The 44,039-nt window shown below is 61.6% G+C and carries 40 protein-coding genes and 7 pseudogenes (1 of these 47 cut by a window edge); 27 read left to right on the forward strand and 20 right to left on the reverse strand.

From position 1 onward, the window contains the following. The 3 genes from M0D67_RS14390 to M0D67_RS14400 form a co-directional block, all read left to right on the forward strand. On the forward strand, positions 1-995 hold the 3' portion of the coding sequence (locus tag M0D67_RS14390) for an AraC family transcriptional regulator (RefSeq protein ID WP_171925674.1). It extends 4 nt beyond the left edge of the window; 995 of the gene's 999 nt are visible here — the last part of the coding sequence; its start codon lies off the left edge, out of view; it ends in the stop codon at positions 993-995. 288 nt (positions 996-1,283) lie between these two features. Further along, on the forward strand, positions 1,284-2,735 hold the full coding sequence (locus M0D67_RS14395) for an APC family permease (protein ID WP_171925673.1): 1,452 nt from the start codon (positions 1,284-1,286) through the stop codon (positions 2,733-2,735). A gap of 179 nt (positions 2,736-2,914) precedes the next feature. Then, complete coding sequence (locus M0D67_RS14400; protein WP_154559308.1) at positions 2,915-4,129, forward strand: porin; 1,215 nt, start codon at positions 2,915-2,917, stop codon at positions 4,127-4,129. Between the two features lie 82 nt (positions 4,130-4,211). On the opposite strand, the gene M0D67_RS14405 is transcribed toward M0D67_RS14400, so the two are convergent. Next, a complete protein-coding gene (locus M0D67_RS14405) occupies positions 4,212-4,577 on the reverse strand; it encodes a hypothetical protein (RefSeq protein WP_054037539.1) in 366 nt (121 codons plus the stop codon). A 164-nt stretch (positions 4,578-4,741) separates the two neighbouring features. After that, positions 4,742-5,518 (reverse strand): trans-aconitate 2-methyltransferase, encoded by a 777-nt coding sequence (gene tam / locus M0D67_RS14410; protein WP_171925672.1) that lies wholly within the window; start codon positions 5,516-5,518, stop codon positions 4,742-4,744. 157 nt (positions 5,519-5,675) lie between these two features. Here tam and M0D67_RS14415 point away from each other — a divergent pair, with 157 nt between their 5' ends. After that, complete coding sequence (locus M0D67_RS14415) at positions 5,676-6,572, forward strand: LysR family transcriptional regulator (RefSeq protein WP_171925671.1); 897 nt, start codon at positions 5,676-5,678, stop codon at positions 6,570-6,572. A gap of 94 nt (positions 6,573-6,666) precedes the next feature. Here M0D67_RS14415 and M0D67_RS14420 read toward each other — a convergent pair whose 3' ends face one another. The 3 genes from M0D67_RS14420 to M0D67_RS14430 all read right to left on the reverse strand — a co-directional run bounded on the left by M0D67_RS14420 (position 6,667) and on the right by M0D67_RS14430 (position 10,174). Continuing rightward, positions 6,667-7,314: a GntR family transcriptional regulator gene (locus M0D67_RS14420; RefSeq protein WP_154559311.1), complete on the reverse strand. Its 648-nt coding sequence runs from the start codon at positions 7,312-7,314 to the stop codon at positions 6,667-6,669. 111 nt (positions 7,315-7,425) lie between these two features. Then, positions 7,426-8,784: an aspartate aminotransferase family protein gene (locus tag M0D67_RS14425; protein WP_171925670.1), complete on the reverse strand. Its 1,359-nt coding sequence runs from the start codon at positions 8,782-8,784 to the stop codon at positions 7,426-7,428. Positions 8,785-8,824: 40 nt separating this feature from the next. After that, positions 8,825-10,174 carry a glutamine synthetase family protein gene (locus tag M0D67_RS14430; protein WP_266238962.1) on the reverse strand — a complete coding sequence of 450 codons (1,350 nt, stop codon included), beginning with the start codon at positions 10,172-10,174 and terminating at the stop codon, positions 8,825-8,827. Between the two features lie 184 nt (positions 10,175-10,358). Between M0D67_RS14430 and M0D67_RS14435 the strand changes: the two genes are divergently transcribed. From M0D67_RS14435 to M0D67_RS14455, 5 genes and pseudogenes are all read left to right on the forward strand, one after another. After that, positions 10,359-11,396, forward strand: a complete 1,038-nt coding sequence (locus tag M0D67_RS14435) for an AraC family transcriptional regulator (protein WP_171925668.1) — start codon at positions 10,359-10,361, stop codon at positions 11,394-11,396. A gap of 197 nt (positions 11,397-11,593) precedes the next feature. Then, a complete protein-coding gene (gene aguB / locus M0D67_RS14440) occupies positions 11,594-12,487 on the forward strand; it encodes an N-carbamoylputrescine amidase (protein WP_154559315.1) in 894 nt (297 codons plus the stop codon). Between the two features lie 79 nt (positions 12,488-12,566). Further along, on the forward strand, positions 12,567-13,598 hold the full coding sequence (locus tag M0D67_RS14445) for a histone deacetylase family protein (protein WP_266238964.1): 1,032 nt from the start codon (positions 12,567-12,569) through the stop codon (positions 13,596-13,598). Positions 13,599-13,743: 145 nt separating this feature from the next. Further along, positions 13,744-14,367 (forward strand): annotated as a pseudogene (locus tag M0D67_RS14450) (glutathione S-transferase family protein). 163 nt (positions 14,368-14,530) lie between these two features. Beyond that, positions 14,531-14,911, forward strand: coding sequence for a hypothetical protein (locus M0D67_RS14455; RefSeq protein ID WP_233468736.1), 381 nt, complete (start codon positions 14,531-14,533; stop codon positions 14,909-14,911). Between the two features lie 100 nt (positions 14,912-15,011). Here the strand turns inward: M0D67_RS14455 and fabV are convergent, their stop codons facing one another. After that, positions 15,012-16,208, reverse strand: a complete 1,197-nt coding sequence (gene fabV, locus M0D67_RS14460) for an enoyl-ACP reductase FabV (protein WP_171925665.1) — start codon at positions 16,206-16,208, stop codon at positions 15,012-15,014. Between the two features lie 150 nt (positions 16,209-16,358). Here fabV and M0D67_RS14465 point away from each other — a divergent pair, with 150 nt between their 5' ends. Then, positions 16,359-18,905, forward strand: coding sequence for a penicillin-binding protein 1A (locus M0D67_RS14465; protein ID WP_266238965.1), 2,547 nt, complete (start codon positions 16,359-16,361; stop codon positions 18,903-18,905). A 40-nt stretch (positions 18,906-18,945) separates the two neighbouring features. Here the strand turns inward: M0D67_RS14465 and M0D67_RS14470 are convergent, their stop codons facing one another. Further along, positions 18,946-20,064, reverse strand: a complete 1,119-nt coding sequence (locus tag M0D67_RS14470) for a porin (RefSeq protein WP_171925663.1) — start codon at positions 20,062-20,064, stop codon at positions 18,946-18,948. Positions 20,065-20,463: 399 nt separating this feature from the next. On the opposite strand from M0D67_RS14470, the gene M0D67_RS14475 reads away from it, so the two are divergent. Continuing rightward, positions 20,464-20,835, forward strand: a complete 372-nt coding sequence (locus M0D67_RS14475) for a hypothetical protein (protein ID WP_154559321.1) — start codon at positions 20,464-20,466, stop codon at positions 20,833-20,835. Between the two features lie 51 nt (positions 20,836-20,886). Here M0D67_RS14475 and M0D67_RS14480 read toward each other — a convergent pair whose 3' ends face one another. Both M0D67_RS14480 and M0D67_RS14485 read right to left on the reverse strand, forming a co-directional pair. Further along, entirely contained in the window at positions 20,887-21,582 is a 696-nt protein-coding gene (locus tag M0D67_RS14480) for an FMN-dependent NADH-azoreductase (RefSeq protein WP_171925662.1), read from the reverse strand. Between the two features lie 58 nt (positions 21,583-21,640). Beyond that, positions 21,641-22,078, reverse strand: a complete 438-nt coding sequence (locus tag M0D67_RS14485; protein ID WP_154559323.1) for a carboxymuconolactone decarboxylase family protein — start codon at positions 22,076-22,078, stop codon at positions 21,641-21,643. Positions 22,079-22,209: 131 nt separating this feature from the next. On the opposite strand from M0D67_RS14485, the pseudogene M0D67_RS14490 reads away from it, so the two are divergent. Then, positions 22,210-22,314 (forward strand): annotated as a pseudogene (locus M0D67_RS14490) (oxidoreductase); the annotation flags it as partial. A gap of 25 nt (positions 22,315-22,339) precedes the next feature. Here the strand turns inward: M0D67_RS14490 and M0D67_RS14495 are convergent. Both M0D67_RS14495 and M0D67_RS14500 read right to left on the reverse strand, forming a co-directional pair. After that, positions 22,340-23,275 carry a hypothetical protein gene (locus tag M0D67_RS14495; protein ID WP_266238966.1) on the reverse strand — a complete coding sequence of 312 codons (936 nt, stop codon included), beginning with the start codon at positions 23,273-23,275 and terminating at the stop codon, positions 22,340-22,342. Positions 23,276-23,503: 228 nt separating this feature from the next. After that, positions 23,504-24,433 (reverse strand): threonine/serine exporter family protein, encoded by a 930-nt coding sequence (locus M0D67_RS14500; protein WP_171925660.1) that lies wholly within the window; start codon positions 24,431-24,433, stop codon positions 23,504-23,506. Here M0D67_RS14500 and M0D67_RS14505 point away from each other — a divergent pair. Then, on the forward strand, positions 24,432-25,094 hold the full coding sequence (locus tag M0D67_RS14505; protein WP_266238967.1) for a TetR/AcrR family transcriptional regulator: 663 nt from the start codon (positions 24,432-24,434) through the stop codon (positions 25,092-25,094). The genes M0D67_RS14500 and M0D67_RS14505 overlap by 2 nt on opposite strands. Before the next feature lie 207 nt (positions 25,095-25,301). Here the strand turns inward: M0D67_RS14505 and M0D67_RS14510 are convergent. From M0D67_RS14510 to M0D67_RS14525, 4 genes and pseudogenes are all read right to left on the reverse strand, one after another. After that, positions 25,302-25,412: pseudogene (locus tag M0D67_RS14510) on the reverse strand (IS6 family transposase); the annotation flags it as partial. Between the two features lie 32 nt (positions 25,413-25,444). Next, positions 25,445-25,618, reverse strand: a pseudogene (locus tag M0D67_RS14515) (IS3 family transposase); the annotation flags it as partial. A 695-nt stretch (positions 25,619-26,313) separates the two neighbouring features. Next, positions 26,314-28,506: a penicillin-binding protein 1A gene (locus tag M0D67_RS14520; RefSeq protein ID WP_216674154.1), complete on the reverse strand. Its 2,193-nt coding sequence runs from the start codon at positions 28,504-28,506 to the stop codon at positions 26,314-26,316. A 674-nt stretch (positions 28,507-29,180) separates the two neighbouring features. Then, positions 29,181-29,683: pseudogene (locus M0D67_RS14525) on the reverse strand (transposase); the annotation flags it as partial. A gap of 30 nt (positions 29,684-29,713) precedes the next feature. On the opposite strand from M0D67_RS14525, the gene M0D67_RS14530 reads away from it, so the two are divergent. After that, positions 29,714-29,845 carry a hypothetical protein gene (locus M0D67_RS14530; protein WP_266238968.1) on the forward strand — a complete coding sequence of 44 codons (132 nt, stop codon included), beginning with the start codon at positions 29,714-29,716 and terminating at the stop codon, positions 29,843-29,845. 80 nt (positions 29,846-29,925) lie between these two features. Next, complete coding sequence (locus M0D67_RS14535) at positions 29,926-30,309, forward strand: hypothetical protein (protein ID WP_154566265.1); 384 nt, start codon at positions 29,926-29,928, stop codon at positions 30,307-30,309. A gap of 93 nt (positions 30,310-30,402) precedes the next feature. Here M0D67_RS14535 and M0D67_RS14540 read toward each other — a convergent pair whose 3' ends face one another. After that, positions 30,403-30,876 (reverse strand): YbhB/YbcL family Raf kinase inhibitor-like protein, encoded by a 474-nt coding sequence (locus M0D67_RS14540; RefSeq protein WP_171925656.1) that lies wholly within the window; start codon positions 30,874-30,876, stop codon positions 30,403-30,405. A gap of 129 nt (positions 30,877-31,005) precedes the next feature. On the opposite strand from M0D67_RS14540, the gene pdhA reads away from it, so the two are divergent. Genes pdhA through M0D67_RS14555 form a run of 3 tightly spaced genes read left to right on the forward strand, consistent with a single transcriptional unit; the run spans position 31,006 to position 34,187 of the window. Continuing rightward, positions 31,006-32,094 carry a pyruvate dehydrogenase (acetyl-transferring) E1 component subunit alpha gene (gene pdhA / locus M0D67_RS14545; protein WP_266238970.1) on the forward strand — a complete coding sequence of 363 codons (1,089 nt, stop codon included), beginning with the start codon at positions 31,006-31,008 and terminating at the stop codon, positions 32,092-32,094. After that, complete coding sequence (locus M0D67_RS14550; protein WP_171925655.1) at positions 32,087-33,067, forward strand: alpha-ketoacid dehydrogenase subunit beta; 981 nt, start codon at positions 32,087-32,089, stop codon at positions 33,065-33,067. The genes pdhA and M0D67_RS14550 overlap by 8 nt, the downstream gene beginning before the upstream one ends. A 4-nt stretch (positions 33,068-33,071) precedes the next feature. Then, positions 33,072-34,187, forward strand: coding sequence for a dihydrolipoamide acetyltransferase family protein (locus tag M0D67_RS14555; RefSeq protein ID WP_171925654.1), 1,116 nt, complete (start codon positions 33,072-33,074; stop codon positions 34,185-34,187). A 406-nt stretch (positions 34,188-34,593) separates the two neighbouring features. Here M0D67_RS14555 and M0D67_RS14560 read toward each other — a convergent pair whose 3' ends face one another. Continuing rightward, complete coding sequence (locus tag M0D67_RS14560; RefSeq protein WP_266238972.1) at positions 34,594-35,091, reverse strand: 2OG-Fe(II) oxygenase; 498 nt, start codon at positions 35,089-35,091, stop codon at positions 34,594-34,596. 212 nt (positions 35,092-35,303) lie between these two features. Between M0D67_RS14560 and M0D67_RS14565 the strand changes: the two are divergent. The 5 genes and pseudogenes from M0D67_RS14565 to M0D67_RS14585 form a co-directional block, all read left to right on the forward strand. Beyond that, positions 35,304-35,525, forward strand: a pseudogene (locus M0D67_RS14565) (nitric oxide dioxygenase); the annotation flags it as partial. Positions 35,526-35,975: 450 nt separating this feature from the next. Then, positions 35,976-36,173 (forward strand): hypothetical protein, encoded by a 198-nt coding sequence (locus M0D67_RS14570; RefSeq protein ID WP_171925653.1) that lies wholly within the window; start codon positions 35,976-35,978, stop codon positions 36,171-36,173. A gap of 300 nt (positions 36,174-36,473) precedes the next feature. Continuing rightward, positions 36,474-37,043: a phasin family protein gene (locus M0D67_RS14575; protein ID WP_171925652.1), complete on the forward strand. Its 570-nt coding sequence runs from the start codon at positions 36,474-36,476 to the stop codon at positions 37,041-37,043. Positions 37,044-37,199: 156 nt separating this feature from the next. Beyond that, positions 37,200-37,943, forward strand: a complete 744-nt coding sequence (phbB, locus tag M0D67_RS14580) for an acetoacetyl-CoA reductase (protein WP_266238973.1) — start codon at positions 37,200-37,202, stop codon at positions 37,941-37,943. A gap of 28 nt (positions 37,944-37,971) precedes the next feature. After that, the gene (locus M0D67_RS14585; RefSeq protein WP_171925650.1) at positions 37,972-38,130 is read left to right on the forward strand and encodes a hypothetical protein; all 159 of its coding nucleotides are present in this window, start codon (positions 37,972-37,974) and stop codon (positions 38,128-38,130) included. A 1,181-nt stretch (positions 38,131-39,311) separates the two neighbouring features. Here M0D67_RS14585 and M0D67_RS14590 read toward each other — a convergent pair. Then, positions 39,312-39,575, reverse strand: coding sequence for a hypothetical protein (locus tag M0D67_RS14590; RefSeq protein ID WP_171925649.1), 264 nt, complete (start codon positions 39,573-39,575; stop codon positions 39,312-39,314). A 269-nt stretch (positions 39,576-39,844) separates the two neighbouring features. Between M0D67_RS14590 and M0D67_RS14595 the strand changes: the two genes are divergently transcribed. After that, positions 39,845-39,994 carry a hypothetical protein gene (locus M0D67_RS14595; RefSeq protein ID WP_171925648.1) on the forward strand — a complete coding sequence of 50 codons (150 nt, stop codon included), beginning with the start codon at positions 39,845-39,847 and terminating at the stop codon, positions 39,992-39,994. Between the two features lie 565 nt (positions 39,995-40,559). Here the strand turns inward: M0D67_RS14595 and M0D67_RS14600 are convergent. Both M0D67_RS14600 and M0D67_RS14605 read right to left on the reverse strand, forming a co-directional pair. After that, positions 40,560-40,718 (reverse strand): hypothetical protein, encoded by a 159-nt coding sequence (locus tag M0D67_RS14600; RefSeq protein ID WP_171925647.1) that lies wholly within the window; start codon positions 40,716-40,718, stop codon positions 40,560-40,562. Between the two features lie 101 nt (positions 40,719-40,819). Beyond that, a complete protein-coding gene (locus M0D67_RS14605; protein WP_143758115.1) occupies positions 40,820-41,065 on the reverse strand; it encodes a hypothetical protein in 246 nt (81 codons plus the stop codon). A gap of 711 nt (positions 41,066-41,776) precedes the next feature. On the opposite strand from M0D67_RS14605, the gene M0D67_RS14610 reads away from it, so the two are divergent. From M0D67_RS14610 to M0D67_RS14620, 3 genes and pseudogenes are all read left to right on the forward strand, one after another. Further along, on the forward strand, positions 41,777-42,178 hold the full coding sequence (locus M0D67_RS14610) for a hypothetical protein (protein WP_233468733.1): 402 nt from the start codon (positions 41,777-41,779) through the stop codon (positions 42,176-42,178). A gap of 41 nt (positions 42,179-42,219) precedes the next feature. Next, positions 42,220-42,567, forward strand: a complete 348-nt coding sequence (locus tag M0D67_RS14615; RefSeq protein ID WP_171925646.1) for an MTH938/NDUFAF3 family protein — start codon at positions 42,220-42,222, stop codon at positions 42,565-42,567. Between the two features lie 362 nt (positions 42,568-42,929). Next, positions 42,930-43,127 (forward strand): annotated as a pseudogene (locus M0D67_RS14620) (YncE family protein); the annotation flags it as partial. Between the last annotated feature and the right edge of the window lie 912 nt (positions 43,128-44,039).

Consider the following 44,039-nt stretch of genomic DNA (forward strand, 5'->3'; position numbering starts at 1 on the left):
AAAAAGTCACGCTCAACGGTAGCTTCCCGATGATCCGCGCCGCGGTCATGGGGCCGGTTGTGCGCGCACTCGATGCATCAGGCGCCAATTGCGACGCGCTGCTCGAAGCGTTCGGCATGAGCCGCAATCTCCTGTCGAATCCCTATGAAATCCTGCCGCTCACGCGTTACGTGGCAGCTTTCGAGCGCGCGGCCGAAGTACTCGGCGAACCGTTGCTCGGCTTGCGTCTGGGCAGCGAATTGCAGGTGACGGAGCTCGGGCCGGCGGGTCTCGTGTTTCTGTCGTCGCCGACCTTGAACGCGGCAGTGCGCAAGTTCTCGCTCGCGCTCGCGTCGTGGCAGAACACCACGACCTGCGAGTTGCTGCGCGATGGCGAATGGCCGGTATGGACCTATCAGATCGCCAATCCGCAGATCTGGCCGCGCCGGCAGGACGCGGAATACAGCCTCTCGACGATGTGCCATATGATCCGGGCCGTGCGCGGCGCGGCGTGGAATCCGGCCGAAGTGCATTTCGAGCATGCCGCGCCCGCTGACCTCAAACCGTATGCACGCATTTTCCGCGTGCCAGTGCGCTTTCAGCAGCCTTTCAATGGCGTGATCCTGCGTCCGTCGGATCTCGATGCGCCGCTCAAAAGCGCCGACACGCAAATGGCGCGCATGATGGAGCGCCATGCCACCGATCTGATTGCGCGCGATGCGGTGCCCCACAGCATCGCCGACCAGGTGCGCGATCTGGTGACGCGGCGGCTCGCGCACGAAAAGCTGATCGTTGCCGACATTGCGAAAGATCTCGGTCTCTCGCATCGCTCGTTGCAGCGGCACCTGGCCGAGGCGGGGACTTCCGTGCGGCAGATCGTGCGCGAAGAGCGGCAGCGTAGTGTGGAAGGACTGCTTGAACGTGAAGGGCTCACCAACGCGGCGATCGCTCGCGCCGTGGGCTATGCCGACGCAACCGTGCTGTGGCGTGCCACGCGCAACTGGAAAAAACAATAAAGGTGGTGGCGCCGCAGTTGCTTTCATTCTGAAAGTACGTGAAGGCGCAATCTTCACACGAAAAAACTTCCGTTTCCTAACTATTCGCTGCGAACCGCACTGCCTGAGACGCTCGCGAGCATTGGCGCAATTTATCGAAAATTTGGCGCAGTTCGCGAAGTCGCTTTATTTTTTAGCTACCTACCATGCGCTCACACCGAAACGTCGAACGTCGGTCAAGCGAGCGTCTGGACCAGTATTTCCAGGGTTTAGGCGAGTTCCAGACTAGCCAACAAAATAGAGGCAGCGATGAATGAACCCTACTCTCCGACCCGTCTGGTCGACGCGGAGAATCCCGTGGAACTGAAGGGCAATACGTTGGGCCTGTGGCAGATCGTGTTTCTCGTGATTTCCGCGGCCGCGCCGCTTACCGGCATGCTTGGCGCGGTGCCGCCCGCGATCAGTCTGGGCAATGGCGCCGGCATTCCGGGCGCGTTCGTGATTGCCGGCGTCGTGCTGCTGATCTTTAGCGTCGGCTTCGCGTCGATGAGCCGCCACGTTGTGCGCGCCGGTGCGTTTTACGCGTACATCACCGCCGGACTTGGCCGGCCGTTGGGCATGGCCGGCGCACTCGTCGCGCTGATGTCGTACACCTTCATCCAGATCGCGCTGTATGGGCTGTTTGGATTTTTCTGTACGGTGATTCTTTCTCCACTCCTGCACACGGCGATGCCCTGGTACGGCTATTCGCTGATCTGCGTGGCCGTGGTGCAATTCACGGGCATCCGCGGTATCGATCTGAATAGCCGGTTGCTCGGCGTGCTGATGTGTCTCGAACTGGGAATCCTGTTGCTGCTTGCGATTGCGATCGTCGTGCATGGGGGTGGCCCGAACGGCCTCACGCTTGCACCGTTCACGCCGGAGCATGTGTTCAGCGGCCACCTCGGCATTGCGGTGATGTTCGCCTTCGCGTCGTTTATCGGTTTCGAAGCGACGGCGATTTACGGCAAGGAATGCCGGGACCCGAAGGTGACCGTGCCACGCGCGACGTATGTGTCGGTGATGCTGATTCTCGTGTTCTTCGCTTTCGTCACGTGGACGATTGTTTGCGCGTACGGACTGAACGACGTGGTCACAGTTGCGACGAAGCAGCCGGGTGACTTCTGGTTCATTCAATCCGGCAAGTACCTGGGCGGTGCAGTGACGACGGTGATGAGCTTCCTGTTGCTCAGCAGTATCTTCGCGAGCCTGCTGTCGTTTCATAACACGCTGGTGCGTTATATCCACGCGCTCAGCCTGGAGGGCATCCTGCCGCAAGCGCTCAATCGCGTGCACGAAAAATACCGTTCACCGTATGTGGCGAGCTATCTGCAAACGCTCTCTGTGTGCGTTCTGCTCGGGCTCTTCATCGCGGCGGGCAGCGATGCGTTCAACATCGTATTCAGCTGGAGTTCGGCGCTCGGCACGATCGGGATCGTGATGCTTCAGGCCGTGACGAGTTTTTCCGTCATCGCGTTCTTCCGCAAGACGCGCAAGGATACGCGCGTATGGCACTCGTTCGTCGCGCCTCTCATCGGTGGCATCGGCCTGCTGTATATCGGTGTGATTCTGGTGCGCAATCTCGATGCGCTCAGCGGCTCCGATAGCCCGATCGTCAAGTCTTTCCCCTGGATCGTATTCGCGTTGGCGCTCTTCGGCGTCGTGATCGGTCTCATCTTGCGTAAGAAGCGACCGGATATCTACGCGCGCTTCGGGCAGTAATCGAACAGCGCGCAAGACACTCAGCGCGCGCCAGCTCGCCACGTTCTAACGATCGACTGTTGCCGTTCATTTTTGAGCGGCGGCGGAATGGTGTCGTTCGTTCGGGGCGTCCTCGAGGCGTCCTCGGGGTGTCCTGTTTGTTCTTGCTGATTTCACCACTCAACTTCCGGCTAAAAAATATGGCAGACACATTCGTCAAGCGCTCAGCGCTTGCGCTGGCCGCGTGCGGCCTCGCGATGGGCGCACATGCGCAATCTTCGGTGACGCTCTATGGCACGGTCGACGCCGGCGTCGTGTACACGACCAACCAGCAGACGACGCTCGCCGACGGCAGCACCAACGGCCACGCGAATTATCAACTGGCGGGCGGCAATCTGGTGCCGTCGCGTTGGGGCTTGACGGGCGCTGAAGATATCGGTGGCGGCACCACGGTGAACTTCACGTTGGAGAACAGCTTTCTGATCGGCAACGGCGCGATGTTGCAATCGAATACGCTGTTCAACCGCAACGCATGGGTCGGTTTGAACAACGGCACGTACGGCGCGCTGACGTTCGGCCGTCAATACGATCCGTTCTCCGACTACATGGGTGCGTACGCATCGAGCAATAACTGGGCGACGCTGTACGGCTCGCATTTCGGCGACGTCGACAACCTCAACGAAGCGTTCAACTTCAACAACTCGATCAAATACATCAGCCCGAGCTTCGGTGGCTTGACGGTGGGCGGGTTGTTCAGCCTGGGTGGCGTGGCGGGGAAATTTTCGCAGAACAAGGGCTGGGCATTGGCGGCGAATTACGCGCAGGGTCCGTTGTCGCTGAGCGCGGGGTATCTCGAGTTGAACCAGCCGTTGCAGGCGGCCTTGGGCGGCACTGCCGGATATATCGGCGATTTCAGTTGCGCGAATGCCGATGCGTCGTATTGTCTGCTGCAGCAGGCAAGCAAGGTGAGGATTTTCGGAGCAGGGGGCTCGTATGCGTTCGGCAAGGCGGGCGTGGCGCTCACCTATACGCATACTCGTCTGTCGCAGAGCCAGTATTTCGCGAGTGCGGCGAGGCCCGCGGGGGAGGATGTCTCTTTCGACATTGCCGAGGTGAATACGACCTATATGCTCGCGCCGGATTTGCAGCTTGGTCTGGCCTATATTTTCAACGACGCCAAACCGAGCAGCAGCGCTTCGACACGCGTGCACCAGATCAACCTTGGCGCGGTGTATAGCCTGTCGAAGCGGACGGCGGTCTATGCGGTGGCGATCGGGCAGAAGTCTTCCGGCGCCGGGCTGGGGATCAACCCGGCGACGGGGCAGACGGAGAATCTGGCGCAGATTCCGAATATCGTCAATTCGGACACGGATAAACAACTCTCCGTGATCGTAGGTTTGCGGCACAATTTTTAATCTGCCTGCGCGGCGCTGGCAAACAGATCAGCGGAGCCAACGCCGCGTCCCGACTCACTCAAAGTGCCGCGTGGGGAAAAAATTAATCTGCCAGGCGCTTATCCGAAAGCGCGTTCTGGCAATCCGCCAGCACCTGTTTCACCAGCCTCGCCTGAGGGTCGAGCTCGTCTGTATCGAGAATTTCCTCGACCGCATCCCGCGCCCAATCGGCCTCGACAAATTTCGCGTGCCGCTGGGCAATCTCCAGTGCGGTTGCCGACAATCTGGCGATGCTCAACCAGTCTGCTTCCCGGGACCGATAGTCGAGCCACTTATGAGCGGCCTGCACGTGAAACGCCGCGTCAGGCCAGTCCTCATTCAGGTAATAGGCGCCCAGGCAGCCGCATGTGAGCCAGCACAACAGCTCCAAACGGTCCCGCGGACTCAGATGATGGCGTACATCACTCATGGCGACGCTCGCTGCTGTAATTTGCGTTCCGGTGAGGACGGCAAGCCGCCCCCCGCATACGTTACACAATATCACGCAGAATTCACGAGCGGCAATGCCTGACTGACCCTGGCGACTCCGGCACCACAAACGCCGCGCGGCAACCGGCTAGCGGCCCGACTCCGCTAGCGCGTAGCGACGATAAACAGCCGCGGGAAGGGCAGCAGCACGGTGCCGTCAGCCTGGGCCGGATAGGCTCGCGCGATCGCATCCCGGTAGCGCGAGAGGAAGACGCCTTCCTCGCTGTCGTCGAGCTCGGCGAGGAACGGCCTCAGCGCGCTGCCCTTGAACCATTCGACCACCGCGTCCGCGCCGCCCGCGAGGGGGTGATGGTAGACGGTGCGCCACACGTCGACCCGTGCGCACAGTGGCTTGAGCAGCGCGTAGTACCAGTCGGCGCCGTAGCGCATGGTGCGTTCCACACCCCTCAGCTTGTTCGCCCAGGGGCCGTCCGCCGCGATTTCGCGCAGCAGACGGTGCGCGGGTTCGTCGAGGTTGTCCGGCATCTGCACGGCCAGGTTGCCGCCCGGCGCAAGTTTTTTCACCAGCGATGGAAACAGTTGCTCGTGATTCGGTACCCACTGCAGCACGGCATTGGCGAGGATCAGGTCGTAGGGGCCGGGAGCATCCCACGTTTCAATGTCGCTCACCTCGAACTGGAATTGCGGCAGGCGCCTCGCAGCCGCCGCGATCATGTCGGCGGAACTGTCCATACCGCTGACCGCCGCGCCGGGCAGGCGGGCCGCCAGCGCTTCGGTGGAATTGCCGGGGCCGCAGCCGATGTCTACCGCCACTCGCACATCCGTCGCCGGGACCGCCGCCAGCAGATCCCTGACTGGACGCGTGCGCTCGTTTTCGAACAACACGTACTGTTTTGCCTGCCAATTCGTCGATGAAGTCATCTCGCGCTCCTTTGTCCCGATTGCACCCGATTGCCGGACCGTTTTCGCTGACATCCGCGCACAGTGTGCGGTGTCAAATCGATCCAATCCGCTCATTCTGTGCGGCGGCGAAGGCGGAGTAAAATGAATTTATCATTCCAATTCCTTCATTTTTCTAATGAAAATCGACACGCTCGGCGTACAGGCGTTCGTCGCGATCGCGGATCGCGGCAGCTTTCAAGGCGCCGCCGATTCACTGCACGTCACGCAAACGGCCATTACGCAGCGTCTGCGCAAGCTCGAAACGTATCTCGGCGTCACGCTGATCGAGCGGACCACGCGTTCCATGGCGCTGACGGAAATCGGGCGCAGTTTTCTGCCGCAGGCGCGCCGTTTGTTGGGCGAGCTTGCCGATGCGCTGGTGGAGATTCGCGAGACGGGGGTTGCCCGTCGCGGCGATGTGTCGATCGCCTGCGTGCCGACCGTGGGCGTGCAGTATCTGCCGCGCATTCTGCAGGCCTATGCTGCGCGTTATCCGCATAACCGGATCAAGATTCTCGATCACGCGTCGTCCGCTGGGGAGGAGGCGGTGCTGCGCCGGGAGGTGGAGTTCGGCATCAATATCGCCGGCGAGCATCATCCGGATCTTGCCAGCGTGCCGTTGACGGAAGACCGCTACGTGCTGATTTGCCATGAAGATCATCCGTTGGCGAAACGGCGGCGCATTGCCTGGCGGCAATTGCAATCGTATCCGCTGATTTTTGCCGGCGAGGTCAGCGGCAATCGCGCATTGCTCGATGTCGCGCTGGAAAAGAGCGAACTGGCGCTGCGCTCGTTTTATGAAGTGCAGCGTAGTTCGACTGCTGTGGGGTTGGTCGCTCAGGGTGTGGGCGCGGCCGTCGTGCCGGCGCTCGCGATTCAGAAGGGCGCGTATCCGACGGTTCGTACGGTTGAGCTCACGCATCCGGTGGTTTCGCGCACACTCGTCCTTGTGGCGCGTAAGACCGCTCAGTTGTCGCCGGCGGCGCAGGCGCTCTACGACATGATTCTTGAGCAGGCGACGTTGAAAGCGTGACGAGGGCGGCCGGGCGCAGGGTATCGGGCTCGAAACCTGAAGCCTGAAACGTGACGCGAATCCCGAGTACGAACGCCCAGGGCAAGTCCAGCTTCTACAAACACTGCGCCCGCAAACAACTCGCCGCATGACTCAGATCGTGCTCAATCGCGCGTCGCACACCAGCCGCATCACGCGCCTTCGCGGCGTTCAGCAAATCGTCGTGGGCGTCGTTGAGCGTAGCAGCGAACTGCGCGTCGCCGAACAACAGATTCGAAATCGGCCCAACCTGCAGCCACACCGTTTCGATCAATTCGAGCAAAAGCGGCGAGCCGGCCGCGCGATACAGAATCAGGTGAAACGCCTCGTTGGCGTCGAGATAGCCCTTGGCGTCGGCGGTCCGCAAGGCCTGCACCATCTGCGCATTCAGTTTTTCCAGCGTTTCCAGATCATGCTCGCTGAGATGCGGCACACCCAGTTCGGCGGCCTGGCCCTCGAGAATCAGACGCACGCGCAGCACGTCGTCGAATTGCTCTTTCGACAGGCGCGGCACCGTCACGCCGCAATTGGGCACGTTCACCAGCGCCGATTCGGCCGCAAGGCGCTGCAAGGCGGAGCGCACCGGCATTTCGCCCACGCCGAGCTCGGCGGCGACGTGACGGATCTTGATGCGCTCGCCCGGCACGAAGCGCCCGATCGTCAGCCACTGCCGCAGCGTTTCGTAGGTCTGATCCTGCAGCGTGTGATGGCGCGAAGTTTTCATAAAGCTCGGTTCGGGAGCCGAAAAAAGACTGCAAAAAGGCCGGAAAAACGGGCCGAGAGTTTAGCGTCGGCCACGCTCGATCAACCTCGATCTGAAAACGCTCAGCTCAGCTCAGGTCAGTTCCGCTAGGCAGGCGTCGAATGTAGAAACCAGTCTGTCGACGTCGGCCGCCGACGTGTCGGGGCATACCAGGATCATGTTGTGAAACGGCGTGATCAGCACGCCGCGATTGAGCAGGTACAGGTGCACGATGCGCTCCAGTTCCGGGTCGAGCTGGCGGCCGGCTTCGTCACCATTGCGCGGCGGCGTCGGCGTGAACTGGAATTCGGTGCGGGCGCCGACGCGCGTCACGCACCACGCGAGGCCGTGACGCGCGATCGCACTTTTCAGGCCGGTCTCGATCCGCTCGGCAAGCGCGAACATGTGGTCGTAGGCGGCGTCGGTCATTACCTCGGCGAGCGTCGCGCGGATCGCGCTCATCGCCAGCATGTTCGCCGTGAGGGTCGTGCCGATGCCGGAGTGACCGGGCGGTGCGCTGCGCTTGGCGTGCTGCGCGCGGGCCGCGAGCTCCGCGCTGAAACCGTACACCGCGCACGGAAAGCCGCCGCCCACCGGTTTGCCGAGAATGAACAGATCGGGTTCGAGGCCGTACGCTCTCGTATAACCGCCCGGCCCGCAACTGATGGTGTGGGTTTCGTCGATCGCGAGCAGCGTGCCGTAGCGCCGCATGAGCGCTTGCGCTTGCCGCCAGTAGTCCGGTTCGGGCAGCACCATGCCGATGTTGGTCATCGCGGGTTCAGCCAGCACGCAGGCCACGTCGCCATCTTTCAGCGCGTTTTCCAGTGCGGCCAGATCGTTGAATTCGATCACGCGCGTGGTGCCGAGCAGGTCGTGCACCTGGCCGATCAGGCTGTCGCGCTGTTGCGGCTGGCCGTCGACGAGATCGACGAACACGTCGTCCACGGTGCCGTGATAGCAGCCGTTGAAGATCACGATCTGTTTGCGACCGGTCGCCGCGCGTGCCCAGCGCAACGCAAAGCGGTTGGCGTCGCTCGCGGTCATTGCGAACTGCCAGTAGGGCAGGCCGAAACGGCGCGCGAGTTCTTCGCCGACCCACGCGGCATCCTCGCCCGGCAACATGGTCGTCAGACCACGCTCAGCCTGTGCCGCGAGCGCGCGAGCCACGGGAGCGGGTGAGTGGCCGAACATCGCGCCCGTGTCGCCGAGGCAGAAGTCCGCGTAATGATGACCGTCCACGTCGGTAAACGCGGCGCCGCGTGCTTCTTCGACATAGAGTGAGAAAGGCGTCGACCAGTCGTTCATCCAGTGCAGCGGCACGCCGAACAACAGGTGGCGCGCAGCGCGTTCGGACAGCGCGCGAGATTTCGGCATGGCTTCGGCAAACGCGCGGCGTTCGCGTTCGACGAGCGCTTGCGCGCGCTCCCAGTTGATGCCTTGGCGAGTATTCAAATCCAGCTTCTCCGATGACGTTTCCATAAGCCGCCCGCGTTCAGACGAGCAGTTGCAGATGCTCGCGTTCCCACGCGGTAATGCCTTGCGAGAATGTCTCGAACTCCTTTTCCTTCACCGCGCAATAGGCCTGCACGAAGTTGTCGCCGAGCATGTCCGCGAGTTCGGTGCACTTCAGGAGCGCCTTGAGCGCATCTTCGAGACCGCGCGGCAATTCGTATTCGAGGTCGTAGGCGCTTTCGATCATCGGCGCGGACGCTTCCTGCTGCTCCACCATGCCGAGATAGCCGCAGGCGAGGGTGGCCGCCATCGCGAGATACGGATTGACGTCGACGCCCGGCACGCGGTTTTCGAGCCGCCGGCCGTCCGGTCCGGAGTTCGGCACGCGGATGCCGCAGGTGCGGTTGTCGTAACCCCAGCGCACGTTGATCGGCGCGGCGGTGAAGCGCGACAGACGCCGGTAGGAGTTCACGTAGGGTGCGAACATCGGCATGGCTTGCGGCATGTACTTCTGCAAGCCGCCGATATAGTTGAAAAACAGCGGGCTCGCCGTTCCATCGGGAAGTGAAAAGATGTTCTCGCCAGTTTTACCGTCGACGATGCTCTGATGAATATGCATCGCGCTGCCGGGCTCATGCTCCATCGGCTTGGCCATGAACGTCGCGAAAATGCCATGACGGTAGGCGGTTTCGCGCACCGCGCGCTTGAACAGAAACACGCGGTCGGCGAGATCGAGCGCGTCGCCGTGCGAAAAATTGATTTCCATCTGCCCCGCGCCGACTTCATGCACAAGCGTTTCGACGCCGAGATGCGTCATCTCGCAGAAACGCGACAGGTCCTGGAAGAACGGATCGAATTCGTTGACGGCGTCGATCGAGAACGACTGGCGGCCGGCTTCGCTGCGCCCCGCGCGGCCGAGCGGCGGGCGCAGCGGTTCATGCGGATTCTTGTTCTGCGCGATCAGGTAGAACTCCATCTCCGGCGCGACCACAGGGCGCCAGCCTTTTTCCTCATAGAGCTTCAGCACACGCCGCAACACCGCGCGCGGCGAAATGCCGATCGGCTTGCCGTCGAGCCCGACACAATCGTGGATCACTACCGCGACCTGTTCGATCGCCCATGGGACGAGCCGTACCGTGTTCGGATCGGGAATGCAGACCATGTCGGGATCGCTCGGCCCGACAAAGCGCTCGAAATCCGCGAACTCGCCGTTGACGGTAATCATCAGGAGCGCGTTCGACATATGCATCTTGCCTTCCGAGAGAAACAGGTTCTTCGGCACGATCTTGCCGCGCGCGACGCCCGTCATGTCCGGTATCACGCATTCCACTTCATGGATGCGGTGATGTTCCAGGAATTCACGCAGGTCGTCGCGTAGGTCGCTTTGCAAGGTTGACTCCAGTCGGTTGATGAAGACGGCGCGAAGCGCGGCTGCAAACTTTGCGCGGACGAGCCTGTTCGGAAAAGCTGGGCGTTTTGCATCATGGGATTTGATCAAATCATCGCATGGATTTTCTCTTTTGGGAAATTTGATCAAATATCATCGGTTGATCGAGGGAACCTGAGAATCACCCATGACCGATGCACCGTGTTCGCCACGCCCGTCGCCGGCCCAATGCGTTGCGACCTTGCATACGATTGCCGCCGCCGTCTCCTTGCTGGAGCGGCAGGGGATTCGCGCTGATGTGTTGCTGGCGGGAAGCGGCGTCAGCGAGGGCGATTTGCGTCAGCCGTCCGGGCTCGTCACGCACGCGCAGGAATTGATCGTGTTCTCCAACGCGTTGCAGGCTTGCGGCGATACGCGCATCGGCCTCGACATCGGCCGCGCGATGCATATCTCGAGCTACGGCATCCTCGGTTACGCGATGCTGGTGAGCCCCACGCTTGGCGACGCGCTGCAATGTGCCCAGGACTTTCCCTTACTGCTCGGAAGCTACTTCAAGGTTTCGCTGCGCCGCAACGCAGACGTCGCGGCGATCGTCGCGGCCGATTATCGCTACCGGCCGGATCTCGCCGCGATCAATACGGACATGTGTCTCGCGTCGATGTGGGCGGTGGTCTGCGACGTGCTGTCGGCGCGGCGCGCGCCATCCGCGCTTGAGGTGGCGTTCGGCGCACCCGCCCATGCGGATGCCTACGAAGAGCGGATAGGCCGCCACGCCACCTTCGACGCTGCTGAAAACGCGCTGATTTTTCCGGCCAGTTGGCTCGACGAACCGTTGCCTCTCGCTGAGCCGGTGAGCTATCTGATGTCGCGCCAGCAATGCGCGCAACTCGAACGCGAATGGGCCACCGCGGCGGGCAACGACGTCACGGCGCGCAGCCTGCGCCTGCTGTATTCCGACCCACGCCGCTACGGCTCGCTGCGCTCGCTCGCCGATGCGCTGTGCGTGTCGGAGCGCACGCTCAGACGGCGTCTCGCGGGCAGCGGCTCCGCCTTCCAGGCGCTGCTCGACCGCGTGCGCCACGATCTCGCGCTCGACTACCTGGTGCGTACGCGCCTGTCGATGTCGGATATCGCCGAGCGGCTCGGCTATAGCGAAACGGCCGGCTTCCGGCACGCGTTTCGCCGCTGGACCGGTCGTTGTCCGAGCGACTACCGCTGCGCGTAGCCTGCGGTTCTTTCCGGAGTTCTTTTGTGCGCACTGTGTCGGCGGCGCGGCTACGTGCTGTCGTCGAGTCCAGCTCCAACGTCATGCCGCCCCGGCCAGATTGGCCACATTTATCCCCTCGATGACCGTTTCCCCGTTATCGCCCAGCCGCGTTCCTCGGGCAGAATTTTCCCAGACGAACACGGAGGAGACATCAGATGCGCGAAGTCAGCGTGGCGGCAATCCAGTTGGCCGTACCCGGATGGGATCGCGAGGCGAATCTCGCGCAAGCCGAGCGCCTCGCGCGCGAAGCGGCGGCGCAGGGCGCGCAGGTGATCCTGCTGCCCGAGCTTTTCGAGCTGCCGTACTTCTGCACCGAACAGGATTCAAAGCACTTCCGCCATGCGCTGCCGTTCGATGGACATCCCGCCATCACGCGCTTTAGCCGCGTCGCGGCCGAGTTGAACGTGGTCCTGCCGATCAGCTTTTTCGAAAGGGCCGGCAACGTCTTCTACAACACGGTGGCGATGATCGATGCAGATGGCAGCGTGCTCGGCCGCTACCGCAAAACCCATATCCCTGACGGCCCAGGCTACAGCGAGAAGTACTACTTCACGCCCGGCGACACGGGCTTTCGCGTCTGGCCGACGCGTTACGGCATGCTCGGCGTCGGCATTTGCTGGGATCAGTGGTTTCCGGAAACGGCTCGCGCGATGGCGCTCCTCGGCGCCGAACTGCTGTTCTATCCGACCGCGATCGGCAGCGAACCGCAAGACGCCTCGCTCGACAGCAGCGCGCACTGGCAACGCGTGATGCAGGGCCACGCAGGCGCGAACCTCGTGCCGCTGATCGCCGCGAACCGCACCGGCCGCGAGCAGGGCCGCGATTTTCCGCAGCGTTATTACGGCTCGTCGTTCATCGCCGATCAGTACGGCGAGCAGGTGCAGAAAGCCGGGCGCGACGAGCCCGCGATCCTGCTGCATCGTTTCGATCTGGATGCGGTTGCCGCGACCCGTCATGCGTGGGGCGTGTTTCGCGACCGGCGTCCAGCCTGCTACGGCATCCTCGCGACGAGCGATGGCGAACACCGTACTCAGGAGCAGGTATCTTGAGTGTCGTATTCACGAGCGTGATCAACCTCGACGCGTTAAACCACGGATTCGAGCAGCAAGCATCAAGAGGAGACATTGCATGTTGACGGTATATAGCGATCGGCACCGGCTGCACCATGGCCATGCTGAATTGATCGACGGCGAAATGAAGCCTTGCTTCGAGATGCCGAGCCGTGCTGATTTCATACTGGAACGGGTGCGCGAAACGAGGCTCGGCGACGTGATTGCGCCCGCATCGTTCGGGCTCGATCCCGTGCACCGTATTCACGACAAGGGCTTCATTGCGTTTCTTGGCAGCGCATGGGACGAATGGAGCGCGCTCGGCCGTAAGCACGACGCGCTGCCGCTCATCTGGCCGGTGCGCGGTATGCGCCAGGACCGCGTGCCGGAAGATATCGACGGCAAGCTCGGCTACTACTCGATGGATGCGGGTGTGCCGATCACCGCGGGCACGTGGGCTGCCGTGAGCGACGCGGTGGATGTCGCGCTGACCGGCGCGCGCCACGTGAGGGAGGGCGCACGCGGCGCGTTCTCGTTGTGCCGGCCACCCGGACATCACGCCGCGGCGGACTATATGGGTGGCTACTGCTACATCAACAACGCGGCGGTCGCGGCGCAGTCATTCCTCGACGCGGACGCGAAACGCGTGGCGATTCTCGACGTCGACTATCACCACGGCAACGGCACGCAGAGCATCTTCTATCACCGTTCGGACGTCTTGTTCGCGTCGCTGCATGGCGATCCGCGCACCGAGTATCCGTTCTTTCTCGGGCATGCCGACGAAACTGGCGCGGGTGCGGGTCTCGGCTACAACGCGAACTTCCCGCTGCAACCGGGTACGGCGTGGGCGGACTATATGGTGGCGCTCCACGCGGCTTGCGCGCGTGTCGCTGATTACGCGCCGGATGCGCTGGTGGTGTCGCTCGGTGTCGATACTTTCGAGGAAGACCCGATTTCGCAGTTCAAGCTGCGCAGCGCCGACTATCTGCGCATCGGCGAGGCGATCGGACGATTGGGGAAACCGACGCTGTTCGCGATGGAAGGCGGTTACGCGGTCGCGGCGATCGGGGTCAACGCGGTGAATGTGCTGACGGGTTTTGAGTCGGTTTAACCGACCGTCCGTCGTGACGACGGCTGGCCCAGCGCGCAACGTGCAAAGTGTCCATGTCCGCTTTATCGCGCTATCGATACGCTACGATTCGAGCCGGATTCCCGATGAATTTATCCATAGCGACTGAACGAGCGGCCCCGATCCTATGCTTCAGATACTAGGCAAAGCCTCATCCATCAACGTGCGCAAAGTACTGTGGACGTGTGCCGAACTCGCCCTGCCGTTCGAACGGGAGGACTGGGGTTCCGGATTCAGGGCGACCGACCTGCCCGAATTTGTTGCTCTGAATCCCAACGCCATGGTTCCAGTGATCCGGGACGGGGAGTTCGTCCTGTGGGAATCCAATTCGATCATCCGTTACCTGGCCGGCCGCTATGACGGCGATTGACTCTACCCAGGCGATCCTTGCGAGCGCGCTAAGTGCGATCAATGGATCGACTGGCAGGCGAGCGAGCTGAACCGGGCGTGGAGCTACGCGTTTCTTGCGCTGGTCCGGCACTCACCGACTCACCAGGACCGTCAGCAGATCGACCTTTCGTGCGCGAACTGGGCGAGGCATATTGCGATCGTCGACAGGCAACTGGAGACAACCGGTGCTTTCATCGCCGGGCAGGCGTTCTCGCTCGCGGATATTCCGATCGCGCTCTCGGTCAACCGTTGGCTTGAAACGCCATTGCAGCACGCCGATTTTCCCGCGCTGACAGCTTACATGGAACGCCTTGCCACGCGCCCGGGCTACCTGGCGTACTGCCGCAACGGCACGCCATGAGCAGTTGATTCGTGCTGCATCTGCCTTGACGCTATCAGGTAATGTCGGCGGCTTTTGCATCACGGGGTCAATTCGCACGGGACGCTTACAAAAATGCCTGCGTAGTGCTTACAAAAACCTAAGGGTCGAGTGGTTCTGCGCGCCACGATCCGAGTCGCCTACAATGGCCGTTTTTGCGACACAGATTGAAGGTTTAAAGATGCGGGTATCGAAATTTGCACTGGCTTTGCTGACGGCCTGTTTTACTCTCAACGCAAGCGCCGAGATGACGGCCGCGCAATACAAGCTCTGGGCTCATACCGACAACAACTCGGTGTACGCGGCCTATATCACCGGCACGATCAATGCGCTGGGGTGGGCGAACGGGGATCTGGTGTCGAAGAAGCGTCCGCCGCTGTTCTGCCCGCCGCAGAACCTGGCTATCGGCAATCAGAACGTCTATCCGCTGCTCGATCAGTTTTTCACCAACCATCCAAGCATCTCGGACGATTTCCCGATTGGGCTAGCCATTCTGCGCACGCTTCAGGCGGCGTTTCCCTGCTGATACGCAGGATGATCACGGCTACGACGCCATCTTGAACGCGTCCGCTGCCCGTACTGAAAACGCACGGCTTGCGGGGTCGTAAAGACCCCGCAAGCAAACATCACATCTGCACGAGCCCGGGAATCTGCACGTCCGGATTGACGTCGGCTTCATAGTCCACGCCGGCGATCTCGAATCCGAAGAGACGCAGGAAGTCGGTCTTGTAGCCGCTGAAGTCGGTGAGCTCGTAAATATTGTCGTTGGTCACCTGAGTCCAGAGTTCCTGAACGCGCGCTTGCACTTCGGGATCGAGTTCCTTGTAGTCCGCGCGCAGACGGCCTTCTTCGTCGATGTGCGGCGTCGTGCCGTACATGCTGTCTTTGTAGAGTCCGTAGACCTGCTCGATGCACCCTTCGTGCGTGCCTTTTGCCTTCATCACCTTGAAGAGCAGCGACAGGTACAGCGGCATCATCGGGATCGCGGAGCTCGCCTGCGTCACGACCGCCTTGAGAACCGAAACGCGGGCATCGCCGCCCTTGGCCGCGAGTTTCTCGCGGATGCCGAGCACCTTCTCGTCGAGATCTTTCTTGGCCGCACCGATTGAGCCGTTCCAATAGATGTCGTGCGTGATCTTTTCGCCGAGGTAGGTGAACGCGGTCGTCTTCGCACCATCGGCGAGCACGTTGGCCTCGAGGAGGGCGTCGATCCACATCTGCCAGTCTTCGCCGCCCATCACCGCGACAGTGTTGTCGATTTCGGCTTGCGTGGCGGGTTCGAGGACGGTTTCCTTGATGACTTCCTTGTCGGTGTCGATGCCGCGCAGGTTGACGGCCTTGCCGACCGGCTTCAGGGTCGAGGTGAACACTTCACCGGTTTTCGGATGCGTGCGTTTGGGCGCGGCGAGACTGTAGACGACCAGGTCGACCTGGCCGAGATCGCGCTTGACGACTTCGATGGTGCGTTGCTTGACTTCATCCGAGAAGGCGTCGCCGTTGATGCTGGTCGCGTACAGGCCCTTTTCCGTGGCGAATTTCTCGAAGGCGGCGGTGTTGTACCAGCCTGCGGTGCCGGCCTTGGTTTCGCTGCCGGCGCGCTCGAAGAACACGCCGAGCGTGGCGGCGTCAGAGCCGAACGCGGCGCTGATGCGGGCGGCGAGGCCGTAGCCCGTGGAGGCGCCGATCACGAGCACTTTTTTCGGGCCATTGGCGATGGGGCCGCGTGCCTTGACGTATTCGATCTGTTCTTTGACGTTGGCTTCGCAGCCAACCGGATGGGTCGATACACAGATGAAGCCACGCACGCGCGGTTTGATGATCATGAAGCACCTCTTGTCAGAATTGCCGACATTATAGTGGGCTTGGGTTTCTGCCTGTGCGCGGCGCCTGGGTTTGTCCATCTGCGACGCAAAAATCGGCCTTTGCTCCGCATCTTGGTAGGATTCAGCCTTTCCCAGCAGACGGTAGCAAGTGTGAAGCGCCTGATCACCTCATTCCTACAGACCCTTGAAAAAGGGCTAACCCGGGCGAACCAGCCCATCGTCCGGGGCCTCTGGCACCTGCGCCATCCCACGCTGCGCGGCGTGGCACGGGCCTGCGCCGCGATCCCGGTGCTGCTGCTTCTGTATGTGCTGATCCTGATCCCGTTCACGCCCAGCATCGGCGACATCCGCAAGGCGAAAATCGAGCAGCCGGCGCAGATTCTCTCGGCGGACGGCAAACTGCTGGCCGAATTCAAGCCCTCGAACCACGAGTGGGTGAAACTCAAAGACATCTCGCCGAACGTGGTGAATGCGCTGATCGCCACGGAAGACCACCGCTTCTACCAGCATTTCGGGCTGGATTGGCGCCGCACGGCGTCCGCCGCGCTGCATACGTTTTCCGGCGACCGGCAGGGTGGTTCGACCATCACCCAGCAACTCGCCCGCAATCTTTATCCCGACGAGATCGGCCGCGCGCCCACGCTGACCCGCAAGATCAAGGAGGCGATTACGGCCTTCAAGATCGAGGCGCTCTACACCAAGGACGAGATCCTCGAGACCTACCTCAACACGGTGCCGTTCCTCTACAACGCCTATGGCATCGAGATGGCGGCGCGAACCTATTTCGACAAATCGGCCGGCGACCTGAATGTGCTGGAAAGCGCGACGCTCACCGGCATGCTCAAGGGCAATAGCTACTACAACCCGGTACTCAACCCGGAACGCGCCTTGCAACGGCGCAACACGGTGCTGGAGCAAATGGTCAAGTACGGCAAGCTCACGCCCGCGGCCTATGCGACGCTTGAGCGCCGTCCCTTGCGAATCGATTTCGAGCGGCAAACCGAGCCGCCCGGACCCGCGCCGCACTTCGCGCAGCAACTGCGCAAGTGGCTCGCGGCATGGGCTGATCGCAACGACTACAACATCTATTCCGACGGGCTGGTGGTGCGCACCACCATCGACTCACGCTTGCAGACCATGGCCACTCAGGCCGTGACCTTGCAGGGCAACCAGTTGCAGGGCATCGCGAATTCGGCGTGGGGCACGCGCGCGGGTTGTGCGAATGGCCGCGACCTGCTGCAGACTTTCCTGCGCGAAACGCCCGACTATCGCGCCGCAAAAGACGCTGGCCTGACGGATGACGACGCGATGAAGCGGGTCTCGTCCGACCGCGACCTGGTGAAGAGCGTGTGCGAATCCAAGACCCGGGTGCAGGCGGATTTCCTCGCCATGGACCCGCGCAATGGCCAGATCAAGGCATGGGTCGGCAGCCGCGACTTCAGCCAGGACCCGTTCGACCACGTCCAGCAGGCGCGGCGTCAACCAGGTTCGACCTTTAAGCCGTTCGTCTACGCCGCAGCCTTCGAAGATGGCGCCAAACCCAGCGATACGTTTATCGACAAGCCCGTCGAAATTCCGCTGGCCGGCGGCGAAGTCTGGCGTCCGAGCGACGAGGATGAGCCGAGCGAGCGGGCTATCAGTCTGCGCGACGGCCTAGCTTATTCGCGCAACCGGATTACCGCCCAGTTGATGGAAACGGTCGGTCCCAACAAGGTCGCGAGACTGGCACGCGCCATGGGCGTGCGCGACAGCGAACTCGATCCGGTGCCGTCGCTCGCGCTCGGCACGAGCCCAGTGACGCTGAAAGAGATGGTCTCGGCCTACGGCACGATCGCCAACCTTGGCGGTTACGTCGAGCCGGTGATGGTCACCCGCATCGAAGACCGCAACGGCGAAGTGCTGGCCGAGTTCGAGCCGGCATCGCCCAAACAGGAGTTGCCGGCCGACGCCGCCCGTACCCTCGTCGATGTGATGCGCGACGTGGTGAGCAGGGGCACCGGTTCGAGCATTCGCAGCCGCTTCGGCGTGCGTGGCGATGTCGCGGGCAAGACGGGTACGACGCAGGGCAACGCGGACGGCTGGTTCATCCTGATCCAGCCGCAACTCGTGGCCGGGGCGTGGGTCGGCTTCAACGACAACCGGGTCACCTTGCGCAGCGACTATTGGGGCCAGGGGGCGCACAGCGCGTTGCCGATCGTCGGCGACTTTTTCCAGCGCGCGCAACGCTCGAAGCTGGTGGACAGTCGCGTCAGGTTCGCGACCGATCAGGAGCCGGGCTGGTTTGCGGAACGCTCGGGCAGGCTGCGCGAGTGGTTCCAGCATCTGTTTGCAGCGTCGCCCGGGAAGACGGAGGCGCCGGTTGGCACGCGCAATACGACGCGCCATGCGCCTGCTGTTGCCACAGCTACGGCTGTAGCTGCACCGGCATCCGCTGCATCGGTGGCATCGACATCCGTGGCGTCTGCAACCGCCGCGGATGTTGAACCGCGCGCGCTGCCGCCGCAGCCGCCGCTCCTTCAAGCACCGGCATCAACGGCTGCGCCTGCAAACAGGGCCGTCGACGGTGAGGTGCATGGCGGCGGCGAGCCGGCCCTGGCGCCGACGCCCACGCCGGACGACGTGTTGCCGCCGGATGCAGGCGGCGGCGCGGCAAACTCACTCCCAAGCGTGCCAGCGAGCGCGAGCGCATCGCCCTGAGGTTCGACCATGCCGCCCCAGCCAGCGGCGGCGATTTGCCTTAGAACCGATGTGTCATGCCCACCGTTGCAAGAATCTGCTTGGTTCCGGGTGCGGTCACGGTCACGCCCGGCCAGCTCACCGTGGCGGTACCGTTGTTCTTCATGTAGCCCGCTCGCATGTACAAACTCGTACGTTGAGAGATCGAATGATCGACGCCCAGTTCGATGCTCGGCGTATTGTCATGCGCACCGCGCACGCTGCGCTGAACGCCCGCAATCGTGATCGTATCGGCCGGGGTTGCCTGAATCGTCGCGCCCAACTCCGCAATGCTTAGCGAATGGGCGGTGCCCAGGTGCGCGGCCAGCGACCCATGCGCCGGGTCCTGCGGGCGGTTGTAAGAATAGTTGAACTGGAAGTTCACGATACCGATCCGGTAAGCGAGCGCGCCGATGAAGTGCTCAGTGCCCAGCAGGCTCAGCGACGTGGGCAGGCCGGCGATGGTCACCTGTCCCGGATGCTGGTTCACGTAGGCAAGACCCGCGTAGAAACCGTAGCCCGAGTAAGTGGCCGCGACGTTCAGCATGTTGCCGGTCGTGGCCGGCACAGGCTGGCTCACCGTGGCAGAGAACGCATACATGCCGTACAACTTCAGGCCCTTCATATCCGGCGATTGATACATGATCGAATTGCTGGCGCGGCCGGAATCGTATTGCGTCGACAGCGTGTTCCGATCCACTGCGAGGACGTTGGCCGAAAACGGCGACAACACTTCGTTCGCGCGAAACGGATCGGACGGATAGATGACCCGGAAACTCGGCTCGTACTGGCGTCCCATGGTCAACGAGCCGTATTGGTCGTGGCTCAGGCCGACCCATGCCTGACGATAGAAGAGCGCCGACGTGTCGGCGAACAAACCGCCGTTGTTCACGTTAAAGCCCGTTTCGACGGTGAACTGCGCCTTCAGGCCGCCGCCCAGGTCTTCAGTGCCCTTCAGGCCGAACAGGGAGCCCGTCGAGCCTCCGCTCTTTTCGGCATACGAATGAACGCCGCCGTTGTCCAGATACTGGATGTTCGCATCGACGACGCCGTACAAGGTCACGCTCGACTCGGCGGCCGCGGCGCCACCGGCGGCCAGAATCAGCGTGGCTCCGCAAACGCCATGGTTGACAAAACGCATGCATGTCTCCTCTTTTTATATCCGCCGGTTGCGGACTCGATTGCACAGTCTTTGCTGCGGAGTTAACGCGGGTGGGGTTCTCCGACCCGACTCCTGCGCGCCGCAAAATGGAATGACCGTGCTAATTTCGGTCAACTAGAGGAATAAAGCCAGTGCATTGTTCGTATGAGGAGAGTGCAGAAATTGCATGAAACAGAAGGGGCGCGGAAACAGGGCTCAGGCCCGCGGGGACGCGGTGTTCGTCTGTTGTGCCGCGGACTTGCGGAGCCCCTTCCTGGCGTGGACTGCCAGCGATTGTTCAGCCGTGTGCAACAGTGTTTTCAGGTGACGATGCTGATCTCGCGCGCCTGATTGCGCATAATTTCGAGATTGGTAAACGGTTAAAAAATGTAGACGAATATGTTCAACCCTGTGTCAGATTCCGTGCTCGATCAGGAGCGGGCATCCGTAGTGCCGCAGCGCAGAAGCGCGTTGTCCAGGCGGGGGCGGGTGCTCATCGCGGCAGTGGCCGCGTGCGCCAGCCTGGTGGGATGCGCATCGACGACCGATGTTGTCGCGACCGACAAACCCGGCACATACACGGTAGCGGCGAGCGCCACCGGCGGGAAGATGGCCTGGGCGCGCGCGCATGAACACGCAATAAGCGAGGCGCGCGACTACTGCGAGCGTCGCGGCATGCAGAGCAGTGTCACGACTGAAACGGTGAGCGGCGTGCAGATGATGACCGAGCATGCGTCGTCAGTGAATTTCGAGTGTCATCCGAAGTTCTAGGGGAGACCGGCGAGCGCTACCGTCGCCGTCAGCGTATGAATTTTCATGCGATTACTCGTGGCTGAGTGCCATGACATCGTTGTTCAGTTCCGATGCCGAGGCCGGCTCCGACTTCGCCGGGTTGGCCCAGTGCGCCGCCACCGCGGCGAGTTCGGTGCGCGCGCGTTCGAGTGCTTCGATCCGTGCGGCCTGATCCGAAAACTGCAACGGCTGCGCGTCGACAAAGGTCGGGTCCGCGACGCCCAGAAATCCGAATGCGGCCTTAAGCGCCGGCGTCAGCGCATCCATCGACGAGTAGGGCGAGCCGGCGCGTAAGTCAGCGCCACGACTCGTGATGAAAAGCACCTTTTGCCGCGCAAGCCGGCCTTCTATGCGCCCGTCGTCTGTGAATACGTAGGTCAGCCCGGTGCGCGTGATGCTGTCGATAAACGCCTTGAACACGGAGGGCATCGACCAGTTGTACATGGGCATGGCAAAGACCAACGCGTCGGCGTCGAGCAGGCGCTTGCACAGCGCATCCGATGCCGCCAGCGTCGCTTTCATGGCGGGCGTGCGCTCATCCAACGGCGTGTAGGTCGCGATGGCGAATGCTTCGCTCACATGCGGCGGCGTATCGACCGTGACGTCGAGGTAGTCGACCTCGATATCCAGACCTTCTTCACGCAGGCGCTCCAGAAAATGCTGGCTCAACGCGCGCGAGTTGGATCGCTCGCGTTTGGCGCTCGCGTCGACGTGCATGATTTTCATGACTTCGTTCCTTCAGGGTTATGCAGAAAGGGTTCGCAGGGGCGTGGCGACGGCGCGCTCAAGCCGGCATCTTGCGAAACGCGATCGCAAAGCGGTTCCATGCGTTGATGGCGGAGATCAGCAGCGTCAGGTCGACCAGTTCTTCGTCGCTGAAATGCGGGCGTACGGCTTGCCACACGGCGTCGGGTACGTGTTCTTGCGACACCAGCGTGAGTGCTTCGGTCCATTCGAGCGCCGCGCGTTCACGGTCGGTGAAGAAGGGCGTTTCACGCCACACCACGACGGTGGCCAGACGCCGCTCGGATTCGCCGCCTTTGCGGGCGTCGGTGACGTGCATGTCGACGCAGAACGCGCAGCCGTTGATCTGCGAGGCGCGCAGACGGACCAGTTCGGTCAGCGATTTTTCGAGGGCCGATTTGCCGATGCGTTCTTCGACGCCGAGCATCGCCTTGATGGCAGCGGGGTTGGCTTTGTAGAAGTCGAGACGTTGTTCCATGATTCACTCCTTGGGGGTTGGACCCACGCCGTGGCGTCGGTGAGTGAAGATTAGGCGTTCGACTGGTGTTATTAAATGACCGATTTTGTCTATTTTTGGGTAGCCACTTTATCCATGTATCGTGGGTGATGATTCCCGCGGAATCGTTCGCTTGCGTGGTGGCCTTCGCGATGAGCCCGCCGGGCGACGTCGGCCTGAACGAAATCCTGTTCAGGCCGACTAGTCAGGAGCCTTGAGCCGGGCGGTTCTGAGGGATCCGACTCAGATGTCTTCCGCGTAGTCGATACCGGTCAGCGCACCCAGATGAGCAACGGTGGTGAAATGCGCTTCTTGCTTCAGATCGATGTCCAACTCGCGCACGTTGCCGCCCAGATCGGTCACAAATGCGCGGCGCCCCCGTGAGTCGAGAGACACGCCAATCCCTTCCTTCAGATCGCGAGCGAGCACCTGGCGATCAACCAGTCCGGACGCCGTGATTCTTGCGCGATTCAGTGTGTTTCCGTCATGCGTATCGTCGCCGCGATCCGTCCAGTAAAGCATGGTGTCGCGGTGATCGATATCGAGATCGATCGGCTCGGGCAGATCGGCCAGCAAACATTCGATATCCGGGCGCCGATCGGGTGTCGCACCAGGCGGCAGCTCGATGCCCGCCCTGAAGATGCGCCCCTCGCCGGCATCCGGCGCTCCCTTTTGCGTCCAGTAGACATGCCCGTTTGCCTTATCCAGGACGATGCCTACGCAATGGCGCTTCGCGTCGGCCGTATCCTCCGGGAAATTCCCGGTGCGAACGAGTTCCGTCACCTCCGTGCCGTCCAGCCGCGCACGCATGACTCGCATGCCTTCGCGATCGCACCAGTACAGGTGACCACCTTCCTTATCCAGCACGATTTCCTTGGGCGTTCCGGCCATACCGGAAGGCACCAGCACCCGATGCTCGCTGCCGTCGAGCTTCGCGCTTTCGATCGTGCCGTCGTTCGGGGGAACTGCACCGGAAGCCGGATCGCCGTCGACCAGATGGATGCCGGTTCCCATGTTGGTCCAGTAGACCATCTGGTTTTCAGCATCGACCTTGATGCCGTCGGGCGTGCGCGTGAGGTTCCCGAGAACGACCTCGTGTGAACCGTCCGGCGACAGAGCGATGATCGCCGGTGGACGTGCCTGCAGGACATACAGCGTACCGCTATTGTTCGTAGCCACAGTAAGTACCCTCCATCAGGTGTCGATAACCGTTGTCGTACTGGCGGAGTCGATTCGCAGACCCGCCGCTGCTGAACCAATCCCGACAGACTACCGTAGGTTGTGCGAGAACTTCGTGACCGTTTGTTGCTTCGAGCGAAAGGGACAATCACATGGTTGTCGCCCGGAAGCTGGCCGCTTTTCGGGTCAGGCAACAACCATCCGCCGCGGTTTGGGCTTGAAGGTCATTCAAAAGGCCGGGCGCGCCGTCGCGAACCGCGCAAACAGCATGCGAGGCAAAACCAGTCCCACGGTCATGGCCAGGATGATCAGGAACGCCGTGGCGCCATTCGCGACGAGGGCCGGGACAAGGTCGGCTGACGCGCGCGGTCCGACGGCGACCAACTCAAGCAGCGTGCTTGCGGCGCGAAACAGGTAGAAGCCCGGCATCATCGAGACGACCGCAGAGAAGCCGACGGCGGCGAAGGGCAGGCGTAGGCGATCGACGAGCGGCGCAACGATGAGGCCCACCAGAAGACAGGCGAAGAACGCCGCCATCGCAGCGTTGGCGCTCAGGATCGAGACGAGCGCCCAGCGCGCGGCGTGCGCCAGCATACCGACGACGATTGGCAGGGGCAGCAGGCGCCAAGGCATCGAAAAGAAAGTCCCGAAGCTCGCGACGGCGCATCCTGCGGCGAGGACATCGGCTGCGAAGGGCGCGGGCGCGGCCGCGGACATACCGGCCTGAAGGGCGCCGCCGCTAGCGGCCGTCCCGATCAGCAGGCCCGTACAGATCATCAGCACGATGAGACCGGCATAGGTCAGTCGTGCGACGCCCAGTGTGATCCGGGTGCGAGCAAGATCGATCGCACCGTTGAGGATATGCGGGCCGGGAACCAGCACCATGCAGGGGCAAAACGCGACGAGCGATTGCGCGTCTGACAGGTGGATGCAACCTGCGACGGCACCGATCACGCCGGCGAGCGTGGCCGCGGTCAGCGGTTCGAGGAAAGGGTCGCTGCCAAGCTTCACCTGCCAGCGACGGATAAGGGCGCCCGCGCCGGCGCTCAGGGCGATCAGAGCCAGGCTCGCCGCGTCGTACACGCCGTAGATCACGCCGAGAGGCGCTGCGCCGATGGCCGCGAACAAAGCGAAGCGGAATATCGCAACGGGTGGCATGCGCTCTGCCGCTACGAGCGCCGGGCGGGCGTCTGCGGTCGACATGACCTACGAGCGCATCATTGCCGTCACCGCACAGACACTGGCTGACGTCGGCATCGAGCGGTTGTCGACTAACCTGGTATGCGAGCGCGCCGGTCTGACTCCGCCCGCGCTCTACAGGTATTTCCCCAATAAATATGCGTTGCTGCGCGTGTTGGGGGAACGGTTGATGGATCGACAGAACGAGTTGATCCCGCACTGGATCACGCCGGCGGCGCTTACGGGATCGACGCAGGACCTCGAGCGGGCATTGCGGGGCCTGATAATTGATACGTATGCGGTCACCGAACGGACGCAGGGCGGCGTCTGGATCCTGCGTGCGCTGCGAGCGGTGCCGACGTTGCAGGAACTGCGTCTTCATTCTCACTCGCGCGTGACACAGGAGCAGACTGTCGTGATGGCGGCGGCGTTTCCGGACGCTGATGTCGAGCAGTTGCGACTTGCCGGACGCATCGCGGTGGATCTTATCCACGCGACGGTCGAATTGCTTTGCGACGAGCCACTCGGCGCGCAGACGGTTGCGGAAATTGTGGCCGGCATGATTGCGAGCCATTTGACCCGCCTTCGACCCAATGCTGAAGCCGGCGGCGCGAGGCGCCAAGGCATGACACGCGGATGACGCTGTGCGTCGTGCCGGCGCTAAGTCGTATGGAAGCAGACGTTTGGCCCATGAGGCGACTACTCGATCTCATCGATGGCGCTTCCATCGTCATGGCGATGCAGCAGGCAAGGTGTCAGATGCCGTGCAAGCGCGGCGAGCGGGAGTAGAGCGCGCACCGTCGCGATAAGGACGGAGGAGCGAGCGCCGTGCGCGGGCCGCGATCGTTTATGAGGCGAGGGAATGGAATTGCTGTGCGGCTGACGCGCCGATCCCTTTGGCGTAATTCATTTTCCCCTTGCGGATCATATGCATCATCTCAATGCCATCCACAATGACGAGGTCCGCCGTCAATAGTGGAGAGCAATGGGTTACGCCGCGAGTTGCGTTTTATAAAATCGCTGCGTGAAGGCAGCGGGTGACGGATAGTCAAGACGCGGCTGCTTGCGTTGCCGGTTGTAAAAGATCTCGATGTATTCGGTGATGGCCTGTCGGGCCTCGGCGCGTGTCGTGAACCGTTGGTGGTGCACGAGCAATGAAAGCACGATTGTTCAAATGTTGGTCATTTCTTTTATGCAAAATCCCAAAATGGCGGAATGGAGAAGACTTCTTTGCCGTCGCGGCGCTCGTGGCAAGTGAATCTGCTGGTCCGGGCCGTGATAACCCGTCATCGTGGGAAAGCTCGCCAAGGCATTGTGGAGCAGGGCGCCCTAAGCGCCGTTGGCGCGATTTTGCAACGTGCAGGGCATGGCTAGTAGGATTTCAGAGGACCGCTGGTCGGCCGTTGCGGGCATTCCTCCTGCCTCACTCGTGACTGCCAGTGAATGACCGCTTCCGCGTAAAGCAACGTCGCGCATCGACCTACTGCCGGCCTGGCCCCCGAGACTCACCCTGGTCAGGGCGAAGGCGCTCAACCTCCTAACGCCAGAACGACGTTCTGCAAGATCGCTTCGATCCTTTTCCATACGTTGTTACTCAGCAGTGTTCGGCGCATTCCGTCTCATGCGCAAAAAGCAGTATGCAAACACATTTCAGCAAATACAAAGAGAGCTTTGCCCATGTGCCGCAACGGATCGTTTCGACACCGCAAGGCGCCAAGCTTGCGCGGTTAGCGGTGTAGGCTTCGGTCGAGCGATCCGGATCGAGAAATCGGTCAGCGGGCTACTGACGGCCGCCTCGGATTGAGAGGCTGCGTCGGCGGCACCGGCGAATGCGAATGTCGCGTCCGCCAGCGACGACATCAGAAGCTCCAGAAGAGGAAGTGTCGATGCCGTCGCGCATGGACCGTGCGGGGTGGCCGGGTCTCGGGGCCGAGCGGTGCATCCGGATCAATGACCCTCGCACGCAGCGCCATGTCATAGAACGCGCCCACCATCGGTAAGGCGCTGTGCGCGCCCTCGCCCCAATAGTCGTTGCCGAGCGTCACACGTGCATCGTCGAAACCTACCCATGCGCCTGCAACCAGTTGCGAATGCATCAGGATGAACCAGCTATCCGTGTTGTCCTGCGTCGTGCCCGTCTTGCCGGCCACGTCGGCGCGAATCCCGAAGCGCGTCCGGATGCCTGCGCCGGTGCCCCGGTTAACGACGTCGCGCATCACGTCGACGAGTGTTTGCGCGGCGCCAGCGGGCAGTGCCTGTTCCGGCGATGCGCTCGCGAATTCGGCGAGCACCTTGCCGTCGTGATCCTCGATGCGCGTGACCATGCGCGGTTCGAGATAGGCGCCGCGGTTCGCGATCGTGCTGTACGCCGAGACCATTTCCTTGAGCGTGACGGGGCTCGTGCCGAGCGCGAGCGACGGCACTGCTTCGAGCGGACTCTCGCGCACGCCCATCGCACGCGCGAGCTGTGCGACCTTCTCGGGGCCTTCCTTTTGCATGAGCTGAGCGGTGACACGGTTGCGCGAATACACAAGCGCGTCGCGCAGCGTCATCGGTCGGCCGGTCGGCGGTTCCGCGTCGGTAGGCCGCCAGCTCGCATGCCCTGTCAGCGGAATGGCGACGTTCCGGTCGACGATCGTATCGTTCGGCCGCGCGCCGTCCGCAAAAGCCGCGCCGTAGACGAACGGCTTGAACGTCGAACCCGGCTGGCGCCGCGCCTGCTGCACGTGATCGAACGGCTCGTCACTGAAGTCGCGGCTGCCGACCCATGCCTTGATATATCCGTTGCGCGGATCGATCGCGACAAACCCCGCCTGGATCTGCGTCTTGCTCCGGCAGAGCGCGCGAACGAACGTGGGGTTCGTGTCGAGCTTCCTGAGCGCGGCCGGATCCGATTGACCAGCATCGCGTGCGGCGCGGTAGTCAGGCGTCTGCCGGATGAATGACTGGAACAGGTCGTTGCCCGGCCAGCAGCCCGTGCGTTCGCTCCATGCGTCGTTCGCGATCGATTGCAACTGGTTCGTCTGCCAGTTCATCGCCTGCGTCGCCATCGCCTGCAGGCGGGAATCGATGGTCGTGCGCACGACCAGCCCGTCGGCATAGATGTTATAGCCATTGCGATCGGCCCATGCGATCAGCCACTTGCGCAATTGCGCCGAGAAATGAGGCGCGGCGCCCGGTGACGCGGTCTGCAACTCGAAATCGACGTTAAGCGGTTGTCGCTTCAACCAGCTGTAAGCGTCGACCTTGAGCTTCCCGTACTTGTTCATCTGTCCGAGCACTGTGTTTCGCCGCTGCAACGCGCGCTCGGGATTGAGCACCGGGTTGTAGGCGCTGTTGGCCTTTAGCATGCCGACGAGCGTCGCGCTTTCGAGGATGTCGAGCTGATCGGCCGATTTGCCAAAGTAGGTGCGTGCGGCCATTTCCACGCCATAGGCGTTGTACAGGAACGGCACCGTGTTCAGGTACGTCTCGAGGATCTGATCCTTGCTGTACACAGCTTCGATCTTGAACGCCGTGATCGCTTCCTTAAGCTTGCGCGTGAGGGTCGGCGCGCGGCCGATTTCGTCGGGATACAGGTTGCGCGCGAGCTGCTGCGTGATCGTCGAGCCTCCCTGCCGGTCGCCGGAGAACGTATGCAGTGCGGCCGACGCGGTGCGCTTCCAGTCGATGCCGTGATGCTCGTAGAAGCGGCGGTCTTCGGTCGCTATCAATGCATCCACCATGGACGGCGAGATCTTTTTGAGCGACACCCACTCGCGATTGACTGGCTTGAATTCCGCGAGCAGTTTGCCGTCGGCCGACACGATCACCGCTGGCCGATCGACGCGGGCTTTGCGTATGTCGCCGATGCCCGGCGTAAACGGCACGAGCGCAAGCACGTATAGCAGGAAGAACGCCGGCAACGCGGCGAGTGTCAGCGCGATGCCCCGTCGCGTTGGGTGGCGAAGGCGGCGCAGCGCGCTGTTAAAGTCGAGTCTGGCCTTCGTGCTGCCGGCGGCGGCCAGCGGTTTGATGTGGGCGAGCCACCGTGCGTAATGTTCACGAAACAACGATAAATATCGGCGATTCACGGTGGCGGGGCGCTGGCGGAAAAGCCGGGATCGTACCAAAACGGAACGGCGCTTCCGTCGTCAAAAAAGGCTGCGGCGCGCGGCATTAACAGATGATTACATTTGTTTCGTGTGGACGACGTTCGCTGACTATGGCCCCGGTTTTGCGGTGGCCCTTTGCCCGCGATCAGGACGCGGAAATATGGTCGAACGCGATTGCATCAGGCGCGAAGACGGAGGCACGCCTCATATGGATCACTCGCTGAGAATGCCGATCCGGGGATCAGGAGGCCGAGCGCCTTCTTCATGACCAGGGTGAGTCTCCGAGGCAAGGCCGGCATTAGGTCGAAGGACTGATATGACTTTCCGTGTCAATCGGGATCGGTTTTCGTCGCTTTCCTTTCATAGGCGCGAGAATTTCCTGAGGGCGGCGTAGCAGTAAGTCTCGACGGTGGATCGCACTGATATCCTCGGATTGGTTACCGCATTACAGAGGTCCGCCCCATGAGCCTGCCGCTATCTAAAGCCGCAAATCGAATGAGATCCGTTGGCACTGTCAACTTGTGGGACTTCGTCGATGATGATCCATAAGGCGCTGTGGCTCGGAAAGCGTTCGACGGAGTTTGGGCGACATTGGTAAATTCGCGCCATGCGACGAACCCGTCCGCGAGGTGTTTGCGATAGAGAGAAGCGCGCAGCAGATGTCGTTTCAGTGCGAAGTGCTGCCGGATCGGACCGACGCTCGATACGAAGGCCTGCGTGCGCTTCGGGTCGCGAAAGCCTCGCATGCGCCGTTCGCGCTCCCGTGTGGGCTGATGGCTGTTCTCTGCACGGTTGTTGACGCGGGCCGCAGCCTTGACAAACACGTGCTTCACATTGACCAGATCCGGGATGTCGGCTTTCGCCGCCGGATAGCTGCGCGGGTGACGAACATCTCGTCGATGTGCCACGTGCTACCCGGCTTGCGGCGCGCCGCTTTCACCCGATGGGCAAAGCTCGCGCCGAACTTATCGCACCAGCGGCGAATCGTCTCGTAGCTGACCGTCACGCCGCGACCGAACAGCAACTCTTCGATGTCACGCAGGCTCAGTTGGAACCGGAAGTACCAACGCACCGCATGGCTGATGACCGTCGCCGGGAACCGGTGGCCGTGATAAAGCGATTTCGTTTTCGTCATCGCAACATGTTACGCGAGCACCCTGCCAACGTGACAGCGCCCTGGCGCATCCCGGAGCTCAGCCTCGAACGGCAGGGCAACCAGCACGAGCTGGTGGAGCGTCGCAAGGCGCTGCGCGATCTGCATGGCGGGCTGTATGCGGCTTATATGAAGACGCGCTGACACGGCGTGCCTTAAGATGATGACCCGTACAACCGCTCACAGGTTTTACGATGAACAGAACTCGGTACAGGATTGTCACGATGGATCAATACAACCCGGAGCGCGCGCCCGAGCCTGAATCATGGCTCGAACTCGACGAACAGGAGCGAACTCATCTCATTGAGACCTGGCATCGCGTCGCCCGGATCAAGCTTCCCAACGTCAAGGTACATGCCGTACTACACGCGATCGTCGAAAACCAGCTTGCCCTGGACCTCGATCCCGTGGTCCGGGCGATGGATCGCCTCATGAAAGAGGGACTCACGCGACACGATGCTATCCACGCGATCGGCTCAGTTGTCGCGGGGCATCTGTTTGACATTTTGCAGGCGAATCAGAACGACGATGCCGGAGCTTCGCAGGCGCATTACTACGCGGCGGTGGAGCGCCTGACTGCAGCGAGTTGGCGCAGTGGTGAGCCCTGATGCGGACATCACCGAAACTTCAGCCCTGGTTTGAAGCGAGGCAGCGTTTCAGGTTGATTTCGGGTTGAGTCATGCTCATAACAACGCTCTCGCTCATCGTTTGTGATAGGTGCCGATCAATTCGGCGTGTGCCAGTACGTGCCCCTGCATGGCTCTTTCGAGTGCCGCCTTGCTGGGGCCTTTCAAATCGGGCAGTACGGTGTCGAGCGCATACAGCTTGTGGAAATAGCGGTGGTGTCCCACAGGCGGGCACGGGCCGCCGTAAGCGGCACGCCGGAAGTCGTTCGTGCCTTCGAGCGTGCCGCCTGGCAAGCTCCCTGCAGCGGCGCCCTCGGGCAGCCCGGTTGCCGTCGGCGGGATGTTGTAGAGCACCCAGTGTACCCAGGTCATTTTCGGCGCGGCCGGGTCCGGCGCGTCAGGGTCGTCGACGATCAGCGCCAGGCTTTTTGCGTTCGCGGGCACGCCGGACCACGCGAGCGGCGGGGAAACATCGGCGCCCTGGCAGGTATGTTGCGGAGGAATCTCTCCGTTCTGCTGGAAGGCTTGCGATGTGATCGTAAGCGTCATGGCACTCTCCTCAGCGATAGCGGTGTATGGCGGGTTTGAATGCACGAGCACAGCAGTGTTCGTACGGTAGCGCTCGTGCGAGCGAACTCCGACGCGTATACGATATCCGAATGAACGTGGAGGGCGATCATGACCACGGTTGCCAGTTTTCATATCGGCTACACGCAATACCTCGGCCCCGACGGCGAGCCTGCTCAACCGCTGCCTGCGTTTGCACGGGACCCGGCGGCGCTGATTCCGCTCTATCGCGCGATGGTGCTGACACGCGCGTTCGACACGAAGGCAGTTGCACTGCAGCGAACCGGCAAGCTCGGCACCTTCGCGTCGTCGGTTGGACAGGAGGCGATCGGCGTCGGCGTCGCCAGCGCGATGCAGCCCGACGACGTGCTGTTTCCTTCCTATCGCGATCACGCCGCGCAATTGCTGCGCGGCGTCACGATGACGGAAAGTCTGCTGTATTGGGGCGGCGACGAACGCGGCAGCGATTTCAGCGTGCCGCGCGACGACTTCCCGAACTGTGTGCCGATCGGCACGCAGGTGTGCCATGCCGCCGGCGCGGCCTACGCGTTCCTGCTGCGTCACGAACCGCGCGTCGCGGTGGCGATATTCGGCGACGGCGGCACGTCCAAAGGCGACTTCTACGAAGCAATGAACATGGCCGGCGTCTGGCAGGCGCCGCTTGTCCTTGTGGTCAATAACAACCAGTGGGCGATCTCGGTGCCACGCAGCCGCCAAAGCGCTGCACAAACGCTCGCGCAAAAAGCGATCGCTGCGGGAATCGATGGACTGCAGGTCGACGGTAACGACGTGATCGCGGTGCACCATGTGGTCCACGCGGCGCTCGCCAAGGCTCGCCGGGGCGATGGCCCGACGCTGATCGAAGCGCTCAGCTACCGCCTTGGCGATCACACGACAGCCGATGACGCGACGCGCTATCGCGACGCCGAGGTCCTCAGCAAACAATGGGCGTACGAACCGTTGCTGCGCTTGCGCACTTACCTGATGCGCTTAAACGTCTGGGACAAGGCGCAGGACGAGCAACTCGGCCGCGCGTGCCTTGCGCAGGTCGAGCAGGCCGTCGACGCGTATCTGGCGGTACCGCCGCCGGATACCTCCGCGATGTTCGATCATCTGTACGAGAGCTTGCCGTTGGCGATGCATGAGCAACTGGCGATGGCGCAGCGATTTGCGCCTGCTGTGGGGAATCGCCATGGCTGATCTCAACATGGTCGAAGCGCTCAATCAGGCGCTCGCCTACGAACTGGCGCACGATCCAGCCGTCGTGCTGCTCGGCGAGGATATCGGCGTGAACGGCGGCGTGTTCCGCGCGACGGTCGGGTTACAGGCGCGATTCGGCGTAGAGCGGGTGATCGATACGCCTTTGGCTGAAACCGCGATCGCCGGCACCGCGATCGGCATGGCGGCGATGGGCCTGAAGCCGGTCGTGGAGATCCAGTTCAGCGGGTTCATCTATCCGGCCATCGATCACATTCTGAATCACGCGTCGCGTCTGCGGCATCGAACCCGCGGACGGCTGACGTGTCCGCTAGTGATCCGTGCGCCGTGCGGCGCAGGGATTCACGCGCCGGAGCATCATTCCGAAAGCCCTGAAGCGTTGTTCACCTATATCCCCGGATTGCGCGTCGTGACGCCATCGTCTCCTGCACGCGCATACGGCTTGCTGCTCGCGTCGATGCGCGACCCGGACCCGGTGATCTTCTTCGAACCGACGCGACTATACCGGCTCTTCAGACAGCCGGTGGAGGACAACGGCGAAGCACTGCCGCTCGACAGTTGCTTCACGCTGCGCGATGGGTCGGATGTCACCCTGGTGAGTTGGGGCGGCGCGGTGCAGGACGTGCAGGCCGCGGCCGAGCTGCTTGCGCAGGAAGGCGTGATGGCCGAGGTGATCGACGTGGCGACGCTCAAACCGCTCGACATGAACACCATTCTCGCGTCGGTAGCGAAAACCGGACGCTGTGTGATCGTGCACGAGGGCTCGCGCACCGGAGGGGTGGGCGCGGAGATTGCCGCCAATATCGCCGAGCGTGGACTGTACTCGCTGCTCACGCCGGTGCAGCGCGTCACCGGATATGACGTGGTGGTGCCGCTGTACAGACTTGAGAATCAATATATGCCAGGCACGGAGCGCATCGTTGCCGCGGTCAGGCAGACTCTGGAGGCGTCGTGAAGCCATGAAAGTCTTCAAACTGCCCGATCTCGGAGAAGGCTTGCAGGAAGCGGAGATCGTCGAGTGGCACGTCAAGAGCGGCGACGAGATTCGCGCGGATCAACCGCTGTTGTCGGTCGAAACGGCGAAAGCGATCGTCGAGATTCCGTCGCCTCAATCCGGCCGTATCGCGAAGCTGTTCGGTCAGCCGGGCGACGTCGTGCATCTGGGCGCGCCGCTTGCCGCATTCGAAGGAGAGGGCGACGAAGCCGATGCCGGCACCGTGGTCGGCCATATGGAGGTCGGCCAGCATGTAGTGCAGGACGCGCCGACGGCGCCTGGCGGCGGCATGGGGGCGGGTGTTGGCGTGATCAAGGCGATCCCGGCGGCGAGGGCGCTCGCGCGCAAGCTGGATGTCGATCTGGCGATGGTGACGCCATCGGGTCCGGAAGGTGTTATCACAGCGGCAGACGTGCAGCGCGCCGCGAAGATACTCGCCGAGCTCGGGCCGCCCGAAGTGCTGCGCGGCGTGCGGCGTGCAATGGCGCAGAACATGGCGCGCGCGCACAGCGAGGTAGCAGCGGCAACCGTTATCGACGATGCCGACATTAATGCGTGGCCACCCGATACCGATGTCACGATTCGCCTGATCCGTGCACTGGTGGCAGGATGCCGGGCCGAACCGGGGCTTAACGCCTGGTTCGACGGACATACGGGGCGGCGCCGCGTGCTGGAGAAAATCGATCTTGGCATCGCCGTCGATCTGCCGGATGGCCTCTTCGTCCCGGTGTTGCGCAACGTCGCGTTACGCGACCCGGCCGATCTGCGCGGCGGGCTCGACCGGATGCGTGCCGACATCCGGGGGCGCAAGATCCCGCCGGAAGAACTGCGCGGCAATACGATCACGCTGTCGAATTTCGGCATGATCGCCGGTAAATATGCGGCTCCCATCGTTGTGCCGCCTACGGTCGCGATTCTCGGCGCCGGGCGCATTCACGAACAGGTCGTGGCGGCCGCCGGCGTGCCCGCCGTGCATCGGATCTTGCCGCTGAGTCTGACATTCGACCATCGGGTCGTCACGGGCGGTGAAGCCGCGCGTTTTCTTGCCGCGACGATGGCGGATCTACAGATGGAACGGTAGCTGATCTGAACTTGGCTACAAGCGGACATTACAACTTAGCCTCTACATCACTTGTCGAGGCCATTCTGAAGTGTCGTAGGGGTAGCCAAATAGAAATGTCGGGTTTTTGAACGCTGGCATGCTAGGCGGCCTGTTGCGAGATTTCGGAGTCGGCCATGTGTCCAACAGCACTGGTGACATTGAACATGCGAGAAGTCGACCGTCTGAATGTCATACAGGTATCTTGTCGGACCATGGTCGTCCATCTGGGCGGCGGAGCCATACTTAAAACTTCGAGTTGTATTTGACTCGCTTACGCGCACGGTGCTGCCCCTGACGAAAATTATTTCGTGTCTGCCAATTCATTGAATTTGCGCGACCGGCGTCAAGCGCCGAAACGATCAGGTCCCCGGAACGGCCTGGAAGATCATGATCGGCGTCTAAACCATCCCGTGAGCGACATGCGATCGCGCGTCGCAGGCAATACTTCATGCAGCATGTCGGCGGATAGAAACACTGCGATCCGGCTGCCGACTGGCAAGATGTCCTGCGTGCTCAAGCCCTCTGGATGTAGCCGCAACGCGCCGCCGTCCTCAGGCAGCCAGTCCGCATTCAGATAGACGATGACGGACACCGTGCGGCTATCGTCATCGCGAAATCGATCGCGGTGTCGCTGATACGAAGCGCCCGGGGCGTAGTATGCGAAGTGGCTTTCGTATTCTTCGAGTCCCAGAAAGAGCCCGCGATTCAACGCAATACGCAGCATTTCCATGATCGCGAGATACTGGTCACGGGCTTCGGACTGGCCCGCCTCCAGCCACTGAATCCGGTCGCCGCGCACATCGGGCTGAAGCGAACGTGTCGCGCCCTGGCCGACAAGCGCCAATGTGAGCGTCCCGGCCGTCGCAAGAGCTGCACATTCCAACGCCAGCGCGAGCGTCAAATTCGGTGGAAAAAATTGTCCTGCTCCGACCAGCCATGGTCACGAATGGCATCCACGATACGTCGATGCTGTTCATCTCCGGGTGCATCGAAACGCGCCAGCGAGTGTGATCGGGTCACTGCTTGTTCCTTCGAACGAAGGTGCTGGGTGGAAATTCGAACGGCCGCCCGAGGCGGGTATCGGCAAGGGGGCTTGTGCTCAAGAAGGCAATACAGGATCCGCAGAGGCAGGTGGTATTCGTACACGGCGCCCGCAATTGCAGCGTGCATGCGATGCGTGACCGGCTGCGTGAGGGCGCTGCGGCGCATGCCAATTTTCATCTGGTGGTGTTTTACAACGAGCCGCTGCCCCAGGATACGCAGGGCCGTGACTACGCGGGTTTCGTCGACGTCAATCTGATCAAGAATTCGATCCTTTCGCTGTAATAAATATTTCGCAATGTCGAGCTAAGGATAACCGCTTCAAATGGACGTTAGCCCATAAATACAATACTCAACTATAAACTCATCCAATGAAGCCAAATGGACTGGCATCATTACTTGAGTCATTGATTCAAACATTGGGGTGTAGTCCGGATCAGTCCATGGGCCTTGCCAGCCGGGCATCCACTGGGATCGGCGGTGGCGTTGTGGACGACGCCGCGCTGTCATGCAATATACATAAATATTCATCAGACAAAATGGTTGTGCCCATAAAAAGTATCCCGTATATTGCATTTAACAATTGAGCGGTTATGATGGCGTCTCCGTGATTCTATTTTTCGAATGATCGCTTTACGGAGGGGCGGCAGGAATATTTGCCGGGCATGCACGCTGGAGCGGGTAATTAATACTCCCCGCGCAGACAGACTAAATCGAGGAGACGATATGCTGAGTCCCCATGAATTCGCCGCCTTAATGCTCATCAAGGACGCGCCAGACCAGATTGGATTGGACCGCGCCGAGCTCGGCACTCTGTTCGAGCAGCAACTCATCTCACTGGAAAACCTCGCGTCAGGACACCCACGTCCTCAGGTCACAAACGACGGCGATTCCATTCTCAAGGCCGTCGGCCGGATGCGCTAGACATCTGTGGCGTCCATCTCACGGCCCTGAATGAAATCGCAGCGTTTGCTGTCCCCCATGTGCGACACAAGTGCCGCTGCACCATACGGCGAGCGCGCCGAAGCAACAGTCATGAACGAAGCGTCGCAGTTGGGGTTTAAGTTGTAGTGCCTGTTGATGTAACGACCGACCGAGGTCCTTGCGACGCATGCTGCCTGGCAGGCGTCCTTGCACTTCGATTTATCCATCATGACGATCCGCCGCAACACATCCGTTCGATCGGGGTTTCGCGCGCCGGACCGGATTTTGAGGAATTCAACAATGATTCTATCGAGTCCCGAGCAAGTCGCCGCCGCGAAGGCCAACCTCGACGCGTTCTTCGGGTTGACCGGAAAGGTCTTTGAAGGCATCGAGAAACTGGTCGCGCTGAACCTGCAGGTCGTCAGGTCCACGCTCGCCGAGGCGCAGGAGAACGTGACGAAGGTGCCTGGCACGACAGACCCGCAGCAGTGGTTCGCGCTGCAAGCAGGCTTCACCGGACCCTTCGCGGAAAAATCGCTGTCATACAGCCGGCAAGTGTTCGACATCGCGTCGACCACTCAGGCTGAAGTCACGCAACTCGCACAGGCGCACTACGATCGGTATAACGATCGCGTGCAGACACTCGTCGAGGAAGCGGCGAAGCATGGTCCCGCAGGTTCTGAAGCCGCGATCGCTGCGTGGAAATCAGCGATCGCCGCCACCACGACCCTGTACGAAACGCTGCAGAAAACGGGACAACAGGCCGTGCAGGTTGCCGGGAGTAATTTTGATGCACTCACAGCTTCAGCGTCAAAGGCCGTGCGAAGCAACTCCGGACAGGCTCCCGTAGCAGCGGGCGCGAAGCGTTAGAACTGGCGCGGGCAGCGATGCCCGCGGTATGGTTTCTGTAATATATAAAGGATTCCTTATGGATAGGGGATCCCGCCTTCCGGTACATCCAATTCATGGACTGAAGGCAGTGTTGCTCCAGATGAGCATGACGCCAGCTTTTATGAGGACGATTCGATGGCAAAGCAGATCGCGGTGGTGACGGGTGGAATGGGCGGACTTGGCGAAGCGATCAGCATCAAGCTGCATGACGCCGGCTATGCGGTCGTGGTTACCTGTTCGCCGGGCAACACCGGTGCGAACGAGTGGCTCGCACGGATGGAAGCACAGGGACGACAATTCCGCGCGTACGCAGTCGACGTCGCTGACTACGACTCGTGCGAAAGATGCGCGGCGCATATCAAAGCTGAAGTCGGAGCGGTCGACATCCTGATCAACAACGCCGGCATCACGCGCGACGCCAGCTTCAGGAAGCTCGACAAGATCAATTGGGACGCGGTAATCCGGACCAACCTCGATTCGGTGTTCAACATGACGAAGCCGGTGTGCGACAGCATGGTCGAGCGTGGCTGGGGCCGCATCATCAACGTGTCGTCGATCATCGGCTCCAAGGGCGGCTTCGGCCAGACCAACTATGCGGCGGCCAAGGCCGGCATGCATGGTTTCACGAAATCGCTGGCGCTTGAGGTGGCGAGGAAGGGCGTCACCGTCAACACCATTTCGCCCGGCTATATCGCGACGAAGATGGTGATGGCGGTGCCCGAGGACATCCGCGAGACGAAGATCATTCCGCAGATTCCGGTCGGCCGGCTCGGAGAGCCCGACGAAGTCGCCGCACTCGTGCTGTACCTGTGCTCGCGCGAAGCGGGTTTCGTGACCGGTGCCAACATTGCAATCAACGGGGGGCAACACCTGCAGTGAAGCCGATAGTTCTGCTATGGAGGTTGCGATGAGTGAAGCAGTGGCAATCGTTGTGGGTTCGTTCGTGCTGGCGATGGCACCCGTGTTCGTCGCCGCTCACTATTACCGGGAGCAATTGCGTCGGAAACGGCTCAGACAGCTGGATCACCACCACTACTGGCCGCACTGGAGCAACGCCCGGCATTGAACTACTGCGCTCGCTATCCTGTTGTTGCGGTATCGAGGGTGATCGCATCGTTGCCTGAATGGATGGGCACCTGAGTTCCATCAGCAAACGTGCACTGGCAACACCTATGCGATGGTTGCCGCCGTTTCGTACGCCATGGCGGTAAACATCGATTCGCGCGACGATGAAACGGCGATATCTTGTGACCGGGCTGCCGCGCTCTCAGGCGCGGTGGCCACCCTCGGATTCTGCTGGTCCTCTCAACCAGCAGAACCCCCTGAGCCAAGGCTTCACCGCCTTGGCTTTTTTTGTGCGCCCGGCATGGACGCACTCTTGTGGGTGCAAGGCGATGTAAGAAACGGACGATTTCAGTTCTCCGGATGCTTCCACATGCCGGGGCCGACTGTGGAAGTTCGACGCAGGCTGGGTCCGACCAAATCGGTTCGACATCGAACTTCCGGGCTCGGCCAGGAGCCGCCGGTGGCTGATCGCGGAATGCACACCTCCGAATGTCCGGAATTCTTCAGATGCTGTTGAAAAAGTCGCTGCACGGCGTTTTCAGTCCGCCGATGAAAAAATCGACCTCTCAGAACAACCTATAAACCGCTCGCGAACGTCGGTGAAGGGTAAGGACCCCTGAGAATCTCGTGAGAGAGACGGTCAGCGACTTTTTCGACAGGTAGTCTTTGAACTGCTGGCGTCAGGGCAGCGGCGACCAAGCATCACACTACAGGGCCGCGCCGTCCTGAACGCTGTAGCGAGAATTCGTTAAGCGATGTCCGCGCACCGCTGTGACGCGGTTCGTTCGATGAGAATGGACTGCGCGGGCAGGAAATCAGCCCTGCAATGAAGGCAACCGGTCGGCAACCGCGGATCGGACGTAATGAAGGAGACTGCGATGGGCGAATCGTGAATCGGGATTGTGATCAGTACGTTCGCGCTAGTGTTCGCAGCGACCGCTGTAGTCAGTCACTATCGTCGCGAACATCGGCGTGCTCAGTAACTCAGCAACCTGGACCATCACGACTGTTGTCGCTGGACCCGGTCCCGACGGTGACGGTTTCGCGGACGATGAATCGGTGAGGTGGAGTCCAGCATCGCCCGCTTCCCATATGAAATTCCAACGCTTGTCAGGTCGTCAACGCGGGAACGTCTACCGACGTTCAGAGACTGACAGCGACCACACGCCGGGCCGGGTACATTCACGGCGCGAGCGTGTCATCTACGACCCGCTGTCCGGCGCTGAACCCTGCCATCAGCGCGTCGGCTTCCGTCGTGAAGGGCTGCTGCTGATCTGCCGTCAGGCGTATCGGCGCAACCATCGGGCGAGTAGATCCCGCCGTTCGAATATGTACAACAGCTATAAAGCCGCGTGGTGGCACCAACGTGACGTTTCCGGACGTTTCCCACACCGTTTCAAGGTCCACCGCGATCTCGAAGCCTTTATAGGCATAGATTCTTTTCATTGATGCACTCGATTCGCGGTCTTGGGGCGCCGCAATTCTATGCCAGTCAGATCGTCAACGCAGGCGGTGTCCGCTGCGTTGACGGCCCGCCTGCCCGAACCGATTCGCAAATGTCGAGACGCGAAGCGATCTGACAATCCTCATCGTTTCCAGACGGACCGTCACGCCCGCTGAAATAGTTCCAGCGGGTCGGGTGGGCTATCAGGGAATATCTTGGCCTGACCAATCCACCATCAAGGTGATTGCCTTAAAAGACGCGGCTCGATTACATGAGCAAGCTTCTCCAACGCGAGGCGAGGGTTCCCGTCGTCGAGAAGCCGTCTAGAAATGGCAATTGCTTCTTCATCGAAGGCATCAAGCACAAGAAGCCGCTCAGCATGGTCGATCAGGTCAAGCACTTTCCCGCAGAGATCGCCTGAATACTGACCGTGCACAGCCGCAAGCGCTTGCGACCGCAACTCGGACAGGCGTTGCCCTAGGTCTGACGCCGTAGTCGGTTGAAAGTCCCATGCCATGTTCGCCTCCGTTGATGCCATACCATCGTACCGCACCCGCTCTGGGCGTGTTTCACGTAACAATCTCTACCGCCATACGGCCTAGGTGGATCGCCACTGGCAATGCCACGCCCGCAACAGGGCTGTGGCTGATCGCGCCTACCAGCAGACAGTGGTCGTGTTGTTCAGGTTGATGACCTCAACGCCCCTCAACGGGCCCCATTCCGCTGCACCTACGGTTTTTGTTGGAGAGTTCGCTCCTGGATCCTCGCAGAAGAAGCCGCCAGACTCCGGGGAGTTTATAGTCCGCGTACCTTGTTCATACCCCTACCCTCGGCACTGTTGCATCGGCATAAGCAGACGACCACGATGATCATCATCGGGTATGCCACGAGGTGAAGACGCATCACCATTGGGAAACCCGCTGCGAGTGATGCAGTTTGGCCAGGTCGCCCCGCCTTCAGCGGGGCTTTCAACTCTGGCTGCGCCATCAACGCTTATGGTGCAGCCAGTCCCGCATGGGATGCGGGTCCAGCGAGCGGAATTGCTGATTGCTGTGGTGTGCGTGTCTGTAGTGCTCTGCTACCAATATCGCAGCCATGATCAGCGCGATCATCCCAAACAGCACCCCCGTCATCGATCCGGCCATGGCAGCCTCCTTGCCAGGTCGCCAGCATGCTTGCATTTTAGGCGATGCGCTCGTGGAAACCGGCGTTTTGCGTTGTCCCTTTCATTTCGGAACACGTGGTGTTACCCGTCGATTGGTACGTCGAACTGCGTCCGGCAACCTGGGCATTTGAATGGCTCGAAGTTACCTTGCGTCGGCAATGCTGCGAGCGGCTGCTCCTCGCCGGCGAGGTAGCAGACCGGGCACGGAAACGCGTCGTGCGATCGAAGTCGGTGCCACCGGTCGACGAACCGCTGAAGATCGATAGGCTGGGTGCCGTTCGCCTCGAGGTGGTCAAGAAGCACGTGGAACAGGGCGGGGTTTTGCATTGAGACCTCCGCAGCGATTTTCAGCCATCGTAGCATCTGGCACCAATGTGCGGCTGGTAGTCCAGGAGTTCCGCACGCAAGCCACGCCGGATGTTCAGTGCTAGTGTAGTGGTGGGGATTTTCCCCAGTCATCGGGAGAACGAGATGCCGTCAGACCCCGCCACAAAACCTGCCGAGCCACCTGCGACGCGAGACAAGCCGCTCCCTGGCGCGGCGCCGCAGACCGAGTCATCTGCACCGGACGCAGATAAAGACGAGCCGGTCCCGCATGAGCGCCCGCCAGTCCGATCAGACGACAACTGACTTTTCACCGCGCCCGCGGCTTGACGTCGCCCGGATGCGCGCTGCGTAGCTGAACTGCGCGTTGCGAGGTCACGCGGAAGGCTCATATTCGTATTCGCTCTCAACCACGAATCGAGGAAGGCATGTCAGAACAGGTTCGAGTCATTTGGGGCCGTTTTGACAAACTAGCCGCCAACGCACAGTTGTCACGGATCGCCGTATGGAAGAAGGAGCCACTTGATGATCGGCGCATAGGTGCCAGGACAGGAACGGCGTAATGAGCCAGTCGATGATCGCCGTAATGGCACCACCCGACGATCGACGTAGAGGCGTCACCTGCGCCTTGTAGCAGGACGCGGTTCGAACTTTCCGCGCCGGGTACGCTTCGCTCTTTTGAAGGGGGCTCCCAGGGCCAACCGGAGGTTCAAATTGTTTGAGGACCGCCAGGTCCTTGTCCACATGCAGCAAGGCGATTCCGACCGCGACATCGCGCTTCCGGCTGATGGGCCGCAGGAAGCGCACCGCTGTGAGGCGCGTTGCCCAGGAGTTCGGCTTGGCTGGCTCGATCCAGCGCAGCCGCTGCCGGAAGACCCCGTGATCGCCCGAGAGTTCGGCCGCACGCCGCGCCTGCGTGTCGACGACGGACTGCCAAAAACGAGCAACAGCATCACCAACGACGAGTTTTCGGGATTGACAACCGGAAGCCAAGCCATCTGTCGGCGCTTCACGACGCGCTTGCTTACCCCTGGTGACGCCAACGGGACACATTCCGCGCAGCGCTGCGTCCAACCTATAATGATTGTGTTGGACGACCACTCTGTTGGGTCTTGATGCAATGAGTGGCTACCCGCACGAAAGCGGCGGAGATGGGCATGCGCTTCGAAGCATTTTCCTTTGGTTGCATCCGTATTGATGGCGTCACCTACCAGCATGACGTGGTGATCGACCACGGGCAGGTTCGCAAACGCAAGAAGAAGCCATCCAAGGCGTTCCGCGAGACCTTTGGGCACACACCGCTGTCAGTGGCGGAGGACATCCCCTGGAAATGCCGGCGGCTGGTAATTGGCACCGGCACGGGAGCGTTACCGGTGATGGAAGAGGTGAAGCACGAGGCCGAGCGTCGGCAAGTCGAACTGGTTATCCTGCCGACGGCAGAAGCCATCGCCAGACTGAAGGAGCATGCCGACGAGACCAACGCGATTCTGCATGTCACGTGCTAGGTCATTTGGCGCCGTGTGAATTTACATTGAAACTGAGCAGCATTTAGCATGTCAGGCGAGCCCGTCCATCACGGGTCACGCGGTCAGCCGTCTCGAAATCCGATCCGTCGACGTTGGGCCAGTCCTCAACAGCAAGAAGCGCCGTATGCTGCTCGCCTTCCATCGCCAGTTCACGTACGCGACGCACCAGCGCCCGCTGATGAGGATCGCCTCGAGCGGAAAGTGGAGTCGCTTCAGTGCGCCCCGGGTGGCTCTCATCGTTTGGCCGACAGCCCGACTGAAACGCCACAGGTCGCCAGAACGCCTTGTCGCGAAGCGCCTGGCGGGCGACCTTGTCTCGGCGCTTTTGCAGCAGGGTGGCGGGCAGCCCCGTTATAGCCAACGTCAGCGCGGATGGCAAGACGTTGTGGCTGTCCGGCCGGTTCGACGACGTGGTCTACGCGATCGACACGACGACCGGCGCGGTCAAGTCCATTCCGGTTGGGATGGAGCCGCACGGACTCACAGTCTGGCCGCAGCCCGGGCGTTATTCGCGGGACCACACCGGGAATATGCGTTAGCCGGCGACTCGCGACGTCGTGCAAGAGCCCTGTGAACGGCTGTGAGAAGCCGACACTAAACGGCGGCGTCAATCAGAGATACGAATGGTCACGCTCTGCTGAGCGGTTTGGGAAGGGTTTGCGTGAAGACCGGGAGGCGCTGCCGGGTGCGTCGGAAGGAGCCCGTAGGGCGAGTGCAGACGCACCCGACGCGGCTCGTTTCAGGATGTGGTGACGCTCAGGTCGAGATGCGGTAGAAGAAGGCTTACCGCCGAAGAAACAGGCCCGACACCGGCTCAAACCGCCAAGTTCACTCCGATGTCGAGCCCCACACGCGCATGGGGCACGGGTGCCGGTCCAGTATGGCACGGCCCACCAGTCCCGTCGATAGCGTTTCGGCATTGACGGGGATTGCCGATGCCGGCCACCGGCCGCCTGTTTGTGTGCGCCCGCTGCCGGGCGCAGGTCATCATTTGCCGCCGTTGCGACCGCGGCCAGATCTACTGCGACGGCGACTGTTCGGAGGTCGCGCGTCAGGCCAGCATGCGCGTGGCCGGCCAGCGCTATCAGCGCAGTCGTCATGGCCGCTTCGCGCATGCCGAACGGATGCGCCGCTATCGCAGCCGCCAGAATAAAGTGACGCATCAGGGTTCCGCTGTGCCTGCCGCCGATGCTCTACTGGCACCGACTTCGACGACGTCGGCGGCAACAGCGGCGGTGTCCGCAACCGCCCCAGCTGTGCCTGAGCGCTGCCATTTCTGCCACTGCGTCTCTCCGGACTTCGTGCGCCTCGGGTCGCTACGCCGTCGGGTCTTCCGTGATGTTCGTACTGCTACCTACCACACAGGAAGTGACCCATGACCATTGGAGTTGAACTCGAGGCGCAGATCCTGCGCTACTACCACGTCGAGAAGTGGCGCTGCGGCACCATCG

Origin of the sequence: Paraburkholderia sp. SECH4, assembly GCF_030511745.1 — a bacterium.
GTDB lineage: Bacteria > Pseudomonadota > Gammaproteobacteria > Burkholderiales > Burkholderiaceae > Paraburkholderia > Paraburkholderia madseniana.

Coding starts and splice junctions, on each gene's coding strand:
- M0D67_RS14455 (WP_233468736.1), top strand. CDS start 14,531: ATGGCCGTTTTTGCGACACAGATTGAAGGTTTAAAGATGCGGGTATCG.
- M0D67_RS14615 (WP_171925646.1), top strand. CDS start 42,220: ATGCGCTTCGAAGCATTTTCCTTTGGTTGCATCCGTATTGATGGCGTC.
- M0D67_RS14405 (WP_054037539.1), bottom strand. CDS start 4,577: ATGAGTGATGTACGCCATCATCTGAGTCCGCGGGACCGTTTGGAGCTG.
- M0D67_RS14555 (WP_171925654.1), top strand. CDS start 33,072: ATGAAAGTCTTCAAACTGCCCGATCTCGGAGAAGGCTTGCAGGAAGCG.
- M0D67_RS14475 (WP_154559321.1), top strand. CDS start 20,464: ATGTTCAACCCTGTGTCAGATTCCGTGCTCGATCAGGAGCGGGCATCC.
- tam (WP_171925672.1), bottom strand. CDS start 5,518: ATGACTTCATCGACGAATTGGCAGGCAAAACAGTACGTGTTGTTCGAA.
- fabV (WP_171925665.1), bottom strand. CDS start 16,208: ATGATCATCAAACCGCGCGTGCGTGGCTTCATCTGTGTATCGACCCAT.
- M0D67_RS14585 (WP_171925650.1), top strand. CDS start 37,972: ATGAGTGAAGCAGTGGCAATCGTTGTGGGTTCGTTCGTGCTGGCGATG.
- M0D67_RS14595 (WP_171925648.1), top strand. CDS start 39,845: ATGAGCAAGCTTCTCCAACGCGAGGCGAGGGTTCCCGTCGTCGAGAAG.
- M0D67_RS14535 (WP_154566265.1), top strand. CDS start 29,926: ATGGATCAATACAACCCGGAGCGCGCGCCCGAGCCTGAATCATGGCTC.
- M0D67_RS14395 (WP_171925673.1), top strand. CDS start 1,284: ATGAATGAACCCTACTCTCCGACCCGTCTGGTCGACGCGGAGAATCCC.
- M0D67_RS14600 (WP_171925647.1), bottom strand. CDS start 40,718: ATGGCCGGATCGATGACGGGGGTGCTGTTTGGGATGATCGCGCTGATC.
- phbB (WP_266238973.1), top strand. CDS start 37,200: ATGGCAAAGCAGATCGCGGTGGTGACGGGTGGAATGGGCGGACTTGGC.
- M0D67_RS14420 (WP_154559311.1), bottom strand. CDS start 7,314: ATGAAAACTTCGCGCCATCACACGCTGCAGGATCAGACCTACGAAACG.
- M0D67_RS14435 (WP_171925668.1), top strand. CDS start 10,359: ATGACCGATGCACCGTGTTCGCCACGCCCGTCGCCGGCCCAATGCGTT.
- M0D67_RS14445 (WP_266238964.1), top strand. CDS start 12,567: ATGTTGACGGTATATAGCGATCGGCACCGGCTGCACCATGGCCATGCT.
- M0D67_RS14415 (WP_171925671.1), top strand. CDS start 5,676: ATGAAAATCGACACGCTCGGCGTACAGGCGTTCGTCGCGATCGCGGAT.
- M0D67_RS14575 (WP_171925652.1), top strand. CDS start 36,474: ATGATTCTATCGAGTCCCGAGCAAGTCGCCGCCGCGAAGGCCAACCTC.
- M0D67_RS14505 (WP_266238967.1), top strand. CDS start 24,432: ATGCGCTCTGCCGCTACGAGCGCCGGGCGGGCGTCTGCGGTCGACATG.
- aguB (WP_154559315.1), top strand. CDS start 11,594: ATGCGCGAAGTCAGCGTGGCGGCAATCCAGTTGGCCGTACCCGGATGG.
- M0D67_RS14550 (WP_171925655.1), top strand. CDS start 32,087: ATGGCTGATCTCAACATGGTCGAAGCGCTCAATCAGGCGCTCGCCTAC.
- M0D67_RS14500 (WP_171925660.1), bottom strand. CDS start 24,433: ATGCCACCCGTTGCGATATTCCGCTTCGCTTTGTTCGCGGCCATCGGC.
- M0D67_RS14570 (WP_171925653.1), top strand. CDS start 35,976: ATGCTGAGTCCCCATGAATTCGCCGCCTTAATGCTCATCAAGGACGCG.
- M0D67_RS14400 (WP_154559308.1), top strand. CDS start 2,915: ATGGCAGACACATTCGTCAAGCGCTCAGCGCTTGCGCTGGCCGCGTGC.
- pdhA (WP_266238970.1), top strand. CDS start 31,006: ATGACCACGGTTGCCAGTTTTCATATCGGCTACACGCAATACCTCGGC.
- M0D67_RS14470 (WP_171925663.1), bottom strand. CDS start 20,064: ATGCGTTTTGTCAACCATGGCGTTTGCGGAGCCACGCTGATTCTGGCC.
- M0D67_RS14540 (WP_171925656.1), bottom strand. CDS start 30,876: ATGACGCTTACGATCACATCGCAAGCCTTCCAGCAGAACGGAGAGATT.
- M0D67_RS14605 (WP_143758115.1), bottom strand. CDS start 41,065: ATGCAAAACCCCGCCCTGTTCCACGTGCTTCTTGACCACCTCGAGGCG.
- M0D67_RS14480 (WP_171925662.1), bottom strand. CDS start 21,582: ATGAAAATCATGCACGTCGACGCGAGCGCCAAACGCGAGCGATCCAAC.
- M0D67_RS14485 (WP_154559323.1), bottom strand. CDS start 22,078: ATGGAACAACGTCTCGACTTCTACAAAGCCAACCCCGCTGCCATCAAG.
- M0D67_RS14590 (WP_171925649.1), bottom strand. CDS start 39,575: ATGAAAAGAATCTATGCCTATAAAGGCTTCGAGATCGCGGTGGACCTT.